The following is a 57671-nucleotide window of genomic DNA, read 5'->3' as shown; positions in this document are numbered from 1 at the left end:
AATCCCGCACACCACTTTTCAGCCTTTGTATACTGCTTCGGCGGACTAACGTTCTTCATCACTGTAATACAGATACTCTCTGGAATGTTTCTGACCATGTATTATGTCCCGGATATCATTAATGCCTACGCCAGTGTGGAATATCTGCAGACCAAGGTCGCCTTCGGTAAAATCGTCCGCGGCATGCACCACTGGGGCGCGAGCCTCGTCATTGTCATGATGTTCCTTCATACGATGCGTGTGTTCTTCACCGGTTCGTATAAGGCTCCGCGCGAGATGAACTGGGTAGTGGGGATGCTGATTTTCTTCGTCATGCTGGGACTGGGACTGACCGGTTACCTGCTTCCGTGGGACAATAAGGCGTACTTCGCCACCAAGGTTACGCTGGAGATCGCCAATTCGGTTCCGTTCATGGGGCCGGTGCTCAAGGAGCTGATGCAGGGCGGCAATATTGCCGGCGCCGAGACGCTGACCCGGTTCTTCGCCTTACATGTATTCTTCCTCCCGGCGGTTCTGCTTATACTGCTTGTCGGGCACTTCATTATGATCCGCAGACAAGGCATATCCGGTCCGCTATAAAATAACGTATAGGAGGCACGGTCATGGCACACGGAGACGACTCCAAAGAGAAGGTGGTATTCGTCGGGGATTCCCGGGTCCGCAGAGGAAACGGATTCATTACCCCGCCGGATTATACGGCGTATCCGGGCAAATCGGAAGCCTTTATCCCTAACTTTCTGCTCAAGGAATGGATGGTTGGCGTAGTGGTGCTAGTGGGAATTCTGGTTCTGACCATCTCGGAGCCGGCTCCGCTCGGGTTCCCTGCCAATCCGGCAGCATCGGTTATTCCGATTCCCGACTGGTATTTCCTGTTCCTCTATCAGTATTTGAAGCTTCCTTATGCTTCAGGTGATTATATCGTGCTCGGAACGCTGGGCGTGACAGGCGTGGCCTTCGGGGCCCTGCTATTGGCTCCTTTCCTGGATACCGGCCCGGAGCGGCGGTTCTACCGCAGACCGATTGCATCCTCGCTGATGTTCCTGTCCCTCGCTGCAATCGTCTATTTAACCAACACAGCCTGGACAGAATACAAGCATGAGATGGCTGAAACCGGTCAGATTCCAGAGGATGTTCAGCGCGAAGAGAAGGCCGCCGAGAACAAGGCCGCGGGCTTGCCAACCACAAGTGCCGTCAAACCGAAAGCTATTGCCATTGTGGACAAGGATGATCCGGCCATGGAGCTCTATAAGAAGGCTACCTGCATCTCCTGTCATGCGGCAGAGCTAAAGGGAGCGAATGGTCCCTCACTTCGCGGTGTAGGCGATAAGCATGATCAGGCGGCGATCCTTGCTATTATAAAAGAAGGTAAGGGCCAGATGCCGCCAATGGTTGAGACAGCTATGGGGGCAGGACTGACCGAGCAGGATATCGATGAGCTGGCCGGCTGGCTTGCCAAACAAAAAAGCGGACAGTAAAATAACAGTAACGCAGGACCTGATCGTATATGCGCTCAGGTTTTTGTTATGTCATGAGTGTTGTAATGAAATCAGTCTTGTAATGAAATGAAGCTGCTACAGTCGGGGGGAAGTTGTTCGTATGCCGGGTCATTGGTTTGAGAAGTTATTTAGGGACCGAAGAATAATATGGCTGCTGTTTATCGTGAATCTGCTGGGGACGGTCTACGGATATATGTGGTATGGCAATCAGCTCACGTTCACAGCGCAGACTGAACCGCTCTGGCTGCTGCCGTTCGTTCCCGACAGCCCTACGGCTAGTCTGTTCTTCACAGCTGCACTGCTGCTGTTGCTCTATCCGCCAAGAGGGCTTACAGGAACGCTGGTGCGTGAGCTGATTGAAGCGTTGGCTGTGTTAACATCGGTGAAGTACGGGATATGGGCGGTCAGTATCATTGTGGCCGGTGGTTATCAGGGGGATTCCATCACCTGGAAGGACTGGATGCTGATGATCTCCCATACCGGAATGGCTGTGGAAGCCCTGATCTATGCCCGGTTCTTCACCTTCCGGAGGATGCTGCCAGTGGCGCTTGCGTGGACGTTCGCTAATGATATAGTGGATTATTCACAAGGCGTGTATCCATGGCTGCCCTCAGTGCTTGATGATGATCTTATCGTTGTTCAGTACTCCACCATGGGGCTTACGCTGTTCAGTACGGCCGCTGCCTGGCTGTTCTGCGGCCGGACAAGGCGTCCGGCACTTCCGCACAGAACTGCCGTGAAGCGCTGAGCCTCCGTTCTAACTCTTGTCCTTCCGCCATACATTAAGGTGGGAGGGATGTCTTATGCCGCGCAGAAAAGTATTCATAATGTCAGGAATCCTGCTGTGCTGGCTGCTCGCCGGTATTAGCGGAGGCCGCGTTCAGGCTGAAGCAGGGGATGCCGCTGCAGACCAGGGAAGTACAGCTTACATAGAAGCAGCCGCAAGTGTACCCAGTGATCCCGCTGCGCTTACGGCCAGAAGCGCAGCGCAGCGGCTGGAGCAGTCGGCGGAAGCTCTGTACGGCTATGTGCTTGAAGGCGATGTGCTGAAGGCCCGCCAGGAAGCAGAGGAGATTTCACAGATCTTCATCTCTTCATCCTTTGAAGGGATGACCTCAGTAGAGGGGGGCAATGCTCTATCATCTGTGATCCTGGATATGAAGTCGGCACTGGCTGCGGCCCAGCCGTCCCCGGAGAGATGGGAAGCGGCTGCGGCGAAGCTGCGGCTTGCCGCTAACAGCCTGAATCATCCCCGCCAGCCCATGTGGCTGCAGTATTATAAGCTGGTCCGTGAGGATCTGAACGATATGGAGCAAAGCGCCGCCGCGAATGACATGAAGCGCTGGACAGCGGCGCTGGCAAGACTTCAGAGCCGGTATGCGAATATCCGGCCTGCGGTCATCATCTCCCGGCCTGCTGAAGCGGTGAACGCCTTTGATTCCTGGCTGTCTTACGCAGGAGGGGTGGCAGGTTCGGAGCAGCCAGTGGAACGGGCCCGCCTGCTCGAGATTGTATCCTATGGGCAGGATGCAGCAAGAGTAATGTTCGGCAAGGAGCGGAACGAGCCGGTTCTGTCGCTGCCGCTGGCTCCGCAGCAATACGGGGGCTGGGCTCTGCTGGCAGGCGCGTTCATCTTTACGGTGCTGGTGTATACGGCTTATCGTAAGTACCGCGGCCAAAAGCGGGATTTGAAGACCGTGTAGCGTTAAGCTGAGGTAACAGAGGATACAAAAGAGGGCGGACTCCACTAGCAGCTATTGCCTGCTTGCGGGGGGCCGCCCTTATGTGTGTGTAGATCAGGTCTCCCGGAAGCCTTCGCCATGAACATCATGAACGTCACTGATTATTACGAAGGCTTTAGGGTCCACCGACTTCACCAGCAGGCTGAGCCGGCGGATCTCCTGTCTGGAGACCACACAGTAGACCATGTGCTTGGCCTGCTTAGAATAGGCGCCGATTGCCGGGATCAGCGTCACGCCGCGTTCCAGCTCTGCGGTGATCAGCTCGGCAATCTGCGGAGCCTCGTCGCTGATAATGGTGAAGGCTTTGGCGGCGTAGGCCCCCTCCTGAATGAAATCAATTACGCGTGAGGCGATGAAGACTGCCACGAGAGTGTATAGTATTTTTTCGCGGGGAATGTAGAGCAGGGAAGCCCCGATAATGATGATATCTACGGCCAGAATAATCTGACCCATACTCCAGCCGAACTTGCGTCCGAGTATCCGTGCAACAATATCTACACCCCCGGTGGTGCCCCCGAAGCGGAAGACAATCCCCAGACCCAGACCCAGGGTAACCCCTGCATATAATGAAGCAAGAATAAAATCATGCTCGGTACTGAACGTCACAATCCACCCTGCCTTGATCATCCGCTCAAATAACCAGAGGAAAAAAGACAGGGCGCCGATGCCTAGTCCCGTATAGACGATCTGATTCGCCCCGAGCACCCTCCAGCCGAGCAGAAAGAGCGGGAGGTTCAGCAGCAGTGTGGTTAAGAAGATCGGGATGTTAAAGGCGTAATTGAGCAGGATGGTAATCCCGGTAACTCCGCCCTCCATCAGCTGGTTGGGAATAATGAAATACAGTAGTCCGAATGCGTAGATGGCCGTGCCCAGCATGATGGGGGCCACTGTTTTGCTGACTGTGCTGATTTTAACGGTTGAACTCATAACATCCCTCGCCTACGCCTCTAAATGGGCAATTTATATGTAATGATCCCCCCGGAGAGCACGTAAGCTCCAGGCGTCATTGCAAAAAAGATTTGTCTTCAAAACGTCTTTACGATAACATAGGGGCAAACAGAAGGCAAGAATACACGGGGGTGAAAGGGAAATTTATGGATAAAAGTCTTGGTGACATTCAGCGTGAGGTGGATGCCTATATCTCACAGTTTAAAGAAGGCTACTTCAGTCCGCTGTCGATGCTGGCCCGGATGTCCGAGGAAGTCGGAGAGCTGGCGCGCGAAGTGAACCATCAATTCGGCGAGAAGCCGAAAAAAGCGGATGAAGCTGATAATTCGATTGAGCTGGAGCTGGGCGACATTCTCTTCATTACCGTTTGCTTCGCCAATTCACTCGGTATAGATTTAACTGAGGCACATAATAAGGTTATGCATAAATTCAATACGCGTGATGCCGGGCGCTGGACACCCAAAAACACCGATTAGGCCTATGCTACATATGCTGTACCAAACGAACGGGATTTAGCCGTAAGGATGGTGAGGATATGGATCATAATGATTATGTAAAAGCGGCCTACCGCTCGATACTGCGCAGTGACTTTGCTGAGGCCATCATCTTGTTCGAGGCGGCCATTGCTGCTAGTCCTGATGATGCAGAAGTCAGATACCGCTGCTCTATTACCTATGCCCGCAGTGGCATGCTGGATAAAGCACTTGAACATGCTATAGCCGCACGCAGGCTGGATGGGACCAAACCGGACTATCAGCTGCATCTTCAGCATCTGCAGGCCCTTAAGCTTGTACAGGAAGCGAAGCGGCTGCTGGAGGATGAAGCAGCGGACAGTGTGAATCCGTACCATCCGATTACACTGCTGAAGGAAGCTGTATCGCTTGACCCTCTCTACGGGGATGCTTATGTATGGCTGGCGATTGCGCACAGCCGGATGAATGAACATCTGCAGGCGATTGCAGTATTGAAAGAAGTCATGTCGCTGCACCCGGATGACAGCGGACTGCGTCTGCTGATGAAGGATCTGCAGAAATCGCTGCAACACTATATACAATAATAACAGAGCCAGGGAAAGCGGGGAGAATTCATTTGAGTGACAAGATCAGGATTGTTGTTTCCGGAGCCGGAGGCAGAATGGGCAAAGAGGTTGTGAAGCTGGTATTGCAGGATGATGAACTCGAGCTGGCAGCAGCGGTTGACCGCTCTGCACATGGCAGAGATGCGGGACGGCTGGTTGGCCTTGAGGATTGCGGTGTACTTGTGACTTCGGATCTGGAGACTGCGCTTGCAGATACAGAGGCTGATGTGATGGTAGATTTTACCATTCCACAGTCGGCATATAGCAATACTGCACTGGCGGTCAAGTACGGCGTCCGTCCGGTTATCGGTACCACCGGCTTCACGCCGGAGCAGATCGCCGGGCTGGACAAGCAATGCCAGGAGCAGGGAATCGGCGGATTAATTGCGCCTAACTTCTCCATCGGTGCGATCCTGCTGATGAAATTCGCTGCCCAGGCCGCCAAGTATTTCCCTCATCTCGAAATTATCGAATATCACGGAGACCAGAAGCTGGATGCTCCTTCAGGAACAGCGATTAAGACGGCAGAGATGATCTCTGAGGCGCGGCAGGAGCTCCGCCAGGGACATCCGGAGGAAGAAGAGATTATTGAAGGCTCGCGCGGCGGGTATTATAACGGCTTCCGTATTCACAGTGTGCGTCTTCCGGGTGTTTTTGCCCAGGAGGAGGTTGTGTTTGGCGGGTTCGGACAGTCGCTGAAGATCCGTCATGACTCTTATGAGCGTGCGGGTTATATGCCTGGAGTCAAGCTCGGGATTCAAAAGGTGATGGGCTATACCGGCATGATTTATGGTTTTGAGCATTTTATAGAATAGACGGGGAGAGAAACAGAATGTTGAAAATTGCTTTTATCGCACATGACCGCAAAAAAGATGAAATAGTTAATTTCGTAACCGCTTATGAGCATGTCTTCGAAGGGCATAAATTATTCTCCACCGGAACTACGGGCCAGCGCATCATGGAAGTGACCAAGCTCTCCATTCACCGGTACATGTCCGGGCCGCTTGGCGGCGACCAGCAGATCGGCTCGATGGTCGCTACGGATGAGCTGGATTTGATTATTTTCCTGCGGGATCCGCTGATGGCCCAGCCGCATGAACCGGATATTACGGCGCTGCTCCGGCTGTGTGATGTGTACGGGATTCCAGTTGCCACGAATATTGCTACAGCAGAAATCCTGGTGAAGGCTATTGACCGGGGAGATTTCGGCTGGCGTGAGCTGGTACATAAATATAAGCCGGGTGTGGACGAGTCATGAAGCTTGACATCCTGGTATTCGGTGCGCATGCGGATGATGCCGAGATCGGCATGGCAGGTACGATTGCCAAGCATACTGCCTCCGGCTTCAAGGTGGGAATGTGCGATCTGACCCGGGCAGAGATGTCTTCGAACGGAACGGTGGAGCTTCGGGAACAGGAGGCACAGCAGGCTGCCGTAGTGCTGGGCGCGGCGGTGCGAACGAATCTGGGGCTGCCTGACCGTGGCCTGTATATGACAGAGGGCCATTTGGCGGCTGTAACAGCGGAAATCCGCCGTTATGCTCCGTCCATCGTATTTGCTCCTTACTGGGAAGACCGCCATCCCGATCATATTGCCTGCAGTAAGCTGGTGGAGGAAGCGGTATTTAATGCCAAGCTGCGCAGATATATGCCGGACAAGCCTGCGATTGCGGAGCCACAATTATATTTCTACTTCATTAATGATCTCGGGCGGACGGATCTGATTGTCGATGTGACTGCGCAGTATCCGCTGAAGGAGCAGGCATTGTCCTGCTACCGTTCCCAGTTCGGACTCGCTCCGGGTGAAGATGCCGTTGCAACGCCATTGACGGAAGGGTATATCGAGCGCGTCCGTTCAAGAGATATGCTGCTCGGCCAGCGCAGGCTCATTCCTTATGCCGAAGGGTTCGCTGGTAAGGTTCCGTATACTGTAGATCTGTTCAGCGCTGCACGCGGATAAGGCGCAACTCGACAAAGCCCGGAAAATAACTATAATTAATTCATATCGTTACTTGAAGTAATAGAGCTAAGTTAAATGAAGGGGCGGAGCTATGGAGCGGCTAAAGATAGGCATCACTTGTTATCCTTCTCTTGGCGGCTCGGGTGTGGTGGCAACTGAACTGGGCAAGCTATTGGCTGAAAAAGGCCATGAGGTTCACTTTATTACCCACAGCATCCCGTTTCGGCTGGGAACATTTCAGAAAAACATCTTTTACCATGAGGTAGAGGTTAACGATTATTATGTTTTCCGCTATCCGCCATACGATCTGGCGCTGGCAACCAAGATGGCGCAGGTAGCCAAAATGCAGAATCTGGATCTGTTTCATGTCCATTATGCGGTCCCGCATGCGGTATGTGCTTATCTGGCCAAGCAGATCCTTGGCAATGATATCAAAGTGGTTACCACGCTGCACGGCACGGATATTACAGTGCTGGGCCAGGATGAATCCCTGAAGGATCTGATCCGGCTGGGCATTAACGAGAGTGATGCGGTAACCGCAGTCTCCCGTGATCTGATCAAGGAGACCCGCAAGGCGCTTGATATCACGCGTGAAATTGATCTGACTTATAATTTCGTGGATAAGCGTGTCTATTATCCCCGGGATGTAACGGATCTGCGCGGCGACTTCGCAGCCCCGGATGAGAAGATTCTTATGCATATCAGCAATTTCCGCCCGGTCAAGCGGGTAAGTGATGTGGTGGATGTGTTCGCCAAGGTGAACCGGCAGGTGCCTTCCAAGCTGCTGCTGGTTGGCGAAGGCCCTGACCTGCCTAAGATTCAAGCCAAGATCAGCGAGATGGGTCTCGACGATCATGTCCGCTTCCTGGGTAAGCAGGATGAGATTGCCCAGGTGATCTCCCTGGCGGACCTGCTTCTGCTGCCTTCTGAGAAGGAGAGCTTCGGGCTGGTCGCTCTGGAAGCGATGGCTTGCGGCGTTCCGACCATTGGCTCGCAGGCCGGGGGAATTCCGGAGCTGATTCAGCATGGCAAGACCGGATTCCTTGCACCGGTCGGCGATACGGAATCGATGGCAGAATATGCCGTCCGGCTTCTCTCGGATGAGGCGATGGCTGAGAGCTTCCGGCGTGCCTGCCTGGAGCGGTCCTGCAATGATTTCAGCAGAGATATGATCACCAATCAATATGAAGATATTTATTACCGTGTGCTCGGGCGCAAGGTATCCGGATTAGACCCGATCCTGGGGTAAGGAGTACGATATGGAATGGAGAATGGCACCACCCGGCATGGCTGAAGCCGCCGGGACTGTTGTTGCAGGCCTAGCGGCAGGCGGCCATGAAGCTTATTTCGTCGGCGGCTGCCTGCGCGATGAGCTGCTGGGGCGTCCGGTGCATGATATAGACATCACTACCTCCGCACTGCCGGAGGAGGTGATGGCCCTGTTTCCGCGCTGTGTTCCTACCGGACTGGCGCATGGCACGATCACTGTGCTGCAGGAGGGTTACAGCTTAGAGGTTACGACCTACCGGACGGAGAGCGGCTATGCCGATCACCGCCGTCCGGAGCATGTTGTATTCGTCAGGGATGTGCGGGAAGATCTCCGCCGCCGTGACTTCACGATCAACGCTATCTGCTGCGGTCTCGACGGCAGGCAGATTGACCCTTTCGGGGGGGAGCGTGATCTCAAGCTCCGCGTGATCCGTTGTGTAGGCGAAGCGGAGGAACGCTTCGAGGAGGATGCGCTGCGGATGCTGCGCTGCGTACGTTTTGCTTCTGTGCTGGATTTCGCGATCGCGAAGAATACCTGGCGCGGTCTGCTGCGCCAGCGTGACAAGCTGGCGCATATTGCTGTGGAGCGGGTGCGCGCCGAGGTGGAGCGCATCTTGGAAGGCCCGCACCCGCAGCGCGGGCTGGGGCTCCTGCTGCGCAGCGGCCTGCTGCCGCGCGGCAAAGCGCCGTTCCCTTGGACCGGCCGTGACCTGGCGGCTGCCGCCGCCTGCCTTGCCGGTCTCGGGAACCTGGAGAGCGCCCGCCTGCGCTGGGCGCTCCTGCTGCATGCCCTGGGATCATCGGCGGCTTCCGCCGATGAGCTCCTGCGGGCATGGACGTTCCCGGGGGCGACGCGCACTGGCGTCGTCGCCGTGCTCCGCGTCCGCGAAGCTTGGGACGCGGCGTTGTCCTCGGCGCGTCCGGAGGCTTCCGGCGCCGGGGAGTTGCTGCGGCGGCGGTGGATCGCCGCCGTGCTGGGCCATGGCCAGTCAGCCGCCGAAGGGTGGCTGACGCTGCTTGAGGCGGCGGGGGCTGACGCCGCGCCCGCTGTTGGCGCAGGGGCGCGCAGCCCGGCCACAGCCGCAATTGCGCGAGGCACGTCGGCAGATGTCCATGACTTTCTCGCTGACGCACCCGCCACGTCGGATGACGTCCCTGCCACAGTCGAACCCTCCACAGCGGAGGATGTGCCTGTTGCATACGCTGCCGCACCTGCCACATCGGCAGCCGTCCCTGAAGCGCCTACAATGGCAAGCTCCATCCCCCCTGTCACCACCAGCCTCCTGCGGTCCTGGACCGCAGAGATAAAGGTCCGCACGCTCGCTGAGCTGGCGGTGAGCGGCCATGAGGTGACAGCGGCGCTGGAGAAGCGTCCCGGCCCTTGGCTGGGCGTATTGCTGCACCAGCTTCTTCTGGCTGTCGCGGCAGGCGACCTTGCTAATGACACCCAATTACTGCTGCAAGCAGCGCAAAGGATGGATAGCGATGAATAGCGGTCATGCGCAGCGTTCCGGCGTGTTGAAGCGGGAGGCGTTCGTTCCCGGCTGGTCCAAGGGAATTCAGCGGCTGGATACAGTCGGTTCGACACAGGAGGAAGCCAAAAAACTTGCCGAGGGCGGCGCCCCGGAAGGAACAACAGTCATGGCCGAAGCGCAGACCGGCGGGCGCGGGCGGATGGGCCGCAAATGGCATTCCCCTCACGGCAAAGGAATCTGGATGAGCCTGGTGCTGCGTCCGGATCTGCCGCTGGCCGTGACTCCGCAGCTGACGCTGCTGGCCGGAGTGGCTGTCTGCACAGCGATCCGTGAGGTTACCGGGGTGCCTGCCGGCATCAAGTGGCCGAATGACCTGCTGGCCGGCGGCCGCAAAATCTGCGGAATTCTGCTGGAATCCTCACTTCGGGAAGGCGGGCTGCATTACTGTATCGCAGGTATCGGCATCGCTGCCAATCTGACCGGAGAAGATTACCCGGAGGAGCTGCGCGGGATTGGTACATCGCTGCTGATCGAAGGCGGCGGCATTCCTGTAGACCGCACGAGGCTTGCGGAAGCTGTGCTTGCGGAACTCGAATATTTATATCATGTCTATCTGGAGCAAGGCTTCCAGCCCGTGAAGGAGCTGTGGGAGTCGATGTCGGTAACACTGGGCCGTCAGGTAAGCTTGAACACTCCCCAGGGCCGCACCGAGGCCACTGCTGTCGGACTGAACGACAACGGCGGGCTGCTGCTGCGTAACGAATCCGGTGAGGTAGTGAGCGTACTGTCCGGCGAAATTGAAATGATTTAGAAGAGCATCAGATTTAACTAGTACCTCATCAGATTTAAATTAGTGGAGCAGAAACAGTTCTCCTTCAATTCACATCACATCTTTTCCAAGCGGGGGTTGTTCTTTAGGGCGTTTGGCTTAGCATAACGGACTGAGGTGCTCTTATGCATAAAGAAAGTAGTCACTTGGGCGGTTAACGGACCGCAAGGACCTTATCCCCTGCAATTCAGCTCCAAAACGTCTCGCACAAAGATGATAAGATCTCCTGAGTCCGTTACGCTGCAAAAGGGGCGTTATCGTGGGAATAAGGTCTCTTCAGTCCGTTAGATTTTTTGGGGTGAAAGGGTTTCATTACACGAACCCCTGAATCTCTGTTTTTAGCTGCGAATGCAGCCTTCTATTTCTCGCCGAAACGGTACCGTCCTTTAAAAGAACGGCTAAGCCGTTTCCACTTGAGGTGTTTATTTTTGTGTTTTTTTGGTATACTGTGCTCATGAGGCGGCATCGCATGGCGAGCTGTACTCACGTAAGTTGTATCTTTGAACAGGACATTGTTTACCGGATGTACCTTCATAACTGGATGTAACGGTTACGTTGGATTCTGCTCTGAGCCGTAAGGACCGAGACAGAAGGGACGATCGCGAGTGACTCTTTTTTGCCCTTCGGACCTTTTTAGCGGACCATGCTAAAAGGTTTTTTTGTTTGCGCGGAGAACGCGTATTTTATGGAAAAGGGGAATGAGAGCAACATGGCAGACAAACACGCACTGAATATTATCAAGATGAAAAAAATGAAAACGGACGGTGTGCCCCTGAGCATGCTGACCGCTTATGACTACCCTTCAGCCCAGTTGGCGGAAGAAGCCGGCATTGATCTGATTCTGGTCGGTGATTCTTTGGGGAACGTCGTGCTTGGTTATGATACCACGCTGCCGGTTACCATAGAGGATATGGTCTACCATACCCGGTCGGTGAAGCGCGGGGCGCCTAATACTTTTATAGTGGCAGATATGCCGTTCATGACCTACCACGGAAGCGTGGATGAGACCTTGCGCGGTGTGCGCAGACTGATGCAGGAAGGCCAGGCCCATGCGGTCAAAATGGAAGGCGGCCTCGAAATCTGCTCCGCAGTATCCGCTGTTGTCGCTGCCGGAGTTCCGGTGCTCGGCCATATCGGCCTGACCCCGCAGTCGGTCAATATGATCGGCGGCTACCGGATTCAGGGTAAGGATGCCAAGGATGCACAGCGGCTGATGGACGAAGCGAAGGCGCTGGAAGCCGCAGGGGCCTTCGGCATTGTGCTGGAGCTGGTGACAGAAGAGGTGGCTGAGGCGATCTCCCGGGCGGTCAGCATACCGACCATAGGCATTGGTGCCGGGCGTTACTGTGACGGACAGGTTCTGGTTTTCCATGATGTCCTGCGGTATGCCTCCCCTTACCGGGAGAAAAAATTCGTCAAAACCTACGCCGATGTAGGCTCCCTGATCCGTGAAGGCATCACCAGCTATGTTCAGGAAGTGAAGGACCGCTCGTTCCCTGCGGAAGAGCATGTGTTCAGCGCGGACGAGACGGTTCTGGAATCTTTATACGGCAATGCCGGCAAAGGAGCGAAATAACATGAGAGTCATCCGAACGATTGCTGAACTGCGCGAAGCGCTTGAATATATGCGTCAGGGGGGCCATGGCCCTGTTGGTTTTGTACCCACCATGGGATATTTGCACGAAGGACATGCCAGTCTGCTGCGTAAGGCAGGGGAGAAGAGCGGCACGGTGGTGATGAGTATTTTTGTCAATCCGCTGCAGTTTGGCCCGAATGAGGACTTCGCTTCCTATCCACGGGATGAACAGCGGGATCTGGAGCTGGCTGAACGTGAAGGTGCGGACCTGGTGTTCATCCCTAGTGTTGAAGAGATGTATCCGCAGCCGATCCGTACAGGCGTATCGGTCTCCGCGCTTACCACACAGCTCTGCGGCGCTTCGCGTCCGGGACATTTTGACGGGGTAACTACTGTGGTCAGCAAGCTGTTCCATATCGTGCAGCCGGATTACGCCTTTTTCGGACTGAAGGATGCCCAGCAGGTAGCTGTTCTCCGCCGGATGGTGTCTGATCTTAACATGAACGTGGACATCATCGCCTGTCCTATTGTGCGCGAGGAAGACGGGCTGGCGCTCAGCTCCCGTAATGTCTATCTGAGCAGCGAGGAGCGCAGACAGGCGCTGGTATTATCGCGTTCCCTGCGCGAAGTGCGCCAGGCTATGGAAGAGGGCGGCATCCGTACGGTAGATGAAGCACGCGGTCTGCTGGTCTCGGTCATTTCTGAATCGCCGTTTGCGGTCATTGATTATGCGGAGATTCTAACCTTCCCTGATCTGGAAAAGCTGGAAGGCGCCAGCAGGCTGACGGAAGCGGGCGGAGAGGTTATAATGGCTCTGGCTGTGAAGTTCGGCAGAACCCGTCTGATTGATAATAATGTATTTATTCCTAAGGAGGCGCACGCTCTTGTTTAGACATATGATGAAATCCAAGATCCACCGGGCAACGGTCACCGAAGCCAATCTCAATTATGTGGGCAGCATTACCATTGATGAGGATCTGATGGAAGCCGCAGACCTGCTGGAGAACGAGAAGGTGCAGATCGTGGATAATAATAATGGTTCCCGTCTGGAGACTTATGTCATTCCAGGTCCGCGCGGCAGCGGCGTCATTTGTCTGAACGGGGCAGCAGCTCGTCTGGTACAGCCCGGCGATACCGTGATTATTATTTCCTACGCTGTGGTGTCCTCAGAAGAGCTGGCAGCGCATAAGCCGACGGTGGTGTTCGTTGATGAAGGCAACAAGCCGGTGAAGCTGGCGGATCATGAGATTCACGCTACAATTGCCTGAAGTCCGCGCTTTGAGCCATGTAATCAATGGCAGGGATGAAGACACCTGTACTTGCTAAAAATGAAGGAAGGCAAGCTTAAGCTGACTTCATTATCAGTAAGGGTGGGATGTCCGGTGTTTCAACATTTATTTGCTGAGATGAACAAGATGCTCCAGGAGATCAAAACCGACTATCCTACTGCGGAGGGTGCCCGCCGAAGCGATCTTTTATCCAAGTATAATATGCTCCACCGAATCAGTGATAATGTAATGGATGAGTGGCTGCTCTTCGCCGAGAAGCTGAGCGAGTTCCGGGAACAGGCCGATTTCCAGGGTCCGCCAGAGGAGTTGCCGGAAGAGGAAGCGCCCGAGCTTGGGATGGATGCTTTTGTCAGGGGCCAGGGCTATTACAAGCTGCTGATGTACCGCAAGTGCATTGAACAGTTCAGGGAGGTTACGGCACAATATCCGGATAGCCTCGCTGCCCGCCTGTATCTGGCCATGGCTTATCTGCAGGAAGGTGAAGGCGAGATTGCCTGGGGACATCTGGATCACATGCTGGGCCTGATCCGTGAGGTGAAGCTGAAGGCGATGATCTATAATGCGCTGGGCTGTATCCGTGCTTCCCAGGAACGCTTTAATGAAGCCAGTGAGCTGTTTAGCCTGTCGCTGCTGCATGACCCGGATCTGCCGGAGCCGAATGTGAATCTGGAGGTATGCCGCAGACGGGGCGGGAAGCTGGAGTTTGGCCATCAGCTGGTTTCGCTTTTATAACTTTTTCCCGGTTCCTTTAGGCGATGCGCCCCACCACTTTCTGGGGTGTGCATCGCCTTTTTTCGTAACTTCTGTTATGCTGATAAAGAGTCTCAAGTGAAAGGGAATAGAACTTATAATGAAATTTGCCGTGCTTGATTTTGAAACTACGGGAACCCAATCTGTGGGAGAAATCATCCAGGTTGGCCTTGCCATTATAGAAGAAGACGGGACGATCTCCCGGGTGTATGGTTCCTACGTCAAGCCCGGAGCACCCATTCCTCCTTTTATTACGGGCCTGACCGGAATTACAGACAGTGATGTACAGGATGCGCCAGAGCTTGATGAGATGATGATGGAGCTGGTGCCGCTGCTGGATGATGTCGTCCTCGTCGGACACAATGTAGCGTTTGATTTTCATTTTTTGCAGAATGCGCTGGACCGCTGCGGCTACCTGCCGTTTCAGGGGCGGATTCTGGATACCATCGATTTTCTCAAAATATGCTTTCCCTCGCTGAGCACCTATCAGCTAGGCGCGGTAAGCAGCCACTTCGGCATTACGCATGACCGTCCCCATCAGGCTGACAGTGATGCGCTTGCCACGGCTATTGTGCTGCTTAAATGTCTGGAAGAGCTGCACAGTCTGCCGCTGTTGACTATTCAGCGGCTGAATGAGCTGTTCGCAGACGAAGACAGTGATTTGGCCTGGTATTTCGACGGTCTGCTGCGGGAGCGGGAGATGGAGACCTTTCAGCCGGAAGGAGAGCTGAGCTTCTACCGCCAGCTTGCGCTGGCTGTGGGGGATTGGGCAGAGTTGGCAACGCCCCGGGAGGAAGGAAACGTCAATCCGCTGGAGAATATTACCTTTGAAGAGTATATGGATGAGGTAACGAAGCGGCTGAAGGCTGTTCTTCCACAGTATGAGAGCCGTGAGGCCCAGGAGCTGATGATCCATGAGGTCATTACAGCGCTTGAGCAGGACAAGCATCTGCTGATTGAAGCGGGAACCGGCACCGGCAAGTCGCTGGGTTACCTGCTTCCGGCCATCTACCATAGTGTGAAAAGTGATCAAAAGGTGATGGTCAGCACTCATACCATTAACCTTCAGGACCAGTTGCGTGAGCGGGATATCCCACTCTTAACCAGCGTTGTGCCGTTCCCGTTCAAGGCCTCCATCTTTAAGGGAAGAGGGCACTATTTGTGTCTGCGCAAGTTCGAACATAGAATGAATAAAAAGGACTTTACGAGTCCAAGAGAAGAAGCGCTCACCGCTGCGCAAATGCTTGTCTGGCTGACCCAGACGACGACCGGCGATGATGAGGAGCTTAACTTAAGCGGACGGGGCGGCGATTTCTGGGAGACTGTAGCCAGTGATACCGACTCCTGCCTGGGACGGGCTTGTCCCTGGTTCCGCAAATGCTATTACCACCGGGCCAAGCATGAAGCCGGGATCTCTGATGTGGTGGTCACCAATCACTCCAAGCTGTTCGCAGATGTCAAAGCCGGGCATCAGCTACTTCCGGCTTACGATCATCTTGTGATTGATGAAGCCCATCATCTGGAAGATATTGCCGGCAAGCATCTTGGCATGCAGATGAAATATTTCACATTCGCCCATACCCTCACCCGCCTCTATAAGGATAGCCGGAGCGGGCAGCTGCCTGCCCTCCGCCAGAGTCTGCAGTCTTCGGGCAGTGAGCAGGCTTCCGAATGGAGCGGCGTGATCGACCGGATCTATCCCGATCTGCTGACGGTGAAGGAATCTTGGGATGCGCTCAGCGACCGGCTCTTCAGCCTGCTGCCCGAGCGCAGCGATGCCGGAGCCGGTGAAGCAGGCCAGCTGGTGGCCCGCCTGCAGCCGGGCAAGAAGCCGAAGGATTGGGAGGAGTTGGCGGCCCTTGAGAATACGCTGAACCTCAGTCTGAGCGATATCATCCGCAAGGGTGACAAGATGCTCAGTGAGATGCGTGACACGGACAGCCAATCCTCCTCGGACAGTCTTGTGACCGATATCGGCGGGTTATTTAAGGATCTGGCATCCATTAGAGAGCAGATCCGCTTCTTCATGGGCCTGAACGATGAGAATATCGTGTATTGGCTGGAGGGAAGCGGTAATTATAAAGGCAAGTCGCTGCAAATGTATGCCGTTCCTGTAGATGTCAGTACCCAGCTCAGGGAGCTGTTCTTCGACAAGAAGAAGAGTATTGTCCTGACCTCGGCCACCTTATCCGTGGATAAGTCCTTCCAGTTCATGATCGATAACCTGGGCCTTGGTGAAGCTGCGGAGCAGGGGCGTCTGATGACAGCGCTGCTTCCGTCGCCGTTTAAATACCGGGAGCAGGCTCTGCTGGTCATTCCCCGCGACTTCCCGAGCGTCAAGGGAAGTATAGGGGATGCCCGTTTTGTGGACACGCTTGTTCATTCCCTCGCCGAGACTGCTGTAACTACACGAGGGCGAATGCTGGTGCTGTTCACCTCCTACAAGATGCTGCGCCAGGTCTATGACCCGCTGAAGGAGGCGCTTGCCTCCCAGGATATCGCGGTGCTCGGACAAGGTGTGGAGGGCGGCAGCCGGAGCAAGCTGATCCGCCGCTTCCAGGACAGCCCGGCTTCGGTCCTGCTCGGTACCAGCAGTTTCTGGGAAGGGGTAGATATTCCGGGAGAAGCATTGACCTGCCTGGCGATTGTCAGACTGCCGTTCCAGCCGCCGAATCACCCGCTGGCAGAAGCGAAGTCGGAGCTGCTTCAGGCACAGAAGAAGAACCCGTTCATGAAGCTGTCCGTGCCGCAGGCAGTCATCCGCTTCAAGCAGGGCTTCGGGCGGCTGGTCCGCACGGCGCAGGACCGGGGCATCGTAATTGTGTACGATACTAGAGTAATTGAATCGCATTACGGAAAGTACTTCCTGTATTCACTCCCCGGTCCCAAGATGGAGCATATGCTCACCGAGCAGATGGTCCCGAGAATTGCCGAATGGCTGGAAGACGGCGGGGTTTCCTAATTCATCTGCTATTGCTATTATTAATAAGTCATGATTAACCTGAAGATCCGTTCCCGCCCTGTCTTGCCGATCCGGCAGGCGGGGGGCACGGTTGCTATAATTGAACGGGTATAACACAACTATTAAGGAGGAGAATACATGAAATCGGATAAAATATCGGAGGCCGTCGTGCGCAGGCTCCCAGTGTACCTGCGTTTCCTGAACGATCTCCAAAAACGTGAAATCTCCACAGTCTCTTCTCAGGAGCTGGGCCAGAAGCTTGATCTGAATCCCGCCCAGATCCGTAAGGATTTGGCTTACTTCGGTGATTTTGGCAGGAAGGGTATCGGCTACGATGTATCCTATCTAATTGAGAAGATTCGCCATATCCTGAAGCTTGACCAGCAAATTAATGTTGCACTGGTTGGAGCCGGTAATCTCGGTCATGCCTTGTCTAACTACAACGCTTACTTGAAGGATACGATGAAGATTACTGCGATCTTCGATGCCTACCCGCCGAAGGTGGGCCAGCAGATCAACTCGCTGGTTGTGCAGCCGATGGAGGAGTTAAGCAGCACAATCCGCTCGCAGGGCATCCGCATCGGGATTATTACCGTACCTGACAGCGAAGCCCAGAATGTAGCTGATATTCTTGTGGACTCCGGCATTGAGGCGATTCTGAACTTCGCACCGGTTATTCTCAAGACGCCTGCCAATATCCGGATTCATGCCGCAGATTTCACCACAGATCTGCAGAGCCTGGCCTATTATTTGCATGATGGAAAGGATGAGGCAGAAGATGAGCAGTAAGATCACGATAATCAAGAACGGGCACTTCCTGGTTCCGGGCAGCGACAAGCCGGTTCTAAGCGGGTATATGACCCTGGAGAATGATCTGATTACTTACATAGGTGAAGCTGAGCCGGTAGTGGAGGATGGCGCTCAGGTCGTAGACGGCAGCCGTCTGCTGTTCATGCCGGGTCTGGTCAATACCCATGGGCATACGGCCATGTCACTGCTGCGCGGATACGGCGACGATATGGTGCTTCAGACTTGGCTGCAGGAGAAGATGTGGCCGATGGAAGAGAAATTCACTGGTGATGATGTATATTGGGGAACCTCGTTGTCCGTACTGGAAATGCTGAAGGGCGGCACAACCACCTTCCTCGATATGTATGATCATATGGACCGGGTAGCGGAAGTAACGGAGCAGTCCGGTATTCGTGCGGTGCTGATGCGCGGCGTAATTGGGCTGTGCCCGGAAGAGGTACAGCAAGCAAAGCTCGCTGAGGCGGTTGCTTTTGCCCGTAACTGGCACGGCAAGGCTGACGGCAGAATTACAACTATGCTCTCACCGCACGCTCCGTACACCTGTCCTCCAGAGTTTTTCATGAAGTTTGTGCAGGCTGCCCATGATCTGGACCTGCCGATGCATACCCATATGTCCGAGACGCGCCATGAAGTGGAGCAGAACGTGGCTGACTACGGCCTTCGTCCGGTCGCACATCTGGAGAAGCTGGGGATGTTCACCCGTCCTTCGCTCATTGCCCACGGGGTTCATCTGAACGATGAAGAGATCGGGATTCTGGCCCGCTATAACGTTGGCGTGTCGCATAACCCCGGCAGTAACCTGAAGCTGGCCAGCGGGGTTGCACGTGTTCCTGAGCTGCTGCGAGCCGGGGTTAAGGTCTCCCTGGGTACAGACGGCGCGGCAAGCAACAACAATCTGGATATGTTCGAAGAGATGAGGCTGGCGGCTCTGATCCACAAGGGCGTAAGCGGTGATCCTACAGCGGTACCGGCTCCTGAAGCGCTACTGATGGCCACGGAATACGGGGCTCAGTCTATTTTCCTAAGCGGGGTAGGCCGGCTTGCAGCAGGAATGAAGGCCGACTTCATCGCGCTTGATATTGACCAGCCGCATTTGCTGCCGCATACCGATCTGCTCTCCCATGCCGTCTATTCGGCAAGTGCCAAGGATGTGGAGCATGTATGGGTGAACGGCCAGCAGGTTGTGAAGCATGGACAATGCCTGACACTGGATGAAGAAGCTATCCGCCGCAAAGCACAGGAGACGTTCGAGAGCCTGCTTAAACGGTAATTCAGGAGAACGGGAAAGGAAGCAGCGTTGTGAAGAAGAAGAGGAGAAAATGGATCTGGCTGGGGCTTACCGTGGTGCTGCTCCTTCTGTTCGGATTAAGCCAGTTCTATGCCTACATTATGAAGGACCAGTGGAACGAGCGGAATGAGGCCAAGGAGCTGGCCCGGACGCGTGCCGGACTAACGGAGGTAACCAAGGCTCAGAAATCCGTCTGGAATGAGAATGAGATCTACTGGGTGCTAACCGGCAAAAATGAAGCCGGGACCGATCTGATGGTGTGGGTCCGTTTCACCTTGGAGGGCAAGCCTGCCGGAGGCGACAACGACCTGTATGCTGAAGAGCTGAGCAAAGGCACTTCCGAAGAGAAAATGCGCGGAATCATAGCCGATCAGTTACCGGACGTGAAGATCGAACGGCTGCTGCCCGGTGTATATAACGGGGAATATGCCTGGCAGCTATTTTACAAAAAAGACGGGCGATTCTATTACAACTTCTACCGCTTCAAGGATGGCAGCGCCATCGGTGAGGGGTACAGTTTGCCCAACCGTTAAGCTAAGCGCTCAGCAGAATAACATGCGGGGGAACAGATTATCTGTTCTTCCGTTTTTTTGTATCCATCATGTCGAAAATAATCTGGAACTGTTCTGGGACTGGTGGCAGACGGGGAACTGTGGCTTAATGGAGATATATGGTTTGAGATACATCGATTAATATACTTGAATTGATATACTGATTGTATTCCTCGAATGCTATCGCCAACCTGCATATATGTCTCTCAAGGAGGATGAAGAAATTGGAAGTTTTAGCATATTTGGATCAGGCGGTGGATTTGTTTAAGGAAGAGCTGGGGGATAATCTGTCGGGGATTTATCTGCACGGTTCCCTGGCCATGGGCTGTTTTCAACCGGATTCAAGCGATATTGATCTGCTCATTGTAGTAGAGGACAAGCTCCCCGCAGAGGTCAGTCATAGCCTTGCCGGTCGTATCGTAGCCTTTCATGACAGTCTGCCGAATAAGCGCGGAATTGAACTGTCTATCGTCCTGAAGACATACCTGCATAACTTTGTGTATCCTACGCCATTTGAATTTCACTTTTCAGAAGCTCATTTAGAGCGGTATAGAACCGATAAGAATTATCTGTGCGGCGGCTTTGAGGATGCTGATCTGGCGGCACATTTTGCAGTAGTCTACCATCGCGGGTTTATCTTGTACGGGGAGCCGATACGCGAGGCCTTTGCGCCGGTAGACCAGAGGTACTATCTGGATTCCATTATCAGGGATGTCGATGATGCGCCGCAGAATATTGGGAATGCTCCACTCTATTACACACTGAATCTATGCAGGGTACTCTACTATGTGCAGGAAGGTCATGTCTCTTCCAAGAAGGAAGGCGGGGATTGGGGACTTCAGCATTTGCCGGAACGCTTCCACGGGCTGCTTAGACGGTGTCTTAAGGAATATAGCGGTGCTGGCGCCGAAGGCTATGAACTGGAGCTATTAACTGATTTTGCGGAATATATGATGGCTGAAATTGAGCGTTAGCCGGATGTAGTGTGCGCCGGAATATGAAAGTAGCAGCGGCATTTCAGGATATAAATCTGAGCTGCCGTTTTTTCATGGTTCATGAAACATCCAGAAATTAGTATCAAAAATTTTAAATATATTCACAACTTTATGTAAAATCGTATATACACCTATGATATACTACTACTTGTATCAAGACATGCTTAAGAGCATGTCAGTCTCGGATTGGCGCTAGACACGCTGGCTGGTCTTTATTATAGAGTTAAGCTTGGTCATTATTGAGAGGAGGACGTTTCTTGAAACTTCGTCTTATGCCTGTGCTGCTAACGTCTCTGCTGTCTGCTGCATTATTGTTTGGTGGCTGGTATTCTTACCGTCAATTCGCGGTGCAGGAGCCGCTGCAGAAGCTGGTATCATCCTACCAGGGTGTGAAGGATTCCCATATTACTATTAAACGCAATGAGGTCACTTTGAAACTGGATTTGCAGCCGGGCACGAAATTACGTGAGCTGGTGCAGTATGTATCACGAGAAGGCAGCACCGCTATTGACGGCAGGACCCTTAAGCTGGATGTGGAACAGAAGCCGAGTGAACTGCTGGATGAGTATTGGGATAAAGCGATGTTCTCTGTAGCAGAAGCTATGGAGAGCCGGAAATATACATTGATACCAGCGAAGCTGGACGGACTGAAGGAGCAGGACAGTAAGTACAGCGGCGTTACAGCTACCACAGAGATTGACGACAACAATGTCTATGTAAGCCTGAGCAACGGCACAGAGAGCAAATTCATCATTCTGCCGCGTGCAGCAGCCAAGATGGGAGTGTGGAACAATGCCTAAGTACTGGAAAGAGGTTGTAGCCGGATTTGTTCCGGTCATGCTGATTTTTATGGCTTTTGTGGGAATTAATATCTTTCCTGTAATTATAGCGATGGGCATGGTTGCCGCGCTCCTGTTCATTGCCCATGCCCGCGGCGGTCTGACGGTCAATGCAGGTGCAGATAAGAAGCGTAAGAAGAACGGTCCCTCCAAGCTAACCTTTGAAGAGATCGGCGGACAGGACAATGCCAAGCAGGAGCTGCGTGAAGCGCTGGACTTCCTGATCCGGCATGAAGAAATCAGCAAGTTCGGGATTCGTCCGCTCAAAGGAATTCTGTTAACCGGCCCTCCAGGAACCGGGAAGACGCTGATGGCCAAGGCTGCGGCGCATTACACCGATTCTGTATTTGTAGCTGCTTCAGGCAGTGAATTCGTCGAGATGTATGTCGGCGTCGGTGCCGGACGCGTGCGCGATTTGTTCAAGGATGCCCGTACACGCGCACTCAAGGAGAATAAGCAAAGTGCCATTATTTTCATCGATGAAATTGACGTTATCGGCGGGAAACGCGAAGGCGGACAGCAGCGTGAATACGATCAGACCCTCAATCAGCTGCTGACGGAGATGGACGGGATTTATAACAATGATACCCCGCGCATTCTGCTGGTAGCCGCAACGAACCGCAAGGAGATGCTTGATTCTGCGCTGCTGCGCCCGGGGCGTTTTGACCGCCATATTCAGGTGGATATGCCTGACAAGAAGGGCCGCAAGTCGATTCTCGACCTGCATGCCAAGAACAAGCCGCTGCATGACACCGTGAATCTGGATAAAATCGCCGAAGAAGCTTACGGCTTCTCGGGTGCGCAGCTGGAGAGCGTGATGAATGAAGCCGCGATCTACATGATGCGCGAGAATCTGACCCTGGTGGAGCAGCGTCATCTGTCGATGGCGATCGACAAGGTCATGATGGGTGAGAAGACCGACCGTGAGACCAACCATGAAGAGAAGAAGAGGGTAGCGATCCATGAGCTTGGACATGCTATTATGGCTGAGCTGCTGCGCCCCGGAAGCGTTAGTCAGGTAACACTGACCCCGCGCGGCCAGGCTCTAGGGTATGTCCGGCATAATCCGCAGACCGAGCAGTATCTGTACACGAAGGATTACCTGGAGAACCAGATCATGATTGCCCTGGGCGGAGCGGCTGCCGAAGAGATGTATTACGGAGGACGCAGTACCGGTTCCCGTGGAGACTTCGATCAGGCGCTGAATATCGTAGAGACCATGATGAAGTCAGGGCTCACCTCGCTCGGCATTGCGAATCTGCAAATGGTTACCACTGAAGAATTAATGAAGGAAAATAGTAAAATACTGGACGAGTTGATGATCCGCACGAATGACCTGCTGGAGAAACAGAAAAATATATTTGATTACTCTCTTGACATTTTAATGAAGGAAGAAGTTCTCTCCGGAGAGCAATTTCGTTGTCAATTTCGTGACAGTGTCCTTTTACCGGCATAATTCTTTATGCCGGTTATTTTTTTTTACTTTTCAGACATGCTAAGATATCATTATATGTCGGGCTACTTATTTTTTTCGACAGACAAGGTACAATACAGAAGTATAGATACCTGAAAGGATGGAGACTTTTACATGAATTTTAAGAAGATCGGTGTCATCGGCGGAGGCACAATGGGACAAGGGATTGCCGAAATGCTGGCAGCCAAGGGCCTGGATGTCATGCTGGTGGAAAAAACTGCAGAACGGTTGAACTACTCCTACGAAATGATCGAGACCAGTCTCGACAAGCAGCTGGAGAAATGGGCGATTACCCAGGCGGAGAAGAAGCTGATCCTGGCCCGTATCCAGAAGGTTACACACTTCGCTGAACTGAGCTCATGCGATATGGTCATTGAGACCATCGTTGAAGATCTGGAAGCCAAGCAAAAGGTATTCAATCAGCTCGATCAGGTGTGTCCGAGCCACATTATTCTTGCCAGCAACACGTCAACGCTTAGCTTGACTGAGCTTGCAAGCTCTACAATGTATCCAGAACGCGTTATCGGCATGCACTTCATACACCCTGTAGGTAAGGTGGATCTGGTTGAAATCGTGCGCGGTCTGAAAACCTCGGACAGCACATTTGAAGATACCAAAGCCTTTGTCGATGAGATTGTTGAGAAAAAAGGCGTTATGATCTACGAATCCCCCGGATTTGTATCTTCACGCCTCATTTGCCTGTTCATTAACGAGGCTATGCATGTGCTCCAGGAAGGGGTTGCCTCCCCTGAAGATATTGATGATGCTATGCGCATCGGCTACCAGTTCCAGAACGGGCCGCTTGAAATGGCAGACCGCTTCGGTCTGGATTCCGTTCTTGCCGCACTGGAGAACATGTTCCGTGAATACGGCGAGCTTAAGTACCGTCCTTCGACCATTCTCAAGAAGATGGTGCGTGCAGGACAACTGGGTGCGAAATCGGGCGAAGGCTTCTTCAAGTATGACAAGGATGGTGACCGTATATGAATATCTTAGTAATTAACTCCGGCAGTTCCTCATTGAAATACCAGTTGTACAATATGACAGATGAATCTGTACTCGCCAAAGGGCTGGTAGAACGTATCGGTATGGATTCCTCCATTCTGAACCACAAGCCGACCGGCAAGCAGGAAGTAACCGAAGTAAGCGAAATTCTGGAGCACAATACGGCAATCCGTAAAGTGCTTGCTTGTTTGACAGACAAAGAGCATGGCGTTATCGCATCCACCGATGAGATTAATGCAGTGGGCCACCGTGTAGTGCACGGGGGGGAATTCTTCAAATCCTCCGCGCTGGTCGATGCCGATGCGAAGACCAAGATCCGCCAGCTGTTCGACCTTGCGCCGCTGCATAACCCGGCTGCGATGATGGGGATTACCGCATCCGAGAATAATATGCCCGGTGTGCCGCAGGTCGTTGTGTTCGATACCGCCTTCCACCAGACGATGCCTGAGAAGGCTTATATGTATGCCATTCCGAGAGTGCTTTACAACAAATACAAAGTACGCCGTTATGGCGCGCACGGAACCTCCCATGATTTCGTCAGTAAAGCAGCTGCTGATTATCTGGACCGTCCGCTTGGCGAGCTTAAGATTATCACCTGCCACATCGGCAACGGTGCCAGTGTAACTGCAGTGGACGGCGGAATTTCAGTTGACACTTCGATGGGGATGACTCCGCTGGAAGGCCTGATGATGGGTACGCGCAGTGGCGACCTTGACCCGGCAATTGTTCCTTATGTGATGAACAAGGAAGAGCTGTCCGTCGGTGAAGTGAACTCCATGCTGAACAAGCACAGCGGACTTCTGGCCATCTCTGGCGTGAGCAGTGACATGCGTGATATTATTGACGGTGCGGAGAAAGGCGAGCCTAATTCGACGCTTGCTTTTGAAATGTACGAGTATCGTCTGCGTAAATATATCGGTTCTTATGCAGCTGCCATGAATGGGGTAGACGTAATTGTATTCACCGCTGGTGTAGGCGAGAATGCTTCCCTGCTGCGTGAAAAAGTACTGAACAATCTTACGTTCCTCGGAATCGAGCTGGATGCAGAAGCCAACAAGGTCCGTTCGGGTGATCCGCGGCGTATCTCTACTGCCAATTCCAAGGTACAGGTGCTTGTGGTTCCAACGAACGAAGAGCTGGTGATCGCACGCGATACCTATCGTATTGTGCAAGGTGTTAACGGCTAAATTAGAGGAGAGATAGTAGGCATGGCTAACAAAAGTGTAATCAAGAACGTGAATGAGCATGTCGGAGAGACTGTTGTCATCGGATGTTGGGTGAACAACAAGCGCTCCAGCGGTAAAATTCAGTTCCTGCAGCTTCGCGACGGTACCGGTTATATCCAGGGGGTTGTGGTGAAATCAGAAGTCCCTGAGCAGGTCTGGGATGATGCCAAGAGCCTCACCCAGGAAAGCTCGCTGTATGTGACCGGAATCATCCGTGAGGAGCCCCGCAGCCAGTCAGGCTACGAGCTGACGGTTACGGGCATTGAAGTTCTGCATCTTACCGAGAATTATCCAATCACACCTAAGGAGCATGGCGTCGATTTCCTGATGGATCACCGTCATCTCTGGCTGCGTTCCTCCAAGCAGCGGGCGGTAATGGTGATTCGTGCGGAGATTATCCGCGCGGTTCAGCAGTTCTTCAATGAGCGCGGCTTCACGAAGGTGGACCCGCCGATTCTGACACCAACGTCAGCAGAAGGCACGACCAACCTGTTCCACACCAAGTACTTTGAAGAGGACGCCTATCTTACCCAAAGCGGACAGCTGTACATGGAAGCTGCTGCTATGGCGCTGGGGCGTGTCTATTCCTTCGGACCAACCTTCCGGGCTGAGAAATCCAAGACCCGCCGCCACTTGATTGAGTTCTGGATGATTGAGCCGGAAATGGCCTTCACCGATCATGAAGAAAGCCTGTGCGTGCAGGAGGATTTCATCAGCTTCGTGGTACAATCTGTACTTACGAATTGCCGGGCTGAACTGGAAGCGGTGGGCCGCGATGTCTCGAAGCTTGAGAACATCAAAGCACCATTTCCGCGTATCAGCTATGACGATGCGATTAAGTTCCTGAATGAAAAGGGCTATGAAATTGCCTGGGGCGATGATTTCGGGGCTCCTCATGAGACGGCGATTGCCGAGATGAGCGACAGACCGGTCTTCATTAGCCACTATCCGGCTTCCTTCAAGGCTTTCTATATGAAGCCGCATCCTGATCGTCCGGAAGTGGTGTTGTGTGCGGATATGATCGCTCCTGAAGGCTACGGGGAGATCATCGGCGGATCACAGCGTATTGATGATCCGGCGCTGCTGGAAGCCCGCTTCAAGGAACATAACCTGTCGATGGACACCTACAAATGGTACATGGATCTGCGCACCTACGGCACGGTTCCGCACTCCGGCTTCGGTCTGGGGCTGGAGCGCACAGTAGCCTGGATCTGCGGTCTGGACCATGTCCGTGAGACGATTGCCTTCCCTCGTACACTGTACCGTCTTTACCCTTAAAGAATAGGGAAAGGGGGCTTAAGTATGGACGGAAAAGGTTGGAATACCTGGGGCGAGGGCGTAGCCTTCGGCCTGGAGAACGGAATGGCCGTCATTCCTTATGCACTCCTGAAATATTACCGGAAGCTGAATCTGACCGGCAGTGAATCCATGCTGCTGATTCATCTGCTCTCCTTCAGACAGGTGGAGGGGATTGACTTCCCTTCCCTGGAGGAGCTTCAGGCAGTAACCGGGCGCAGTATTCCGGTGATTGCCGGAGAACTGCAGAAGCTGATGAAGGAAGGGTTCATCAGCATCGACGGAGATAACGACGAGCTGAGGGACATCCATTATGAGCGTTATAATTTCTCCGGCCTATACGCGAAGCTGGGAGCTTATCTGGCAGAACTCTCACGGGAGAATGCCCAGGGGAAGCCCAGCCAGAGCGGGCGGGAGCCGGGGGCCCGGGCAGTGGCTCATTACTCCGGGGCTACTGCACCAGATGGTGGCTATGGCCGCCCGGCTGTGCCGGGTGACAAGGAGTCGGAGGACGGACGCAGTCTGTTCAGCATTTTCGAGAAGGAATTCGGGCGTCCGCTATCCCCCATGGAATGTGAAACTATTTCCGGCTGGGTGGATGAAGACCGTTATCCCGAGGAACTGATCCTGCTCGCCCTGAAGGAGTCGGTCTTTGCAGGAAAGGTCCATTTCCGTTACATTGACCGCATTCTGCTGGAATGGGCCCGCAACCGGGTGAAGAATGCCCAGGATGTCAAAGCCTATTCCCAGAAATTCCGGAGCGGCGGCAGATGAGCGAAGCGAGGTAGATATATGCCGGTCCAGGGCAAGGCCCCGCTGGTAAAGGTGTCCTTTAAGTCATATATATGGCTTAAGGGGCACTTTTTTTCATTTGTTGCTTGGAATTGGGAGTTAGCTGAAAGTGTGCGGGGAGCGGGGGTGAAGAGCAGAAGTGCCCCTGAAATTAGGAAAAGTTTGTTTAATGAGTAGATGAAGGGTACAAATACACTTGATTCAAGCAAAAGTGGCCGGATGAGCAAAATGAAAGGTATAAATGCACCTGATTTCGCCGCTCCCATCACACAGCCCGCAGTCCCTTCACGTGGAAGGAACTGCGGGCTGTTGTGTTGTAGTAAGAATATCAAAAACTAGGACAAGAATTAGTGCAGCTCCTGCTCCAGAGCCGAGCCCATCTCGCGGGAACGTTCCGCACACCGGTTGACGGCGGCAATAACGGTCTCGAAGAAATCGCCGCGCTCCAGCACTTCAATCGCCGCCTGGGTAGATCCATTCGGCGAGGTGACCTTCTTGCGCAGAGAGGCAGGCTCTTCACCGGTCTGCTGAACCATTCGTGCTGCGCCCAGCACGGTCTGGACAGTCAGCTCACGGCTTTGCTCCAGCGGAAGCCCTCCGCGGATGCCGGCGGCAATCATCGCTTCCATCATGTAGTAGATGTAGGCTGGTCCGCTGCCGGAGATCCCGGTTAAGGTCTCCATCCGTTCTTCGTCAATAACCGCAGTCATTCCGACCGCTTCGAAGATATTAAGCGCTGTACGTCGGCTGTCCTCTCCAACTTCCTTAGAGAAGGCAATCCCGGTAGCACCGAGGCCGATGGAGCTAGAGGTGTTCGGCATGGTGCGGACCACAGGCTGCGGATTACCCAGTAAGCCTTGTATCGTACGGATGGTCAACCCGGCAATCACGGAGATCACGAGCTGATCCGGCGACAGCAGCGGCCCCAGGGAACGGAGCGCTTCGGCAGCGTCTTTGGGCTTCATGGCTAGAACGATGACCGGCGCAGACCGCAGAGCCTCGAGCTTGGACTCAGGAGCATTATAGCCGAGCACGCCGTATCGGCTGCGGAGTTCAGCCAGGCGCTCGCTGCTGCTGCGGTTCAGCATAATAATTCGGCCCGATTCCACTACATTCCGGGCAATCAATCCCCGCACAATGGCCTCAGCCATCGAGCCTGCGCCATAAAAAACGATATTATGATTGATGAGCGGAATTGCTGGTTGCTGGCACATGGCTGGCAGTCCCCCTATAAGTTGAGTGAGTTAACCCCTGATTTGGCCGGAGCCGTGAATCATATATTTGCTTGAAGTCAATGCAGGAAGTCCCATAGGCCCGCGGGCATGGAGCTTCTGGGTGCTGATGCCGATCTCGGCGCCGAAGCCGAATTCAAAGCCGTCCGTGAACCGGGTAGATGCATTGTGATATACAGCCGCAGCATCAATCTCCTGCAGGAAGCGTGCAGCATTCGCCAAGTCCTCTGTCACAATACATTCGGAATGCTTGGTGCCAAACTCCGCGATATGTCCGAGAGCCTCTTCTAGCGTGTCCACGATACGAATATTTAAAATATAATCGTTGTATTCTGTAGCGAAGTCCTCTGGCGTGGCAGGCACAGCCCAAGGGATAAGAGCAACAGTATCCTGGCAGCCGCGCAGCTCCACACGGGCCTCGCGGAAGGCTTCAGCGAGTGCGGCGAGATGCTCTTCGGCGTAAGCGCGGTGAACCAGCAGCGTCTCCATTGAATTGCAGACCGAAGGCCGCTGGGCCTTCGCATTCACGCTAATGCGCCGGGCCATTTCCGGATTAGCACTTGCATCCAGATAAGTATGGCATATGCCTGCCCCTGTTTCAATAACCGGTACGGTGGCATTTAGAACCACATTCTGAATTAGGGAGCTTCCTCCGCGCGGGATGATGACATCCAGCAGTCCGTTCAGCTTCAGCATTTCATCCACTGAGGAGCGGTTAGGATCTTCGATCAGCTGCAAGGCATCCGGCGGAAGGGCGGTACCTGCAAGTGCGCGGTGAAGCACCTCGGCGATGGCGCGGTTGGAGGAGAGGGCGGAGGAGCCGCCGCGCAGCACCACAGCATTGCCGGTCTTGAGGCACAGTCCGGCAGCGTCAACGGTGACGTTGGGGCGTGCTTCATAGATAATTCCAATCACCCCAAGCGGAACCCGTACCTTCTCGATGTGCAGGCCGTTTGGCCGTTCGATCGTCTCCAGATTGTCCCCTACCGGATCAGGCAGTGCGGCAATCTGCTGCAAGCCTTCGGCTATACTGTCAATCCGTTCCGCATCCAGGGCCAGCCGGTCGAGCATCGACTCCGGTGTCCCGTTTAGGCGGCCGCGTTCCAGGTCTTCGGCGTTGGCGGCAATAATGTAACCAGCTTCGGCACGCAGGGCAGCAGCCATTACCAGCAGAGCATCATTCTTCTGGGCGGTAGTCAAGCTTGCAAGTACCCCTGTGGTTGCTTTGGCCAGTGTTGTCTTGTTAACCACTTCACTCATGGCAATTCCTCCTAAAAGTTATGTTGGCAGATGAAAATACAGTAGGTTGTGCAAGATTAACGAAGCGTGATCCATTCGTCCCGGTGGATAACCTCCAGCCGGTGTACTTCACCGAGCTTGGGCACAATCTCTCGGCTGGGAAGCCCCTGAATGCTGCGGAGCTGGGTGTCGTCGTAATTGACGATACCCCGTCCAAGCAGCTGCCCATCCGGGCCGAGTACTTCAACGACATCCCCTGAATGAAAGCTTCCTTCAATACGTCTAACCCCGACTGGCAGCAGGCTATGGCCTCCGTGAAGCAGCGCTTCAACAGCACCGTCATCGACATACAGTGATCCGAGCGGGGTGGACATGAAGCCCAGCCATTGCTTTTTGACCGGCAGAGAAGCGAGTCTGGTGGCAAAATAAGTGCCTTTGCCCGTTCCGGCTGCGGCCTGTAATAAATCCCCTGGCTTCTTAACCTGGCCCACGAAGACAGGAACGCCGCCCCGCGTGGCAATCTTGGCCGCGTCGATCTTGGAGCGCATGCCGCCGGTGCCCACGCTTGAGCCTGCACCGCCTGCAATGGCATAGATCTCAGGCGTAATCTCTTCAATGTGCTCATACCGCACAGCATCCGGGTGCTTGCGGGGATCGCCGCTGTAGACGCCATCCATGTCGGTCAGGATCAGCAGGTGCGATGCCTTCAGAAGATTGGCAACCAGCGCCGATAAGGTATCGTTATCACCGAACTTCAGCTCATCCACCGATACGGTATCGTTCTCGTTGAACACGGGCACTGCGCCTTGCCGGAGTAATTCTTCAACCGTCATCATGGCGTTGTTCATGGCCCGGCGGCTGCAGAAGTCCGTACGGGTCAGGAGGATCTGAGCAGTAGGAATGCTGTGGCCTGCAAATGCCTCCTGATAAGCCTGCATCAGCATAACCTGTCCTACTGCTGCTGCCGCCTGCTTCTCATGCAGCAGCCTTGGGCGGGAATCATAGCCGATGCCCCGGAATCCCGCTGCGACCGCCCCTGAGGTGACCAGCAGCACTTCACAGCCGTCCTTACGGAGTGCAGCAATCTCGGCGGCGAAGAAGGTGACTGCCTCACGATTGAGGCCGCCTTCGGGACCCGTGAGCGAACTGCTGCCGATTTTGACCACAATTCTTGACGTCATTGTCTTTCACTTTCCTCTCGAATTGAAATGCCTGTAATGCCCGAAAATGACAAAAAGCCCCCATCCTTAGACTTAGCAAAGGACGAAAGCTTGAATTAACTTCCGCGGTACCACCTTCATTGATGAGGGTTCATCCGACTTCATTCTCATAACGGGAGTATCCGTCCTGCAGGGCAGGCCGCTCAGGGGTAGGATTCAGAATGACCTTCGCGGTAAATTCTCCCAGCCTTCAGGAATTTACTCTCTGCACACGAATATACGTCCATTCTTACTGGTCCCATCAGCACGTTTCACTATTTGTCATTTAGAATACCATGGGGAAGCAGGGTTTGCAAAGAGCTCCGGACGAATATTTTTCTGCTGGGGCAGGGAGCGGATTTTCTGGTTGTCCTTCAGGGGAACGGGTAAAGTATTTATAATCAGTTACCAGGAGGTGGATTGAATTGAGTAAGAAGACTAATGTCCGACAGGAACAGAATCAGAATTCCAAAGAAGCCGCCGAATTTCAAAACAAAGCGATCCGAGAATTTGTCGAGGAAAAAGCCGGAGATTCCCGCACAGAAGGACCGGTTGACGAGAGTACTGCCCGTATGCCCGATGACCAGAACCGTATGATCACGCAGTATAATTTGCGCAAATAAATAATTGCTTCTGCCAAAATACAGCAAATGCCCATCCGGCCTCATGATAAGAGCTGGATGGGCATTTGTTTCCGCCGGCTTATTCGCCTGCCAGTCCGGCGACCGTTGCCTGGAAGGTTTCAATGAAAGCTTCCGCAGCACGGGACAAATAGCGTCCGCGCCGGTAAGCGACAACCAGAGTACGGCTGGGTACCGGTTCGGCCAAAGGCAGGTAGACAGGCACGAATTCACTCCGCGGTGCCCGTGCAATGAAATGTGGCACGAGCGTTACGCCCATTCCGGTGGCTACTAGCGATTGGACGGTCTCCATATTGTTGCTCTCGAAGACAATCCGCGGCTCAAATCCGGCTCCACGGCATAGCTCCACCGTCATTTTGCGGAAGCCCTGTCCTTCTTTGAGCACGATGAACGGTTCATCCTTAAGCTCGGTCAGCGAAGTTCGTGTACCCAGCAGCATCCGCGCCGCCAGCGGATGCTCAGGCGGGACTGCCAGGTCGATCCGTTCCTCTCCAAGAACCTCGTAAGCTAGAGTCGGAATCTCCAGTGGCAGGGATAGCAGGCTGAGATCTGTCTGGCCGCTGGCTGTCAGCTTCTCAAGATTCATGGAGGAGTCCTCCAGCAGCGTGATTTCAACCTCGGAGTATTTGCGTTTGAAGGCAGGCAGCACATGCGGCAGCAGATGCGCACCGGTGATCGGCATGCTGCCAACCACAACCCGTCCGGTGCGCAGCTGGGATATATCCGACATCTCCTGGCGCAGCAGTTCTACGGCATCAATGATGGTCTGAGCCTGCTCGACGAATTTCTTACCGGCATGAGTCAGCTCTACTGAACTGGTATTGCGCTGGAAAAGAAGGACACCCAGTTCTTTTTCCAGTTTGGAGAGTTGCTGGCTGAGTGAAGGCTGAGCGATATGCAGCTTGTCTGCTGCCCGGGAAAAATTACGCTCAGCCGCAATTTGCAGGACATATTGCAGTTGACGCAGTTCCATTTCAAACCTCCTTACAGGTTAGGTACCATCAATAGTAATCCGCTTTCTTATAAGTATATCCTATAAATCGGCCTGATTACATCGGTTTTTACAAGGGTTGCAGTAGCTGTCATATTGGGGAAATGATTTAAATTTGGCATAACCAACCATTGGGTGAGAAAAAGGCACCATTCGGTCGAGAAATCTGGCATATTTCTACATTTCTGTTTATTATGAATGTATTGAAAGAAAATGATTGTTTTAAAGACGATAATACTGCTAAAAAAGTAAAATAATACACAAATCGAAGGGATAAAACTAAATGTATTACTGGATAAAGTGCTTACAGTACTTAAACGGTTCTAGTCGACTCAGATATTTGGATTTTACACTTCAACAAATAAAATGCATAATATTTGTTTTAATTTATAGTGTTTCGTCAATTATATTTCCAAGTTACATAAGTAAAATAGTTGACTTAGGAATAAGCAATAGGAACATTGGGGATATTGCCAATTACACTATTACTATGCTGATTGTAGGATGTACGATGGTTGCTTTCCAATATTTATATCAAGTTAGCTTCTATAAATTTTCACAACGCTTTGTTTCTGAAATAAAAGAAATGGTTTTTGAAAAATTAATGAATACCAATATAGCTTTTTGGAGCAAGCATAAGGTTGGAGACATGTTTACAGTTTTAGAAGAAGACATCTCATCAATAGAAAGCCTTTTTACAAAATCAATAAGCGGAATTTTATCCAATACATTAATTGCAGTAGGCATTTCCGTATATTTAATCTACATAGATAAAACTATTGGAATCATTTTAATATTGCTTACTTTTTCATTTGCTTTAATTCAAAAAAAATACGGTAAAAAAATTGAAGCATATGTGGTGCCATTAAGAGAAGAAATTGCAGATTTCTCATCCTATACAAATGAAATACTAAATAATGTGAATCATATTGAAATGGCTGGTGAAGTAAAACGTGCTTATAGTGGTTACTGCAAGAAGAACCGTTCTGTAGTAGAAAAAGCAATAAAACAATTAAGAATGATTACTGTGTTGTTTAGTATTGTTTCAAGTTATAGCGTAATCATTATTTTTGTGGTGTTGCTTATGGGGGCGCAAAGAGTATTATCAGGGACGATGACAGTAGGTGTTTTATTCAGTTTAATCATTTATGTGCAAAGAATGTTTGGCCCAATAAATTCGATTGGTAGTGAGTATATATCTTTCAAAAAAAACATTCCTATTTTTAGACGGATATTTGAAGTTTTGGATAATAAAGAGGTTATTCAAGAAGGAAATTACACCCCTGACCTCGATCTATCAGGCAAGATTAGTGTGAATAGAATTGATTTTAGCTATGAAGAATCCAATCAAATATTGAAAGGGTTATCATTGGAGGTCCAACCGGGTGAAGTAGTAGGAATCGTAGGCAAAAATGGATGCGGGAAGACAACCTTAATGAAACTCTTTACGAAGCTCTGTGTACCTCAAAAAGGGGAAATTCTAATAGATGAAGTGATTATTGGAGATTACCAAACGGATTATCTGCATCATCAAGTCGGTTGCTTATTACAAAGTGAATTTATATTAAGCGGTTCTTTAAGGGATGTTCTGGATACTAAAAATCGCTATAGTGATCATGAGATTATTGAGACGATGAAGGAATTTTGCTTAGCAATAAATGATTTTCCTGATGGACTCGATACAATGATTAAAGAAAATTCATTAAATCTTTCGGGTGGACAAGTACAAAAGATAGCGTTAATACGCCTCTTCCTTCAGAATAAATCTATTTACTTGTTAGATGAACCCACTTCAGCTATGGACATTGAAGCAGAAAAGGTAATCTGCAATGTGATTAGAAGAAAACTAGAAGGAAAAACAGCATTAATTATTACACATAGAGAGCAAATCTTAAATATATGTGATAGAAAAATAATGCTAGCGGAGGAACAAGAAAATGAACAAGAAAATGAACAGGAATATTATGTTAGGTCAGTTTACTAAAGTTTTGACTCATGGAAACAAAGTGATTTTAGGGAATCGAATGAATGGAAAATGGATGAAAATGAGTCAGGAATGTTATGAAATACTTAAACTTGCCATGCAGGAAAGCGCAACGACTAATGAACTGATTGAAGCGTTTGAAGACCAGGAAGATAAGGAATACTTCTTCGAGCTGTTGCAACTTTTGTACAAAGAAAATTTGCTGGCCGATACGGAAGAGATGTTACTGTTTGATAAAAATTTCAGTGTTGATATAGCAATTACCAACAGATGTAATCTCAGATGCAAACATTGCTGCGTGGATTCTGACTTAACAAATTTGAGCGATCCGTTGGACACGGATGTTCTAAAAACGGTTTTGAATAAAGTGGTTAAATCAAAACCCAAGAGTATTTGCTTAACGGGTGGAGAACCTTTAATTAGGAAGGATTTTTTTGAGATTCTATCTCACCTGAATGATATTTACGATGGTGAAATCAGAGTAATGACGAATGGGACATTAATTAATAGTGAAAATGTGAAACAACTAGTGGCGCATGTATCAGCAATAGATTTTAGTATTGATGGTGTTAATGAAGACACATGCTCATCAATACGTGGAAAAGGAGTTTTTAACAAGGTATTGCATTCGGTTGAATTATTAAAAAATCAACATTTCGATAAAATTTCATTATCAATGGTCTTGACTAAGGAGAACTATGTATTACGCAATCAATTTGAGGAATTAAATAAAGAATTAGGAACCCGTGGCATTGCAAGGGCTTTTAGCCCAATTGGAAGAGGAAAAGATAATAAAGATTCATTGCAGCCTAAAGAAAAAGAAGTTCAAATTGAAGAAATAAGAATGATGAATCTTGACATTGATGATGTTCATATTTGTCTCTGTGGGGGGTTGTTTAAAGAGATTTATATAAATAGTAAAGGACAGATATATCCTTGCGGTTTATTGGAGAGAGATAAATATTATGTAGGCAATATATTGGAAATAGAAGATTTAAGCAGTTTTCTGGGGAGTGGTGAATTTAAAAGATATGATGGATATCAAAATTGGGAGTATTTACAGCCTGATAAACATGAAAAGTGTAAAGATTGTGATGTTAATTTATTTTGCTGGAATTGCTTGCATTACTTAGATCTTATAGAGAGCAATGATGGTTTTTATGAAAGTGTTTGTCCAGAACTGAAACGTAACTTCCAAAGGATTGTATGGGAGGATTGAGCAATGTTAATAGGAATTTGGGTAACTAAAGCATGCAACCTGAGATGCAGCTATTGTTATGAAGGAAACGACAAAAAGGAAATATATATGGATCGCAATACTGCGGATCAAATAATTAATTTTATCCAAGAGAACTATAGTACTAATGATAATTGGTCAGAGGATCCATTAATTATACAATTCCATGGAGGGGAGCCATTATTAAATTATGACCTAATAACATACATTACTGAACGACTGAAATTATTATTCGCCACATATAAAAAAAAAGTTATGTTTGGCATTACAACAAATGCAGTGTTACTTGACAAAAAGAAGATTGAATTCTTGGCGGAAAATATGAATTATGATTTTTCAATAAGTATTGATGGCGATAAAAAGGTTCACGATCAAACAAGGCTATTCTCAAATGGTACAGGTTCTTATGATGCAATTATAAATAAGGTTAATATGACATTGGAAAAAAGGAAGAATATTAGGGCTAGAGTTACATTTGGTGCTCAAACAGTTTCTCATTTATTTGAAAGCATTAAACATTTGATAGAATTGGGATTCTTAGTGATTGTCTGTATCCCTGACTATTTCGATAAGAGTTGGGATGAGAAACATATAGATGCTTATTTAGATCAGCTTGGTTTGTTGAAAGAATATTATTTAAGGAATAGGTTAGATGAAAAAAATGTGGAAATTCCAATCTTAGAAAATAATATTTTCAAGAAAAATAAGTGTTCTGGCGGTTATAGCAGTATTCACATTGACCCAACCGGAGAGATTTATCCGTGTTCCTATGTTGTAGGAGATACCAAATATAAAATCGGTTCAGTACATCTAGGAGGAATTAATAATGATTACTTAGCAGATATCTCAAGAATTAATGACTGCAACATGATTGAATGTGAAGGGTGCAATAATTATAGCAGTTGTCTTACTGTAAGATGCCGATACCTCAATGAATTATTAACTGATGACGGATTGTGTCCTTCAGCAACAATATGTGCTTTTGAAAATGCCAATTATAGTTTTTTAAAATCAGTTTAGAGATAGAAGTAGCTAGGAATGCGAAGAAGGAGGACTTATTATGAGTTTAAAGATTAAAAAAATTGCGGACAAAATTAATGCATTAGAAGTAAAAGGGCAAGGTTGTAAAGATGATTGTGCCGATTGGTCTGGAAAAAGTGCCTCTAACCCAGCAGGTTGCTCTGTTACATTCAGCTGTAAAATTACTTGCGCATTTTAATGTGAACAAGTAGGTAAATTTACTTAAAAAAACCATTTCAGCATTCCTAGTCTATTTTTATATAATGGGTAGTGATTAAAATCACTACCCATACTTATTATATGCAACTATAGGGAGATCAAAAATGAATCCTGATGTAATCATTATTGATACGGGAATAGTTCAAGAGAACTCCATTGGAAATGTTATCGGTGGTATGGGTTTGACTGATGAAGATAGCGATTTCGAAGACGATAATGGTCATGGTACGCAATGTGCGAATATAATAGCGCAAATGTGTGAAGCGCAGCCCAATATTTTTGCGATTAAAGCATTAAATCAAAATATGGAGAGTTCACTTGATACCTTAATAGAAGCCTTGGAGTATACGCGTAAACTTAATATTCGGACAATTAATCTTAGCTTAACTACAATTAAGAAAAAAAGCAGATCAAGGCTACAACCAATTATACATAAACTCAAGAGTGAGGGTAAGATCATAATATCTTCAGCACCTAATCAAGGTTATTTGGGTTATCCAGCTGCGTGCGATGGAGCAATCGGTATAAATGGTGCTATACTTCAGGGGAACAGTGATTATTGGTACAATAAAAGCAAGGTGATCCAATGTATCGCTAATAAAACGCCTAATTTAGTAAAGAGTATAAGTGATTCATATAAAATGTTTGGCGGAACGAGTAAGGCTACCGCAACTGTTACAGGTATAGTATTGAATATATTAATCAAGAAACCTGATTTGAAATACGAGGAACTGGAAGTATTATTGCAAACATTTGCCGAAAGAAAACTATGGAAAACAAACGATGTTATTGGTGCTAATACATTTAATTTCGATTCGGTTGAAGTTCTAGGCCAAAGCAAACTAAATAACGAAATAAAAGAAATATTGTTCTCATATTTTAAGAAAAGAGATAGAGATATTACCGCAGAGCAACTAGCGAGCACTAAATTAATTGATTTATTGTATCCAAATGATTTTTTTGAGATTTTAAAAGAAATAGAAGCGATTACAGGTGTCAGCATTAATTATAATGGTGTTGATTATAGAGTTTTTAGTTCAATAAGCACATTAACCAAATTTATTGAACATACTAAAGAAATGAATGACGAATAAAAAATACATCAGGAGTATTTCTGCTGATGTATTTTTGAATTTGTTCATCCGCTATTCAACGGTCTCTATGGAATCCACAATACTCATGTCTGCGATTTTGCGGAGTGGAATACATGTTGCGGTTAAGCAAACCACAATAGAAATAAATGCAGCTCCCATAATGGGGAGAAATGGAACGGGGATAAGCTCTATGGTGTCTGTTTTAGCAGCACTTACAAAGATTGAACATGAATACCCTGCTATAGAACCGGCGATAGCTGCGATAAGTCCGTAATAGGCGCCTTCCCAAAGGAAGGTCTTGTATAAGCTTGAAATGCTCATGCCTATCGCTCGCTGAACCCCGATTTCAGTAATACGGGTATGAATATTTGTGTACACGGTATTAATTATATTTAGAATTCCTATAAGCCCGATAAACAGAATCAATCCCCATGCTAACCATTTGATCTGCTGATAGCTTTCTGCAAGCTGTGTATCTGTATCTTGATAAGAAAGCCATTGGCCCCCTCCAGCTTGTTCACTTATTTGAGTAATAACTTTCTCAACATTTTCCTTATCAGCGTTGGGTGACAAGACAGGATATAACTCCGAATAATTGATTGTTCCTGTAATCTGATCGTAGATCGTATCATATACAATGATTTGAACCCCGTTTACAAATCCGTCATTATCCAGTGTGATTGAATTACTACTTTCATGCAGAACTTGTAACGTCAAGTTATTGACAGATATATTATCGCCTACGGAAATTAAGGTACTGCTTAATCGGGTATCTCCATAATTTATGGCGATGGGATTTTTGATAATACAGGCTTTTCCTGCTTTTAAATCCTGGAGTTCCGGTTGGGTAAGTGCCGGTGCGATCATTTTTAACCGATCTTCATCAACACCAATAATATGCAGCGCCTCGCCTGGCTGTAGTGAAAAAGATGTGGAAATTGGCATCTGCCCCTTGCTATCCTGTGTATACAGGCTATATTTCAAGGTGGAAACGGAAGTTATATCTGCTAAGGATTTGAGTTCCTTCACCACTTCTGGAGAAAAACCAGTTGTCTTATGGGTAATGGAGTAATCACCAATATGCATTTTTTGTACGGCAGTGCTCGTGTCCAATAATGTGGAAAAACTCTGTAATGCTATAAATACCGTTATACTCATAAATAATGATAAAATAGTAATTGTCGTTCTGCCTTTATTTCGCTTCATATTCATTCTTGCGTAGAAGGCTTCGAAGGAACGTATACGCCGAGCCTTTCGATTTTTTCGTCCAACCCGTATTGACGGACCTGACATTGCGAGCGTCGGAGAAACCTTTGCCGCATATCTTGCGGCAGGGAATGCTGCAAGATAGGCAAACAATAATGTAATTACTGTACTGATGAGCAGAGGAAGTATTTTCCCGGAACTATTTTTGGCTATCAACACGGCTAATTCTTCCGATGAACTTGTTAGAAACAGGTCCGGAGACAAGAGGCTGGTTGCGGAGATGGTAATTCCTTTGGCAAACAATATGCCAATAGTGATCCCTGCAGGAACACCTATTCCACAGAGTAGGGTGAGCTGTAGCGATACTAATATATATAGTTTACTGCGTTCCGCACCAAGAGCGCGTAATGTACCGTATTCGCGGATGCGTTTCGTTACAGAGATTTTCAAAACGTTATAAATTACAAGACCGGAGGCTAAAAGAACAAGAGTACCAACGAGAACGCTTGCAACGGCCATAAAGGGAAAACCGGAACCATTGTCTGAGTCATCGCTCTTATGGGTGTAATCAATACCTACTGCTGCTAGAAGGATGTCGTTGTACTGAATGCAATATTCAGGCAGAGCAAATTGAGCGGCGATATCATCAACCGTGTTCTGGAAGTGATTTTTGTTTATCATACGAACATCTGTGGAGTACAGTTGGTATTTTTTCGGCAGCAGCTGTTCCGCTGTTCCTTGACCGGCAATACCGTTAACACCGCCGGATACATACCCTAAGTAATTACTTTTTAAAATGCCGGTTAAAGTGAAGGTAGTCTTATATTCAAAGGGAGCCTGATCGTCCCGTATAAGCGAGATACGGATCGGCAATGTAATGTGGTCTCCAAGTTTGCCGGAAAAATTCAATAGATTTAATGCATCTTGTGGTAAGGCAACTTCATGGGTTGACTGAGGTAAGCGTCCGGATGAAAGTTGTGTTATGGATGGGTAGACTGAAAGTGTATCATCTTCATATTCACGAAGCCAAATAGAAAGTTTAGTATTCGGTATTACTGAGGTGCCGATATTCATAAAGCTACCTGAGAACGACAATCTATTATCGAAGTTAAGCTTCTCTTTTTGCTCTTGTGTAAGTTGATGAAAAGTAACATAACGGTTGCCATTAAGTGCTGCTGCCTGCTGTTGACGCAAAGCACTTAATATACCAAGGGATTGGCCGATAACCGTAGTCATAATTGTAGATAGAATAATCGCAATTAAAATTAAAACGGAAGTGATCTTTTGGTTATTCAACTCTTTCCATACAAGAGAACGATAGGATTTCATTTCGCCGCCACCTCCGAAAGGAGGCCGTCTACAATAACAAATTGTCGTTCCGCCATGCGTGCGATCTGGTTGTCATGGGTAATAACCACAAGGGTTTTGCACATCGTACGCCAAATATCATAGAGTAAACTCATAACCTCGTTGCCGCTTTTACTATCCAAGTTTCCCGTGGGTTCGTCAGCAAAGACAATGTCAGGTTTTGTAATTAGTGCTCGGGCAATGGCGACACGTTGCTGCTGGCCACCAGAGAGTTCGCTGGGCAAGTGGGTCATTCGACTTTTGATTCCAAGCATATCTGTTAGGTCTTTAAGATAAGCCTCATCCACCTGGCGTTTGTCCAACAGCAGAGGCATGATAATATTTTCCCTTGCGGTCAGGACAGGTAAGAGGTTGAATTGTTGAAAAATAAATCCGATTTTCTGGCGACGAAAAGCGGAAAGCTCCTTGTCACTGGTGAGGTAGATATCTTTCTCATCGTAGATAACACTGCCGGATGAAGGTTTGTCCAGACCGCTTAACAGATGAAGCAATGTGCTCTTCCCGCTACCCGAAGGCCCCATAAAGGAAATGAAATCTCCAGGCGCAATTTCTAAATTAACATGATTAAGGGCAATGACACTGTTTTCGCCGTTGCCATAAAGTTTTGAAAGGTCTTTTGCCTCAATATACATACACAACTCTCCTTTTCCATTAATAAGGAGAGTGTAGAATATAAATCTCAAAAAATGCTCAAGATTTCAAAATATTAAATGAAGCCGTTGCCATTGCACCATTCTCTGTATTTTGTAAGGCTAGGGTGCCTCCGTGTTTTTCACAGAGCAGCCGGCAAATGTACAGTCCCATCCCAAAATGCCCTGAATCCCCAGAAGGATGATCTCCGCGTAAAAACGGTTCTGTACCGCGGGTTAACATATTCTGAGAATAGCCTTCACTATCATCCTGAACAGTAAGAAGCATACTGGAATCATCGCAGGTGACAGCAACACTAATTTGCTTACGGGCGTACCGGACGGCATTCGAAACGAGATTTTCTGCCACATTATAAACAATGGACCGATCAACCCAAATCCACTCGTTTTTGTTGACGTTATTATCATGCAGATTAAGCTTCTTGTCTTTACGTAATATCGTCAGACTTACCGAAAGCTCTTGGATTAGAGCCGACCACTGAACCTGTTTTGAATTGCATTGCATTTCCTCTAATCTCTGGGCACTGCTCATCGTTTCTATAAAAGCTTCAATCCTGCCGGAATACTCTTCAAGTAATGAAAGTGTATCACCGATCTCTTCTTTTGTTTGTTTTCCACTTGTTATTCCCTTTTTAAGCAGCTTTACCGAGCCTTTGATTACGGTTACGGGATTTCGCAAGTCATGAGAAAAAGCAGCATTTAACCTCTTTCGCTCCTCAGTTTGCCGCCACAGTTCCCTGTTGTTTTTCAGAAGCTCACATCGCATCGTTTCAAATGCGTCACAGAGCTGTCCAAGCTCATCACTTGCAGAAGATGCAATCGAGAAGTCCAGGTTGTTGTGCATAATTTGCCGGGCTCCATTTTGCAGAGCGGCCAGGGGCATTTTAAGCTTAATCCGATAAAAAAGCCAATCAGCTAAAAATAATCCTGTTAGTACATATAGAGTGGGAAGCGCAAATTGCAGGATGCTAAAAATGTGATACCATGCCGGGTAAGCAGGTTCTGGGGGCACTGGTGTGGCTCTGACATCATTGCCATCCATCTTTAATTCAATAGACGGCCCGTAATGCCTGAAAATTTCGCTGATCCCCCAAATTGATATGACGCTCAGGAGCAAAGCGATAAGTAAAAATATGGCCGATAGAAAAAAGAATGCTTTTTTTAAACTCATATGGTTTATCCGTTCCATTTATAGCCTACCCCCCATACCGTATCAATGTAGCTTTTCTGAGTAAATACCGCGAGTTTCGCCCGAACTTTACGAATATGTTCCATAATCGTATCGCTGCTTCCTTCTCCGTCAGTTCCCCAAATGGCTTCATAAATGTGTTCGCGGTCAAAAACTTGCCCGGCATTCATGGAAAGCAGTTCTACAATTTCAAATTCTCTCTTTGACAGTGGTACAACAAAACTGGAGACAGAAACTTCCCTGTTAGAATAATTTACGGTAAGATCTCCAAAAAAACGGATTATAGATTGCTTATGCATACGATTTTCGCGACGTAAATGGGCTTCTACTCTTGCCCCCAATTCATCAATATCAAAGGGCTTGAGGATATAGTCATCTGCTCCTGCGCGAAAACCGAAAATTTTATCCTTACTTTCAACTCTAGCCGTTAGAAAAAGGATTGGACAGGAAATATACTTGCGAATTCGCTGACAAACTGTAATACCATCGATGTCTGGCATATTGATATCAAGCAGGATAATATCGGGCTGACAATGGACTCTTTCAAGCGCTTCATTTCCGCTAAGAGCTGAATATACCTGATAACCGGATGACTCAAAGTAATTCTTCAGAATAGAGATAATTCCTGGTTCATCATCAATGAGCAAAATTTTACTCTTCAATCTAAAAAAACCTCCTTAAGAATCTTTAATTATGACTAGTATCTTGACCAATGTTGATTCTGATTTTATGCTATTATTATAAGGAAAATATGGTAAGAATGGCAGATGGATGAAGAAAAATAGATTCGACTCGAACCAAATTTAATGCCACAAAAATAATGAAGGGTAGTGGTTGAATGCTAAATGTTGCATTTTGTGATGATGATATTAAATTTTTGAATAGCATTGTATCTGAAGCAAAAAGAATATTCAAAAGGCTAAAAGTCAATACAACCATCTACACTTATACAAATGGTAAAAAACTAATTGATGATTTTGAGCAATATCATTCGTATTACAATATCATTTTTTTGGAGTTAGACTTGCCGCTAATGGATGGGAAAGAAGTGGCGAGAAAACTGCGCCTTTTCGATAAAAAATTCAAGCTGGTATTTGTTACTTCTTCAGAACAAGAGGTTTTAAATACCTTCCAGTATGATATAAGCGGTTTTTTACCTAAAAGACTCATGAACGAAAGATTATTTTTAATAATAGATCGTGTGGTAAATGCTATAAAAGATGATAACCCGCAACTTCAAGTTTTTAAAGTTAACATCACAGGCGATAAAAGAGCGTTAATCAAAGTTCCCTTGAATGATATAATGTTTTTTGGAAGTGTAAACAGGAAAAGCTATTTACATACCAAAAGGAGAACCTACTTATTGCACGGATTTAAATTTATAGATTTAATAGCGCAATATAGCGAGCAGGGTTTTGTTGATATACATAGAACTTGTATAGTAAATATTCAATATAATTTTTCGGTTGATGATATTGAAATTCGTCTTGATGATGGAACCTTGCTTCCCTTAAGCAGGCGGAAAAGGTCTCTGGTGCTGGACAAGTTCCTTCAGAAGGTTAGTGAGGGTATGAATATTAGGAAGTGAAATCCTGCAAGAGCCTTTTGTTATAATCTTGTGTCTCATAGGTACAGCCTATCAGCGCTATAGAAATCATATCTTGGAATTATAAACGCACCGATGTTATATTTAGAACATTCAAGAGAGACTCCACGCTCTCTTCATAGGAACGATTCTACTATATGAGGTGAAATTCATGGGCAATAAGACAATGTTTGAGAAGATTTGGGACAATCACGTTATTCATCAGGAAGAAGGCAAGCCGAGCATTATTTATATCGATCTTCATCTGGTTCATGAAGTGACTTCCCCGCAGGCGTTTGAAGGACTTCGCCTGAGCGGCCGTCCGGTCCGCCGTCCGGGACTTACCTTTGCCACAATGGATCATAACGTGCCTACCAAGGACCGTTTCAATATTACTGATCCGATCTCCAAGCAGCAGATTGATACGCTTTCGCAGAACTGCCGTGATTTCGGCGTAAGATTGTTTGACCTGAATGATATTGACCAAGGTGTCGTTCACGTCATGGGTCCTGAGATTGGCCTGACCCATCCCGGCAAGACGATTGTCTGCGGAGACAGCCATACCTCCACACACGGAGCCTTCGGTGCACTGGCCTTCGGGATCGGCACCAGCGAAGTTGAGCATGTGCTGGCCACCCAGTGTCTGCAGCAGTCCAAGGCAAAGACCATGGAGGTTCGCTTCACCGGCAGCCGTAATCCGGGAGTGACCGCCAAGGATATGATTCTCGGCGTAATTGCCAAATACGGAACGGACTTTGCGACTGGCTATGTTATCGAATATACCGGCGAAGCGATCCGTGAGCTGTCGATGGAAGAGCGTATGACCGTCTGCAACATGTCGATCGAAGGCGGAGCCAGAGCGGGCCTGATTGCACCGGATGAGACCACCTTCAGTTATCTGCGCGGACGCCAATATGTGCCGCAGGGTGAAGCGTATGATGCCGCCGTTGAGACCTGGAAGGGCCTTGTTAGTGACGAAGGTGCCCAGTATGATACTGTGGTGGAATTCGATGTAGAAACACTTATCCCGCAGGTTACCTGGGGCACCAGCCCTGGTATGGGAACGGATATCAACTCCACCGTGCCGAATCCTGCTGATTTCACTACCGAGAATGAACGCAAAGCCGCCGAGAAGGCGCTTGAATATATGGATCTGGCTCCGGGTACGCCGATCTCCGAGATTGGAATTGATTATGTCTTCATCGGCTCCTGCACTAACGGCCGGATTGAGGATCTGCGGGCCGCGGCTGAAGTAGCCAAAGGCCATAAGGTATCTGACAAGGTTACAGCGATCGTGGTGCCAGGCTCCGGGCGCGTGAAGATGCAGGCCGAGAAGGAAGGTCTGGACAAAGTATTCACCGAAGCAGGATTTGAATGGCGTGAAGCTGGATGCAGTATGTGCCTGGCGATGAATCCGGATGTTCTGCAGCCGGGACAGCGCTGCGCCTCTACCTCCAACCGTAACTTCGAAGGACGCCAGGGACGCGGCGGACGCACACATCTGGTCTCTCCTGCCATGGCGGCTGCGGCAGCCATCAAAGGACACTTCACGGATGTGCGTGACTGGAACTACAAGACGGAAGCCGTCAACTCATAATTGAGAGAGCAGGAGGATACAGCAAATGGAAGAATTCAAGAAGTTAACAGGAATTGTAGCCCCGGTAGACCGGGTTAATGTAGATACGGATGCGATTATTCCCAAGCAGTTTCTGAAACGGATCGAGCGCACAGGCTTTGGCCAATTTCTCTTCTACGAATGGCGTTTTGATGAAGCGGGAAATGACAATCCGGCATTTGAGATGAACAAACCGCGTTATGAGGGAGCTTCTGTACTGATCTCCCGCGCGAATTTCGGCTGCGGCTCCTCCCGGGAGCATGCTCCTTGGGCCATCATGGATTACGGGTTCAGAGTGGTCATAGCACCATCCTATGCCGACATCTTCTATAATAACTGCTTCAAGAACGGCATTTTGCCGATCAAGCTCTCGGAGACCCAGGTAGACGATCTGTTCAGCCGCACGGCCAAGCATGAGAGCTACACGCTTACTGTGGATCTGGAGAACAATAAGCTGAGTGATGAGTATGGTCTTGCTATCACCTTTGAACTGGATGAGCACCGCCGGCAGTTCTTGCTGCAGGGGCTGGATGATATCGGCTTGACACTTCAGCATGCCGATGAGATTGCCGCTTATGAAGAGCGACATGCAGCTAAGCTTTTTGCCTAAGAGATAAGATAAGTTAACGGGTGAAGCATATTTATTCTTATATTTACACAAAACTTCTATTTCCGGGTGTCGGAAATAGAAGTTTTTTTGCTATAATCAAGATATTATTGCCTGCGAAGGCAACTTTTGGGGGTTAGTGTCGTCTTAATCTTATCTGCAAATCTATCAATGGACCAAAGGAGAGGAAAGGATGAAGAAAGTCGGACAACGGGTGTTGCTTCTACTGCTGCTGCCACTGCTCCTCCTGTCATTCGCCGGCCACAAAGCTGCGGCAGCCGGAACAAACCCCGGTAAGATCGTGATGGACAGCAAGGAGCTTGCATTGCCTAAGGGGGTAATCCTCGAGAATGTGAATGGAAGCGTTATGATTCCGATCCGTGTAGTGGTGGAGAATCTGGGCTTCAAAGTGCTGTGGGAACAAAGCAGCCGCAAGGTAACTCTCCAGCAGGACGGCAAGTCTGTACAGCTTGCAGTCGGCAGCACCACCGCTCAAGCTGATGGTGTTAACCTGACACTTAATGCTGCACCCAAGCAGAACGGCGGGACGGTACTGGTGCCTGTCCGCTTTGTCAGCGAGCAGTTCGGTCTTAGCGTCGGCTGGGACAATACGGATAAGACGGTGTATTTGAGCGGAGGGGTAACAGAGATGGCCCCTGCCACTTCAGATCCGCTGCCGTCAGCCACCGCAGCTCCCTCCGTGTCAACCGGAGCCGCTCCAGTGGCTGTTGAGTCTCCTGCACCGACCACTCCGCCCCAGAGCGGCACAGAGATTCTCGAGGAATTGGACGGAAGTGTTATAGTTACTCCGACTCCGCCAGCTACATCACCGGTGGTGAAAGGGGCGGTATTCAGCGAGAACCGGCTGATTGTAGCCGCTGCGGGAGGAGCCAAGGCTACAGTTACGAGAGTTACCGGACCTGACCGCATTGTAGTGGATTTTGCCGGAGCGGCATTTGCTCCTGATTTCAGCGGGAGCTTCCCGGGCGTATCCACGGGAGGAAGTCCGCAGGGCAAGCTGGATGTGAGCGGCTACCCGCTTGTATCTGAAATACGTTATGCGTTGTTCAGTACGAATCCGCCGACGGTCAGGTTCGTAATCCAGACCACAGGCTATCAGAATTACCAAGTAAGTACGGATGAGAGTACAGGTCTAGTCACAATCGATCTGAATGTAACAGGCAGTGAAACGGGCGCGCCTGTGAATCCGGTATTCACCGGAAGACCGATTATTGCGCTTGATGCCGGACATGGGGGCAAGCAATCGGGTGCGGTCAGTCTTACCGGCAAGCTGGAAAAGACCTTTAATCTCGCGGTCATCCTGAAAGCCGGAGCTATTCTGACGCAGGAAGGCTGGGCTGATGTCATCTACACCCGTACATCGGATATTACCCTGGGCCTCCAGGATCGTGTGAATATTGCCCAAGCGGCGAATGCTACGCTGTTCGTATCTCTTCATGCCAATTCACTCGACGTATCCTATCCGAACCGTAGCAAAGTGAATGGCAGTGAGACGTACTACAGCCGCAGCGAGAGCCTGCCGCTTGCCGAGATTATGCAAAAGCATCTGGTAGCGGGAACCGGCCTTAAGGACAACGGAGTCCGTTCCAAAAGCCTGCATGTGACCCGGGAGACCCGGATGCCTGCCATTCTGCTGGAGGCGGGGTATCTGACGAATCCGGGAGATGAAGCAGCCCTGTACAGCGAACAGATGCAGGATAACCTCGCGCGGGAGATTGTAGCAGGAATTAAGGAATATCTTGGCTTGTAACGCTGTATAAGCGAAGTTGTCTGTAACCGCACTACATACCTTTTAGCAACAGGGATTACACAGACATTTCCACATTGATTGGGATTTATTCGCAACTTTTAAGTTCTACGAACGTCTACACTATGTCGAAGGTTGTCAGTTGGCATGCCATCAAGAACGCCCGATTGGGGGCGGAATACTAGAGTCTTAGAGGTGAAGAATGAAGAAATTTGCTTTTATGCTGTTGCTGCTGCTCTTTGTTGTGGTACTGCCAGGGCATGGACAAGCCGCTGCTGGCCAGAACAAGATCTTCCTGGATGGCCAGGAACTGAATGCAGGACAAGACGTTCCGGTGGAAAATGTAAATAACTCCATCATGGTGCCGCTAAGAATGATCGCTGAGAACCTTGGATACAAGGTGGATTGGAATCAGACAAGCAAGACCATCAAGATTGAACAGCAAGGAAAGACCATTCAGCTGATCGTAGATCAGACTGCGGCATCCGTCGACGGTAAGACGGTAATTATGTCAACAGCCCCTCTCCTGCGGAACGGTACGACACTCGTACCGATACGGTTCATTGGAGAGCAATTCGGTCTTACGGTCAAATGGGATAACACGAAGAAGGTTGTAGATCTTATTACCCCGCCCATTCCCGAGCCTAACATTGACCCGGGACAAAGTAATGGGGACGGAGGGACGGTTGTAGTGCCGCCGGGAGAACCCTCAAGCAGCCTGAGCATGATCAATGGGATCAGCTTCAATGAGAACCGGTTCACGATTGCGATAGACGGCAATGCCGAGCCGAAGATCTCCAAGATCAGCGGACCGGACCGCATCATCATTGATCTGCCGAATGCCACGTTCTCGGATATATTCGGAACAGGACAAATACTTGACCCTGACCTGAACGGGAACCTGACAGTTACGGATTATCCGGATGTCTCCGGTATCCGCTATTCGCTGTATAGCACTAATCCTTATACTGTCCGATTTGTAATTGATCTTAAAACTCCCAAAAATTATAGCGTAGAGGTATCGGGAGATTCCTCAAAGCTCATTGTCATTGATTTGAACGCACAGGCTCCAGGCGATACTTCAACGCAGCCGGGCAACAGCGGGCGCAAGCTGGTTGTACTTGATGCCGGACATGGCGCGAAGGATTCAGGGGCTGTAGGCATTACCGGCAAATACGAGAAGAATTTCAACCTGGCCGTGATTCTGAAGGCGGCTGCGCTGCTAAAGCAGGAGAACAAAATTGACGTGGTGCTGACGCGCAGCGACGATACCTTCCTTGAACTGAAGGAAAGGGCGGCAATTGCCAATAACCTCGGTGCAGATTTGTTCATATCCGTCCATGCCAACAGCAGCGGATCAGCGGCTTCCAGCGGAACGGAGACCTACTATCAGCGGGACGCGAGCAAGGCTCTGGCCAATGTGATGCACAAGTATCTTGTGCAGGCTACCGGGCTTAGCAACAGGGGAGTTCGTTACGGCAACTTCCATGTGATACGCGAGACAAAGATGCCTGCGGTACTGCTGGAGGTTGGCTATCTCAGCAATAAGAAAGACGAGGCTCTGCTGTTCACTGAAGCACTGCAGAACAATGTGGCCGCATCGATGGTCAGCGGAATAAAAGAGTATCTCGGGATTCAATAACAACGGGCGGCAGCAGGAGCCGCAGAGTCGTATGCAGACCTTATAATGCGGTCAAAAGGACTTTGCAGTCCCTCCTGCCCATATTCATCTGAGGGGGTTAATCAAATGAACAAGAAATTGACATATGCAGGGATCGCTGCAATGCTGCTTCTCGTAATTTCGGGCTGCGGCGATAAACCTACTGCTGCACCGGCCGATGCGTCCGGTCAGGATTCAACCTCGGTATCCAGCGGTGCTGAAGGAAACAATGCCGGGAATGATACTCCCACTGCCACACCGGCAGCTACAAGCACGCCTGAGCCTGCAGCAACTGTGACTCCAGCGGCTACGGAGGCACCGGCAGTGCCTGAGAAGCAGAGTCTTAAGATCAAGACGTATTATACTGACCTGCAACAGAACGACTTAATTCCGGCTGAAGTTTCTATCAGCTTCAAGGATGCCAAGGAGAAATATACGGAAGCCTTCAAAACACTCCAGAAGAGCGATAAGGATGACCAAATTCCTCTATGGAACAAGATTGAACTGAAATCACTGGAATTCTCCAATGGACAGATTGTGATGGATATTCATAAGCCGGATGAGGCACAGCTTGGTGCAGGCGGCGAGTCTCTGGCGATTGGCGCGTTGTCACAGATGTTCTTCCAGTTCGATGAAGTGAAGAATATCGATGTGCTGGTAGATGGAGAACAGGTAGAGAGCCTGATGGGGCATGTGGATCTTGTGCATCCAATTACCCGCGAGAACAACGGATTGTAGGCATTAGGCAGGAATAAGCCGGATGGCTGACGAAATTACCAACATAGAAATCCAGATGAGCCATAGAGAGGGGAATATCGAATTGTCCGGTCCAAAACGATTAAAGCGTACGGTTCAATCTTATTCTGTAAAAGCGGTATCTGCCGTTCTGGCCGGTGCGATGGTGCTTGGCGGGGCAGGGGCTGCCTTTGCCGATAATTCTTCAACCGGAGCAGCCGTTGCTGCTGTAACTCCGCAGACGGCTGCAACTGGTTCAGGGATCTTCAGTGATGTCAAGACGGGCTTCTGGGCCGAAAAGCATATCTACAAGCTGGCAACTCAGGGCATTGTGGTTGGCAATAACGGCCTGTTCCGTCCTGGCGATTCTGTGACCCAGCAGGAAGCAGTGCTGATGGCGCTGCGCTTCATGAAGCTGCAGGGAAATGTGAACACCAGTACCGAAGTTGCGCTGCCTAATGATTTTGTGGTTACGAACTATTATAAGCCATATGTAATCCTGGCCTTCCAGCACGGACTGCTGGATAAGACCACGGAGATGGCTGCAGATAACCTCAAAAGCTCGTGGGGCGAGCGGAAGGCCAGCCGTGAATGGGTCGCGGAGCTGCTGATCCGCGCGCTTGGCCAGAGTGCATCGGCGTCAGCGGCTGCAAGCCGGCCGACAGGCTTTGCCGATGATGCCAAAGTGTCCGCGAACAAACGCGGCTACATTAATACAGCGGTGGAGCTGGGACTGGCGAATGGGTTAACCGGCAACCGCTTCGATCCGCAAGGCGCTGTGACCCGTGCGCAGCTGGCTACCTTCTTTAGCCGTGCTGAAGCGCATAATAGCCTGGAATACGACAATACGTTCAAAGGAACGGTCAGTTCACTCAAGGACAGCAAGCTGGGATTGTACACTAACGGCAGTACGCTGGAATTCACTCTGAATGCCAATACCGCCTACTACACCAGTACCTCCGAGAATCGCATCTCATTGAACGAGATCCAGCCCTATACGAATGTGACTGTAATTGGAGCTACCTATAGCGCAGCTTATGTAGAACTCACAGATCCGGCAGTCCAGGTTGAGCAGGCTGAAGGTGTGTTCACCAAGCATACACCGGGTATCATCTGGGTCGATTCCGCGAACGGATACGATCAGTATCCCTACGATTCAGACACGGCTTTCCTGGATGTGAACGGAGCGGTTATTCAGCCCGCTTCCATCACCGCCGGCAGCAAGCTTACGCTGCTGCGTGAAACCTTCACCGGTTCCCGCAAGGTTGTGAAGGTGCAGGTCACCTCCGGTATTGTGAACAAGACGGCTAAAGGCACGGTTCAAAGCGTTGACACTGCAGCCAAGAGCATCACATTTAAGAATGCCGACGGCACAGTAGAAACCTTCAAATGGGAAGATGGGACTACGCTGTTCAGCTCCCCGAACTCTATCATTCAGCCCGCAGAGCTGAATGCCGGTGCTGCTGTCTCTTATACCATCAAGGACAATACGATCCGTTCGGTGGAAGTAACCTCTGGTGTTGAACGCGTAGTGAAGGGCTTCATTTATGAGCTGACAGATTCAACGATTGTCTACCAGAAGAGCGATGGCACCCGTGAGGTCAATCTGCTGGCTGCCACACCGGCTATTGTGATTCCTAACGCCGTAAGTCCGGTAATCGCAGACCTGATCGCTGACAAAACATCCGGAGACAATGTGCAGCTAACGCTGAACGGCAATGATCAGGTGACCAAGATTGAGGTGCTCAGTCGCCAGATTGAACAATATGTGGCTGCTAGCGTTGTGGATTATAACACCAAGACCCAGTATCTGACCTTCACGGACAATAACGGCAAGGCTCATGTGGTCAAAATGGATGAGAAAACTAAGATGTCGTACGGCGGAATGCTTACCTCTTCACTGTCCACCATGGGGCCCAGATTGGTTGAGAACCGCAAGATTGATGTGACCTCTATTAATGAGCGTGCAATGTCTGTTGAACTCACAACCAAATATTCCGGCACCCTGACGGCTATCAATACTTCAACCAAAACGATTGTGTTCAAGCTGGGCAACGGACAATTGCTGACGATGTCTTATCCGCAGGCCATTGAAATGTTTGGCAAAAGCGGCGCCGTCATCACCGATGTTCCGCTCAATGTGCCGGTTACGGCAGTGCTTGCCAGCAACCAGGAGCTCATCTCTGTGCTGCGTGTGAATGGGTCGTCCCAGTTCGAGATTGCTACCATCAATGCGGGCACTAACAAGATGACCGTGAAGCTGGAGGGTGGCAGCAACAGCAGCGAGTTAAACCTGGTGAATGTGCCGCTTACCAACGAAGCAGGCCAGAAGATCGCACTGACTGAGCTGAAGGCCGGAGATTTCGTGAATCTCAGCTTCGACGGTTCCACACCGCTGTCCCTGCAGACGGTTAAACAGGTTGCCGGACAGGTAACGGCAGTGGATGCCGCAGCAGGTACATTCACTGTGAAGGATTATACGGGAGCCTCCCAGCCTTATACTGCGGGCAGCGGAGTAAGAATCCTCCGGGATGGTGTTGCAACGAACGCTCTGAGCGGTCTTACCACAGCAGACCGGGTATTGGTGCGTAAGGATGCGACTGGTGTAGTGATCATCTCCGTGTTCAGTCAGTTGAACCGGACGTTCGCCCGTTATGAGAGCGCGACGAATGAAATATACACTAAACGTGCCACGCTGAATGAGAATAATAAGTTTGGACTTGCCCTGAATGCATATATTCATCAAGGTGACACGACTTTACCCGTGCAATCTCTCAAAGAAAATGATAATATTATAATGTATTTCAATAACGACAAGGTTGTAGAGATTGTGAAACAATAATCGTTTTGGTGATTTTCCGTGTGAAACACCGTCTTGATCCTTGAATTTTCCCTGGATCAAGGCGTTTTTTTTGAAATATAAGGGCAGTACGGTGTTCGCTTGAACGCTACGAAAGTATACGATATAATGTATCTTTGCTTATATTTCTTCAGACTTGAGTAGATATGCTGCAAGAGGACTTGCAGTCATACCTGCTCCGTGGAGGGGACGCTATGAAAGCTGCAGAGGTCCGCCACATCCTGGACACTATCGGTGGCATGTTCCCTGATGCACATTGCGAGCTGAATCACAGCAATGCTTTTGAGCTTACCATAGCCGTGCTGCTCTCAGCCCAATGTACGGATGCAACAGTGAACAAGGTGACCGAGGACCTGTTTCAGAAGTACAAGGCTCCGATCGACTATATCTCAGTACCGCTGGAAGAGCTGGAGCTGGATATCCGGCGGATTGGTCTATTCCGCAACAAGGCCAAGCATATTCAGAACCTCTGCGCAATCCTGATTGAGCAGTACGGGGGTGAGGTGCCTCAGGCCCATGATTTGCTGGTAACTCTGCCTGGTGTCGGACGCAAGACTGCGAATGTGGTCGTATCGAATGCGTTCGGAGTGCCAGCGATTGCCGTGGATACTCATGTGGAACGGGTAGCCAAACGGCTCGCACTTGCGGGCTGGAAAGATTCCGTGCTGGAAGTGGAGAAGAAGCTGATGAAGGCGGTGCCGCGTGACGAATGGACGCTGACGCACCACCGGCTGATCTTTTTCGGGCGATATCACTGTAAGGCTCAGAATCCCGGGTGCCAGATCTGCCCGCTGCTGGATGTATGCCGGGAGGGCAAGAAACGTATGAAAACTGCTGTAATCAGGAAAGCTAAGGATCATACGAAAGCTAACCAAGAATTAGAGAAGAAGAGGATGGGATAGAGATGAAGTGCATTTCTGTATACACCGATAATTTTGAAGCATTTTCCGATATTTTTGACCGCGTAGTGGACAGCCCGATGGAAGAGAACGAAGAACAGGAAGTGGAAGGTATCACAATCAGCCATTCCGGCGATGTGCCTGAGTTCTACCTGGAGCGTATGTCCGCGAAGCCAGAGGTTGTAGTAATGAAAGACAAATCCCGTGGTTTGACCATCCTGCAGCACGGCAAAGTCTTTGAAATCCTGCTTCCAGTGCTGGAAACAGCTTAATTTGGTTAGAGTTAGTTAGAGAGCCGGCCCTTTGGGCCGGCTCTCTTTGCGTTTCACGAAGCTCTAGTGCGGCTGACTATTCTAAGTAATGTCTAAGCCTCAGAGTATACGCGATATAGACCATAATAGAAGGGAGAAAGAGCATGGCGCACAGCAACATAGACACACTCGTCAGATGATGAAGCAGCTCAAGATTCCATACGTGAATGGACAGGTATCTCATTAGAAAGGTAATTAACATCAGCAGGGTGACTGTGCCAGCTATAATTTTACTGGTATGAGTAATTGTTCGGTATTTCTCATAGAGAGTAGAACGGTCAGTATGAATGGGAACTGTGCCGGGTTCCGCAGCAAATATATGCATATTTCCGGCAGAACATACATACGCCCAGCCGCTGTCGGCAAAAAGCTCATGGTATTCCTGCACCTCCTGCTGAAGTACATTCTGGATATCCAGACAATAAATCCGTCTTCGGGCTGTTCCTCTACGGACAATGTAACCAGACCCTAAGCGGGAAAAACGCTCCAGTATCCAGCCCTGTTCCGACAATCTGCTTAATTTATCCATTTCCTCTTGCTCGGCAAAAGCCAAGCCCCAAGACATAATATAGCGTATCTGCTTATTGTTTCCCCTCATTGTAGCTCCTCCTTCGCATTTAGCTGTGCCAATCTCCCGTGTTTTGACATTCTTAACCGTCGTTCAATCTCAGCTTCTACCATAGCCGTTCCCGCTTGAGTAAGCTGATAGGTCTTGCGCCGTTCATCGTCGTCTTCGTGTAAAAGGATGTAACCGGATTTCTGCAGCTTCTTGATGAGTGTATATAATGTCGCAGGACCCATGGTGATCTCGCCTTCGGTAAGCTCTTCGATGTATTTCATAATTGCATAGCCATGCTTAGGTAAGAGTAAAGCGAGCAGGATGTAGTAAGCAGAATCGGACATTTGCTCAGTTTTCAAGGGGGTATTCTTAGGCATACCATTCCTCCTATCAAAAATATTGAGATCGAATGATATATCCATAATGGATATATCCGTCATGGATATAGTATATGATTATGGTATTATCTGTCAAGCGATATATGGCATCTGCGAAATCTAGTTTTTCGTGAAGGTTTATAGGTGATTTTGTAAATGTGGATATTTGATTTGTGACGATCTGATGATAAAATATAATTATTCTATTCTTGCAGTGAAATAAATCATACAAATGTAATAATTATGAAAGAAGCTATAGAACGCAGCGAAGGCGGGGATGTCGTGGGAGCAGAACGGGAAAGAGTGGAGCAGGTTACAGCGGGATCATCAGCGCTTAGGCTGCTGGAGGAGCGCATGAGGCAATGGGGAGAACAGAAGAGTGCGCAGATTGTAGCAGATCTAAGGGTTAAAGAGCACGCAGATGAGCTGACGCTGGCATTCTGCGGACATTTCTCGGCAGGGAAGTCAAGCATGATTAACAAGCTCTGTGGTAAGCCTGTGCTGCCTTCGGGTCCGGTTCCAACCAGTGCGAATATTGTATCGATCCGCAGCGGAGCACCGCAGGTGCTGCTGCATCCGGTGGACGGAAGTTCCGGAGGGAATCTTGGGGTGATCAAGACTACGCCTGACCGGCTTCAGGATTTCTGCCGCCAGGGGACTGAATATTCAGCGATAGAGGTGTGGGAGGATGTCCCGGTGCTGGGGGCTCACGGTGTGCTGATGGACACTCCCGGCGTAGATTCGACAGATGAGGGCCATCAGGCGGCGACGCGCTCGGCGCTGCATCTGGCGGATGCCGTGTTCTATGTGATGGATTACAATCATGTGCAGTCGGAGAATAATCTGGCGTTTGCTAAAAGCCTTAGTGACTGGGGAAAGCCGCTCTACCTGATCATCAATCAGATCGACAAGCACAGGGAGCAGGAAATCCCGCTGGAGGAATACCGGCGGCAAGTGGAAAGCGCTTTCCGGGAATGGGGGGTTCATTCTGCGGGGCTGTTGTTCACTTCACTTAAGGTGGAGGGGCATCCGCTGAATCAGTGGAAGGATCTGCTGTCGTTGATCTCCGGTTTGCTGGAGCAGCGGCAGGTACTGCTTGAATATAGCTTGTCCCGTTCCATGCATCATACGGCGGATGCTGTAATTGCGGATTATCGTGAGCAGCAGCAGGAGGAGCGGGCTGCGCTGCTCGAAGAGGCAGATGGTGCAGCGGCTGAAGCTGTGGAAGCAGAGCTCCTGGCAACGATGCAGGAGGAAGCGTCGCTGGAGAAATTGCCTGAACAGTCGTGGGTCGATCTGCGCAGCAGGCTGGACGCTCTGCTCGGCAACACGAATCTGATGCCGGCCGATCTGCGGGATGCAGCGGGCGCATACATCGAGAGCCTCCAGCCTGGCTTCCGGCGCGGCCTGCTCTTCACCGCTGCGAAGCGGGAGAAGGAGCAGGGAGCGCGGCTGCTGCACTGGCATAGCCTTCAGCAGAGAGAGATCACTGCCCAGCTGGAGTGGCACACTCTCGAGCTCGTGCGCGAATGGGCGGAAGGCCTGGAGCTATGGCAGGAGGAAGCGGAGCCTATGCTGAAGCAGGCCTTCCCGGTGGTGAGCCAGCAGTGGCTGGCGGATCAGGTGAAGCCGGGAACCGGGGCTTCAGGCGAGGCGCTGCTTAATTTCTGCCGCACGCTTGCGGCAGAGATTAAGGCGCAGTTCCGCCGCGCGGTCCTGGCCTTCGGCGAGCCGCTGCTGGCGCAGCTGCCGCCGCTGGTGGAGGAGCGGCGCGCGG

General features: G+C 49.9%; 54 protein-coding genes (1 of these 54 running past the window's edge). 43 read left to right on the top strand and 11 right to left on the bottom strand.

Annotation, left to right across the window (positions count from 1 at the left end):
* The 4 genes from qcrB to C162_RS22730 all read left to right on the top strand — a co-directional run.
* Positions 1–579: the 3' portion of a menaquinol-cytochrome c reductase cytochrome b subunit gene (gene qcrB, locus C162_RS22745; protein ID WP_036698729.1), read on the top strand. It extends 93 nt beyond the left edge of the window; the window shows 579 of its 672 coding nt (coding positions 94–672); the start codon falls outside the window, past its left edge; its stop codon occupies positions 577–579.
* 23 nt (positions 580–602) lie between these two features.
* A complete protein-coding gene (locus tag C162_RS22740) occupies positions 603–1475 on the top strand; it encodes a menaquinol-cytochrome c reductase cytochrome b/c subunit (protein ID WP_036698083.1) in 873 nt (290 codons plus the stop codon).
* A 121-nt stretch (positions 1476–1596) separates the two neighbouring features.
* Complete coding sequence (locus tag C162_RS22735; RefSeq protein WP_051493855.1) at positions 1597–2244, top strand: DUF1405 domain-containing protein; 648 nt, start codon at positions 1597–1599, stop codon at positions 2242–2244.
* A gap of 55 nt (positions 2245–2299) precedes the next feature.
* Positions 2300–3199: a sporulation protein YpjB gene (locus C162_RS22730; protein ID WP_051493854.1), complete on the top strand. Its 900-nt coding sequence runs from the start codon at positions 2300–2302 to the stop codon at positions 3197–3199.
* A 93-nt stretch (positions 3200–3292) separates the two neighbouring features.
* On the opposite strand, the gene C162_RS22725 is transcribed toward C162_RS22730, so the two are convergent.
* The gene (locus C162_RS22725) at positions 3293–4165 is read right to left on the bottom strand and encodes a YitT family protein (RefSeq protein ID WP_036698082.1); all 873 of its coding nucleotides are present in this window, start codon (positions 4163–4165) and stop codon (positions 3293–3295) included.
* A gap of 167 nt (positions 4166–4332) precedes the next feature.
* Here C162_RS22725 and C162_RS22720 point away from each other — a divergent pair, with 167 nt between their 5' ends.
* The 23 genes from C162_RS22720 (at position 4333) to C162_RS22610 (ending at position 27631) form a co-directional block, all read left to right on the top strand.
* Positions 4333–4662 carry a nucleotide pyrophosphohydrolase gene (locus tag C162_RS22720; RefSeq protein ID WP_036698080.1) on the top strand — a complete coding sequence of 110 codons (330 nt, stop codon included), beginning with the start codon at positions 4333–4335 and terminating at the stop codon, positions 4660–4662.
* Positions 4663–4721: 59 nt separating this feature from the next.
* Positions 4722–5243 carry a tetratricopeptide repeat protein gene (locus C162_RS22715; RefSeq protein ID WP_036698078.1) on the top strand — a complete coding sequence of 174 codons (522 nt, stop codon included), beginning with the start codon at positions 4722–4724 and terminating at the stop codon, positions 5241–5243.
* 32 nt (positions 5244–5275) lie between these two features.
* The gene (gene dapB, locus C162_RS22710) at positions 5276–6079 is read left to right on the top strand and encodes a 4-hydroxy-tetrahydrodipicolinate reductase (RefSeq protein WP_036698076.1); all 804 of its coding nucleotides are present in this window, start codon (positions 5276–5278) and stop codon (positions 6077–6079) included.
* Between the two features lie 17 nt (positions 6080–6096).
* A complete protein-coding gene (gene mgsA, locus C162_RS22705; RefSeq protein WP_036698074.1) occupies positions 6097–6522 on the top strand; it encodes a methylglyoxal synthase in 426 nt (141 codons plus the stop codon).
* Positions 6519–7223, top strand: a complete 705-nt coding sequence (gene bshB1 / locus C162_RS22700) for a bacillithiol biosynthesis deacetylase BshB1 (RefSeq protein WP_036698072.1) — start codon at positions 6519–6521, stop codon at positions 7221–7223. The genes mgsA and bshB1 overlap by 4 nt, the downstream gene beginning before the upstream one ends.
* Positions 7224–7314: 91 nt before the next feature.
* On the top strand, positions 7315–8472 hold the full coding sequence (gene bshA / locus C162_RS22695; protein ID WP_036698071.1) for an N-acetyl-alpha-D-glucosaminyl L-malate synthase BshA: 1158 nt from the start codon (positions 7315–7317) through the stop codon (positions 8470–8472).
* Between the two features lie 10 nt (positions 8473–8482).
* Complete coding sequence (locus C162_RS22690) at positions 8483–9985, top strand: CCA tRNA nucleotidyltransferase (protein WP_036698069.1); 1503 nt, start codon at positions 8483–8485, stop codon at positions 9983–9985.
* Positions 9978–10778: a biotin--[acetyl-CoA-carboxylase] ligase gene (locus C162_RS22685; RefSeq protein ID WP_051493853.1), complete on the top strand. Its 801-nt coding sequence runs from the start codon at positions 9978–9980 to the stop codon at positions 10776–10778. The genes C162_RS22690 and C162_RS22685 overlap by 8 nt, the downstream gene beginning before the upstream one ends.
* A gap of 727 nt (positions 10779–11505) precedes the next feature.
* Positions 11506–12372 carry a 3-methyl-2-oxobutanoate hydroxymethyltransferase gene (gene panB, locus C162_RS22680; protein WP_036698723.1) on the top strand — a complete coding sequence of 289 codons (867 nt, stop codon included), beginning with the start codon at positions 11506–11508 and terminating at the stop codon, positions 12370–12372.
* Between the two features lies 1 nt (position 12373).
* Entirely contained in the window at positions 12374–13264 is an 891-nt protein-coding gene (panC, locus tag C162_RS22675; RefSeq protein ID WP_036698067.1) for a pantoate--beta-alanine ligase, read from the top strand.
* A complete protein-coding gene (gene panD / locus C162_RS22670; RefSeq protein ID WP_036698065.1) occupies positions 13257–13640 on the top strand; it encodes an aspartate 1-decarboxylase in 384 nt (127 codons plus the stop codon). The genes panC and panD overlap by 8 nt, the downstream gene beginning before the upstream one ends.
* A 114-nt stretch (positions 13641–13754) precedes the next feature.
* Positions 13755–14393, top strand: coding sequence for a hypothetical protein (locus C162_RS22665; protein ID WP_036698721.1), 639 nt, complete (start codon positions 13755–13757; stop codon positions 14391–14393).
* A gap of 118 nt (positions 14394–14511) precedes the next feature.
* Positions 14512–17373: an ATP-dependent DNA helicase DinG gene (gene dinG, locus C162_RS22660; protein WP_036698063.1), complete on the top strand. Its 2862-nt coding sequence runs from the start codon at positions 14512–14514 to the stop codon at positions 17371–17373.
* Between the two features lie 138 nt (positions 17374–17511).
* The gene (locus C162_RS22655; RefSeq protein ID WP_036698060.1) at positions 17512–18162 is read left to right on the top strand and encodes a redox-sensing transcriptional repressor Rex; all 651 of its coding nucleotides are present in this window, start codon (positions 17512–17514) and stop codon (positions 18160–18162) included.
* Positions 18152–19453: an amidohydrolase gene (locus C162_RS22650; RefSeq protein ID WP_036698057.1), complete on the top strand. Its 1302-nt coding sequence runs from the start codon at positions 18152–18154 to the stop codon at positions 19451–19453. The genes C162_RS22655 and C162_RS22650 overlap by 11 nt, the downstream gene beginning before the upstream one ends.
* Before the next feature lie 29 nt (positions 19454–19482).
* Positions 19483–20004, top strand: a complete 522-nt coding sequence (locus tag C162_RS22645) for a cell wall elongation regulator TseB-like domain-containing protein (protein WP_036698056.1) — start codon at positions 19483–19485, stop codon at positions 20002–20004.
* A gap of 233 nt (positions 20005–20237) precedes the next feature.
* Entirely contained in the window at positions 20238–20996 is a 759-nt protein-coding gene (locus tag C162_RS22640) for an aminoglycoside adenylyltransferase domain-containing protein (RefSeq protein WP_051493851.1), read from the top strand.
* A 278-nt stretch (positions 20997–21274) separates the two neighbouring features.
* Entirely contained in the window at positions 21275–21817 is a 543-nt protein-coding gene (locus C162_RS22635; protein WP_036698055.1) for a hypothetical protein, read from the top strand.
* Positions 21810–23312, top strand: a complete 1503-nt coding sequence (locus C162_RS22630) for an AAA family ATPase (protein ID WP_036698053.1) — start codon at positions 21810–21812, stop codon at positions 23310–23312. Before C162_RS22635 ends, C162_RS22630 begins: the two co-directional genes overlap by 8 nt.
* 132 nt (positions 23313–23444) lie before the next feature.
* Complete coding sequence (locus C162_RS22625; RefSeq protein ID WP_036698052.1) at positions 23445–24317, top strand: 3-hydroxyacyl-CoA dehydrogenase family protein; 873 nt, start codon at positions 23445–23447, stop codon at positions 24315–24317.
* Positions 24314–25522: an acetate/propionate family kinase gene (locus tag C162_RS22620; protein ID WP_036698050.1), complete on the top strand. Its 1209-nt coding sequence runs from the start codon at positions 24314–24316 to the stop codon at positions 25520–25522. Before C162_RS22625 ends, C162_RS22620 begins: the two co-directional genes overlap by 4 nt.
* A gap of 21 nt (positions 25523–25543) precedes the next feature.
* Complete coding sequence (gene asnS / locus C162_RS22615; RefSeq protein WP_036698048.1) at positions 25544–26839, top strand: asparagine--tRNA ligase; 1296 nt, start codon at positions 25544–25546, stop codon at positions 26837–26839.
* A gap of 24 nt (positions 26840–26863) precedes the next feature.
* The gene (locus C162_RS22610; RefSeq protein WP_036698046.1) at positions 26864–27631 is read left to right on the top strand and encodes a DnaD domain protein; all 768 of its coding nucleotides are present in this window, start codon (positions 26864–26866) and stop codon (positions 27629–27631) included.
* Between the two features lie 365 nt (positions 27632–27996).
* On the opposite strand, the gene proC is transcribed toward C162_RS22610, so the two are convergent.
* From proC to proB, 3 genes are read right to left on the bottom strand one after another with little or no spacing between them, the layout of a single operon-like run.
* A complete protein-coding gene (gene proC / locus C162_RS22605; RefSeq protein ID WP_036698044.1) occupies positions 27997–28863 on the bottom strand; it encodes a pyrroline-5-carboxylate reductase in 867 nt (288 codons plus the stop codon).
* A gap of 30 nt (positions 28864–28893) precedes the next feature.
* Complete coding sequence (locus C162_RS22600; protein ID WP_036698043.1) at positions 28894–30141, bottom strand: glutamate-5-semialdehyde dehydrogenase; 1248 nt, start codon at positions 30139–30141, stop codon at positions 28894–28896.
* A 56-nt stretch (positions 30142–30197) separates the two neighbouring features.
* A complete protein-coding gene (proB, locus tag C162_RS22595; RefSeq protein WP_036698041.1) occupies positions 30198–31301 on the bottom strand; it encodes a glutamate 5-kinase in 1104 nt (367 codons plus the stop codon).
* A gap of 443 nt (positions 31302–31744) precedes the next feature.
* On the opposite strand from proB, the gene C162_RS22590 reads away from it, so the two are divergent.
* Complete coding sequence (locus C162_RS22590) at positions 31745–31942, top strand: hypothetical protein (protein WP_036698038.1); 198 nt, start codon at positions 31745–31747, stop codon at positions 31940–31942.
* A 79-nt stretch (positions 31943–32021) separates the two neighbouring features.
* On the opposite strand, the gene C162_RS22585 is transcribed toward C162_RS22590, so the two are convergent.
* Positions 32022–32933 carry a LysR family transcriptional regulator gene (locus tag C162_RS22585; protein ID WP_036698036.1) on the bottom strand — a complete coding sequence of 304 codons (912 nt, stop codon included), beginning with the start codon at positions 32931–32933 and terminating at the stop codon, positions 32022–32024.
* A 301-nt stretch (positions 32934–33234) separates the two neighbouring features.
* Here C162_RS22585 and C162_RS22580 point away from each other — a divergent pair, with 301 nt between their 5' ends.
* The 5 genes from C162_RS22580 (at position 33235) to C162_RS22565 (ending at position 38505) form a co-directional block, all read left to right on the top strand.
* A complete protein-coding gene (locus C162_RS22580) occupies positions 33235–34935 on the top strand; it encodes an ABC transporter ATP-binding protein (RefSeq protein WP_036698033.1) in 1701 nt (566 codons plus the stop codon).
* Entirely contained in the window at positions 34889–36154 is a 1266-nt protein-coding gene (locus C162_RS22575; protein ID WP_036698029.1) for a radical SAM/SPASM domain-containing protein, read from the top strand. Before C162_RS22580 ends, C162_RS22575 begins: the two co-directional genes overlap by 47 nt.
* Positions 36155–36157: 3 nt before the next feature.
* A complete protein-coding gene (locus C162_RS22570) occupies positions 36158–37192 on the top strand; it encodes a radical SAM/SPASM domain-containing protein (RefSeq protein WP_036698026.1) in 1035 nt (344 codons plus the stop codon).
* 40 nt (positions 37193–37232) lie between these two features.
* Complete coding sequence (locus C162_RS36670; RefSeq protein WP_179090430.1) at positions 37233–37391, top strand: hypothetical protein; 159 nt, start codon at positions 37233–37235, stop codon at positions 37389–37391.
* Positions 37392–37515: 124 nt separating this feature from the next.
* On the top strand, positions 37516–38505 hold the full coding sequence (locus C162_RS22565; RefSeq protein ID WP_036698024.1) for a S8 family serine peptidase: 990 nt from the start codon (positions 37516–37518) through the stop codon (positions 38503–38505).
* A gap of 51 nt (positions 38506–38556) precedes the next feature.
* Here the strand turns inward: C162_RS22565 and C162_RS22560 are convergent, their stop codons facing one another.
* Genes C162_RS22560 through C162_RS22545 form a run of 4 tightly spaced genes read right to left on the bottom strand, consistent with a single transcriptional unit; the run spans position 38557 to position 43580 of the window.
* Complete coding sequence (locus C162_RS22560; protein ID WP_036698021.1) at positions 38557–41040, bottom strand: ABC transporter permease; 2484 nt, start codon at positions 41038–41040, stop codon at positions 38557–38559.
* Complete coding sequence (locus C162_RS22555) at positions 41037–41711, bottom strand: ABC transporter ATP-binding protein (RefSeq protein WP_036698018.1); 675 nt, start codon at positions 41709–41711, stop codon at positions 41037–41039. Before C162_RS22555 ends, C162_RS22560 begins: the two co-directional genes overlap by 4 nt.
* A 58-nt stretch (positions 41712–41769) precedes the next feature.
* The gene (locus C162_RS22550) at positions 41770–42918 is read right to left on the bottom strand and encodes a HAMP domain-containing sensor histidine kinase (protein WP_051493850.1); all 1149 of its coding nucleotides are present in this window, start codon (positions 42916–42918) and stop codon (positions 41770–41772) included.
* Positions 42906–43580, bottom strand: a complete 675-nt coding sequence (locus tag C162_RS22545) for a response regulator transcription factor (protein ID WP_036698015.1) — start codon at positions 43578–43580, stop codon at positions 42906–42908. Before C162_RS22545 ends, C162_RS22550 begins: the two co-directional genes overlap by 13 nt.
* A 176-nt stretch (positions 43581–43756) precedes the next feature.
* Here C162_RS22545 and C162_RS22540 point away from each other — a divergent pair, with 176 nt between their 5' ends.
* The 9 genes from C162_RS22540 to C162_RS22500 all read left to right on the top strand — a co-directional run bounded on the left by C162_RS22540 (position 43757) and on the right by C162_RS22500 (position 54919).
* Complete coding sequence (locus C162_RS22540) at positions 43757–44506, top strand: LytR/AlgR family response regulator transcription factor (protein ID WP_036698009.1); 750 nt, start codon at positions 43757–43759, stop codon at positions 44504–44506.
* 169 nt (positions 44507–44675) lie between these two features.
* On the top strand, positions 44676–46100 hold the full coding sequence (gene leuC / locus C162_RS22535; protein ID WP_036698006.1) for a 3-isopropylmalate dehydratase large subunit: 1425 nt from the start codon (positions 44676–44678) through the stop codon (positions 46098–46100).
* 25 nt (positions 46101–46125) lie between these two features.
* Positions 46126–46728, top strand: a complete 603-nt coding sequence (gene leuD, locus C162_RS22530; protein ID WP_036698004.1) for a 3-isopropylmalate dehydratase small subunit — start codon at positions 46126–46128, stop codon at positions 46726–46728.
* 190 nt (positions 46729–46918) lie between these two features.
* The gene (locus C162_RS22525) at positions 46919–48496 is read left to right on the top strand and encodes an N-acetylmuramoyl-L-alanine amidase (protein ID WP_036698001.1); all 1578 of its coding nucleotides are present in this window, start codon (positions 46919–46921) and stop codon (positions 48494–48496) included.
* Positions 48497–48695: 199 nt separating this feature from the next.
* Entirely contained in the window at positions 48696–50135 is a 1440-nt protein-coding gene (locus C162_RS22520) for an N-acetylmuramoyl-L-alanine amidase family protein (RefSeq protein WP_036697998.1), read from the top strand.
* A gap of 105 nt (positions 50136–50240) precedes the next feature.
* Entirely contained in the window at positions 50241–50891 is a 651-nt protein-coding gene (locus C162_RS22515) for a GerMN domain-containing protein (protein ID WP_036697996.1), read from the top strand.
* Positions 50892–50913: 22 nt separating this feature from the next.
* Positions 50914–53730 (top strand): S-layer homology domain-containing protein, encoded by a 2817-nt coding sequence (locus C162_RS22510; RefSeq protein WP_051493849.1) that lies wholly within the window; start codon positions 50914–50916, stop codon positions 53728–53730.
* A 212-nt stretch (positions 53731–53942) separates the two neighbouring features.
* On the top strand, positions 53943–54650 hold the full coding sequence (nth, locus tag C162_RS22505) for an endonuclease III (protein WP_036697993.1): 708 nt from the start codon (positions 53943–53945) through the stop codon (positions 54648–54650).
* Between the two features lie 2 nt (positions 54651–54652).
* Positions 54653–54919, top strand: coding sequence for a hypothetical protein (locus C162_RS22500; RefSeq protein WP_036697991.1), 267 nt, complete (start codon positions 54653–54655; stop codon positions 54917–54919).
* Positions 54920–54995: 76 nt separating this feature from the next.
* Here the strand turns inward: C162_RS22500 and C162_RS22495 are convergent, their stop codons facing one another.
* Positions 54996–55556, bottom strand: coding sequence for a DUF2812 domain-containing protein (locus C162_RS22495; RefSeq protein WP_051493848.1), 561 nt, complete (start codon positions 55554–55556; stop codon positions 54996–54998).
* Positions 55553–55894, bottom strand: coding sequence for a PadR family transcriptional regulator (locus tag C162_RS22490; protein WP_036697987.1), 342 nt, complete (start codon positions 55892–55894; stop codon positions 55553–55555). Before C162_RS22490 ends, C162_RS22495 begins: the two co-directional genes overlap by 4 nt.
* A gap of 243 nt (positions 55895–56137) precedes the next feature.
* Between C162_RS22490 and C162_RS22485 the strand changes: the two genes are divergently transcribed.
* On the top strand, positions 56138–57671 hold a 1534-nt coding region (locus C162_RS22485; protein ID WP_200869231.1), incomplete at its 3' end, for a dynamin family protein.

The organism is Paenibacillus sp. FSL R7-269 (genome assembly GCF_000517865.1).
Lineage (GTDB): Bacteria > Bacillota > Bacilli > Paenibacillales > Paenibacillaceae > Paenibacillus_AQ.
Note: the sequence above shows the minus strand (reverse complement) of the source record. Positions and strands in the feature narration are given on the sequence as shown.

Bases quoted from the DNA above. Each gene is read 5' to 3' on its own strand.
- C162_RS22740 (WP_036698083.1), top strand. From the start codon at position 603: ATGGCACACGGAGACGACTCCAAAGAGAAGGTGGTATTCGTCGGGGAT.
- C162_RS22735 (WP_051493855.1), top strand. From the start codon at position 1,597: ATGCCGGGTCATTGGTTTGAGAAGTTATTTAGGGACCGAAGAATAATA.
- C162_RS22730 (WP_051493854.1), top strand. From the start codon at position 2,300: ATGCCGCGCAGAAAAGTATTCATAATGTCAGGAATCCTGCTGTGCTGG.
- C162_RS22725 (WP_036698082.1), bottom strand. From the start codon at position 4,165: ATGAGTTCAACCGTTAAAATCAGCACAGTCAGCAAAACAGTGGCCCCC.
- C162_RS22720 (WP_036698080.1), top strand. From the start codon at position 4,333: ATGGATAAAAGTCTTGGTGACATTCAGCGTGAGGTGGATGCCTATATC.
- C162_RS22715 (WP_036698078.1), top strand. From the start codon at position 4,722: ATGGATCATAATGATTATGTAAAAGCGGCCTACCGCTCGATACTGCGC.
- mgsA (WP_036698074.1), top strand. From the start codon at position 6,097: ATGTTGAAAATTGCTTTTATCGCACATGACCGCAAAAAAGATGAAATA.
- bshB1 (WP_036698072.1), top strand. From the start codon at position 6,519: ATGAAGCTTGACATCCTGGTATTCGGTGCGCATGCGGATGATGCCGAG.
- bshA (WP_036698071.1), top strand. From the start codon at position 7,315: ATGGAGCGGCTAAAGATAGGCATCACTTGTTATCCTTCTCTTGGCGGC.
- C162_RS22690 (WP_036698069.1), top strand. From the start codon at position 8,483: ATGGAATGGAGAATGGCACCACCCGGCATGGCTGAAGCCGCCGGGACT.
- C162_RS22685 (WP_051493853.1), top strand. From the start codon at position 9,978: ATGAATAGCGGTCATGCGCAGCGTTCCGGCGTGTTGAAGCGGGAGGCG.
- panB (WP_036698723.1), top strand. From the start codon at position 11,506: ATGGCAGACAAACACGCACTGAATATTATCAAGATGAAAAAAATGAAA.
- panC (WP_036698067.1), top strand. From the start codon at position 12,374: ATGAGAGTCATCCGAACGATTGCTGAACTGCGCGAAGCGCTTGAATAT.
- dinG (WP_036698063.1), top strand. From the start codon at position 14,512: ATGAAATTTGCCGTGCTTGATTTTGAAACTACGGGAACCCAATCTGTG.
- C162_RS22655 (WP_036698060.1), top strand. From the start codon at position 17,512: ATGAAATCGGATAAAATATCGGAGGCCGTCGTGCGCAGGCTCCCAGTG.
- C162_RS22650 (WP_036698057.1), top strand. From the start codon at position 18,152: ATGAGCAGTAAGATCACGATAATCAAGAACGGGCACTTCCTGGTTCCG.
- C162_RS22640 (WP_051493851.1), top strand. From the start codon at position 20,238: ATGAAGAAATTGGAAGTTTTAGCATATTTGGATCAGGCGGTGGATTTG.
- C162_RS22630 (WP_036698053.1), top strand. From the start codon at position 21,810: ATGCCTAAGTACTGGAAAGAGGTTGTAGCCGGATTTGTTCCGGTCATG.
- C162_RS22625 (WP_036698052.1), top strand. From the start codon at position 23,445: ATGAATTTTAAGAAGATCGGTGTCATCGGCGGAGGCACAATGGGACAA.
- C162_RS22620 (WP_036698050.1), top strand. From the start codon at position 24,314: ATGAATATCTTAGTAATTAACTCCGGCAGTTCCTCATTGAAATACCAG.
- asnS (WP_036698048.1), top strand. From the start codon at position 25,544: ATGGCTAACAAAAGTGTAATCAAGAACGTGAATGAGCATGTCGGAGAG.
- C162_RS22610 (WP_036698046.1), top strand. From the start codon at position 26,864: ATGGACGGAAAAGGTTGGAATACCTGGGGCGAGGGCGTAGCCTTCGGC.
- proC (WP_036698044.1), bottom strand. From the start codon at position 28,863: ATGTGCCAGCAACCAGCAATTCCGCTCATCAATCATAATATCGTTTTT.
- C162_RS22600 (WP_036698043.1), bottom strand. From the start codon at position 30,141: ATGAGTGAAGTGGTTAACAAGACAACACTGGCCAAAGCAACCACAGGG.
- proB (WP_036698041.1), bottom strand. From the start codon at position 31,301: ATGACGTCAAGAATTGTGGTCAAAATCGGCAGCAGTTCGCTCACGGGT.
- C162_RS22585 (WP_036698036.1), bottom strand. From the start codon at position 32,933: ATGGAACTGCGTCAACTGCAATATGTCCTGCAAATTGCGGCTGAGCGT.
- C162_RS22580 (WP_036698033.1), top strand. From the start codon at position 33,235: ATGTATTACTGGATAAAGTGCTTACAGTACTTAAACGGTTCTAGTCGA.
- C162_RS22575 (WP_036698029.1), top strand. From the start codon at position 34,889: ATGAACAAGAAAATGAACAGGAATATTATGTTAGGTCAGTTTACTAAA.
- C162_RS22570 (WP_036698026.1), top strand. From the start codon at position 36,158: ATGTTAATAGGAATTTGGGTAACTAAAGCATGCAACCTGAGATGCAGC.
- C162_RS36670 (WP_179090430.1), top strand. From the start codon at position 37,233: ATGAGTTTAAAGATTAAAAAAATTGCGGACAAAATTAATGCATTAGAA.
- C162_RS22565 (WP_036698024.1), top strand. From the start codon at position 37,516: ATGAATCCTGATGTAATCATTATTGATACGGGAATAGTTCAAGAGAAC.
- C162_RS22560 (WP_036698021.1), bottom strand. From the start codon at position 41,040: ATGAAATCCTATCGTTCTCTTGTATGGAAAGAGTTGAATAACCAAAAG.
- C162_RS22555 (WP_036698018.1), bottom strand. From the start codon at position 41,711: ATGTATATTGAGGCAAAAGACCTTTCAAAACTTTATGGCAACGGCGAA.
- C162_RS22550 (WP_051493850.1), bottom strand. From the start codon at position 42,918: ATGGAACGGATAAACCATATGAGTTTAAAAAAAGCATTCTTTTTTCTA.
- C162_RS22540 (WP_036698009.1), top strand. From the start codon at position 43,757: ATGCTAAATGTTGCATTTTGTGATGATGATATTAAATTTTTGAATAGC.
- leuC (WP_036698006.1), top strand. From the start codon at position 44,676: ATGGGCAATAAGACAATGTTTGAGAAGATTTGGGACAATCACGTTATT.
- leuD (WP_036698004.1), top strand. From the start codon at position 46,126: ATGGAAGAATTCAAGAAGTTAACAGGAATTGTAGCCCCGGTAGACCGG.
- C162_RS22525 (WP_036698001.1), top strand. From the start codon at position 46,919: ATGAAGAAAGTCGGACAACGGGTGTTGCTTCTACTGCTGCTGCCACTG.
- C162_RS22520 (WP_036697998.1), top strand. From the start codon at position 48,696: ATGAAGAAATTTGCTTTTATGCTGTTGCTGCTGCTCTTTGTTGTGGTA.
- C162_RS22515 (WP_036697996.1), top strand. From the start codon at position 50,241: ATGAACAAGAAATTGACATATGCAGGGATCGCTGCAATGCTGCTTCTC.
- C162_RS22510 (WP_051493849.1), top strand. From the start codon at position 50,914: ATGGCTGACGAAATTACCAACATAGAAATCCAGATGAGCCATAGAGAG.
- nth (WP_036697993.1), top strand. From the start codon at position 53,943: ATGAAAGCTGCAGAGGTCCGCCACATCCTGGACACTATCGGTGGCATG.
- C162_RS22500 (WP_036697991.1), top strand. From the start codon at position 54,653: ATGAAGTGCATTTCTGTATACACCGATAATTTTGAAGCATTTTCCGAT.
- C162_RS22495 (WP_051493848.1), bottom strand. From the start codon at position 55,556: ATGAGGGGAAACAATAAGCAGATACGCTATATTATGTCTTGGGGCTTG.
- C162_RS22490 (WP_036697987.1), bottom strand. From the start codon at position 55,894: ATGCCTAAGAATACCCCCTTGAAAACTGAGCAAATGTCCGATTCTGCT.